This window comes from Bosea beijingensis (genome assembly GCF_030758975.1).
Classification (GTDB): Bacteria; Pseudomonadota; Alphaproteobacteria; order Rhizobiales; family Beijerinckiaceae; genus Allobosea; species Allobosea beijingensis.
Genome location: NZ_CP132359.1, coordinates 3,427,122 through 3,483,089, shown reverse-complemented (window position 1 = coordinate 3,483,089; position 55,968 = coordinate 3,427,122). Strand labels below are relative to the sequence as shown.

Sequence of the window (55,968 nt, the reverse complement as noted above, 5' to 3'; positions counted from 1 at the left end):
AGCCGGGCCGCCCCCGCGCGCAGATCGATGAACAGGCGATCAAGCTCATCGCGAAGGACGCCAAATTCGCGAAGGACGGCGTCTTCACCGTCGCCAACAATACCGGGCGCTTCCCCTTCGGCGGCTATGCCGATGACACCAAGACGATCATCGGCGCGGAGCCCGATATCGCGCAGCTCATCGCCGACGCGCTCGGCCGCAAGCTGGAGGTCGTCCCGACCGCCTGGGCCGATTGGCCGCTCGGCGTCACCTCCGGCAAGTTCGACGCGGTGATCTCCAACGTCACCGTCACCGAGCAGCGCAAGGAGAAGTTCGACTTCTCGACCTATCGCAAGGATCTGCTCGGCTTCTACGTGAAGAAGGGCAACGAGATCGACATTCGCGAGCCCCGCGACGTCGCCGGCCTCAAGATCATCGTCGGCGCCGGCACCAACCAGGAGCAGATCCTGCTGCGCTGGAACGAGGCCAATCTCAAGGACGGGCTGAAGCCTGTCGACATCCAGTATTACGACGACGACGTCGTGCTCTATCTCGCGTTAGAATAGCCGACGCCTATCTCGGCCCCAACGCCCTGCTGAGCTACAAGGCCGCGCGCGAGAACAAGACCCGGCTCGCCGGCAATTTCTCTGGCGGCTGGCCGATCCTCGCCGAGATCGCGGTCACGACCCGCAAGGGCGCCGGCCTCGCCGAAGCGATCACCCAGGCGCTCAATACCCAGATCAGGAACGGCACCTACGCCAAGGTTCTGGCCCGCTGGAACCTCTCGGCCGAGGCGATTGAGGAATCCCGCACCAACCCGCCCGGCCTGCCGAAGGCGTGAGCGCCTCGCTTGACCGTCGAAACTCTCAAGAACTGGAGACCATCATGATCCCGCGACGGACTCTCCTGTCGCTGCTCGTCGGCGCGTTTGGCGCCGTGAGCCTGCCCGCCCTCGCCCAGGCTCCCTTCGACCTCGGCCCCGAACAATCCGGCCGCATCCGCGCCGAGAAGGACCCGGCCGCCATCGCCGCCGTGCCCAAGGGTTTCAAATTCGTCGAGCCCGGCCTCTTCACCGTCGGCATCAGCCCCGGCGGGCCGCCGCTCACGACCTACGCCACGGACGCCAAGACCGTGATCGGCGCCGACCCCGACTTCGCCCAGCTCATCGCCGACAGCCTCGGCCTGAAGCTCAACCTCGTCCCGCTGGCCTGGGCCGACTGGCCGCTCGGCCTGACCTCCGGGAAATACGACGCCGTCATCTCCAATGTCGGCGTCACCGAGCAGCGCAAGGAGAAATTCGACTTCTCGACCTATCGCCTTGGCCTGCACGGCTTCTTCGTCAAGGCCGACAGCAAGGTGACCGGCATCAAGGAGCCGAAGGATGCGGCCGGCTTGAGCTTCAGCGTCGGCGGCGGCACCAATCAGGAGCGCATCCTGCTGGAATGGAGCAAGCAGAACGTCGCTTCCGGCCTGAAGCCACTCGAACTGCAGCTCTTCGACGACGAAGCCGCTCGTCTCGTCGCCTTGCGCGGCGGTCGGGTCGATGTCGTCGTGCAGCCCCACGCCCAGCTCGTCTTCATCGCGGCCCGCGACAAGGACATCAAGCGCATTGGCACGCTCAGCGCCGGCTGGCCGCTGAAATCCGACGTCGCGATCACCACCCGCAAGGGCAGCGGCCTCGTCGATGCCCTGACGCTCGCCACCAACAACCTGATCAAGTCGGGCAAGTACCGGCAGGCGCTGGCCCGCTGGGGCATCGAGGAGGAAGCGGTCGAGCGCTCCGAGACCAACCCTCCCGGCCTGCCCAAATACTGACGCCGCAGATAGATCTGCAGCAGATCTCGTGACGAGCCTATCTCTCCTCGATCGCGAGCACGGCGAAACTCGCAAGCCAGTGCTCGCCCATATAGTCGCCGGCGATATGCGGCAGCCCGGTTTCGAGATGCAACCTAGCAGCGTCCGCGATGACCGGGCGCCGCACATCCCACTCCGGCAGCGCCGCACCCAGCGCGCTCCAGCACCAGGCGCGGCTGAGATTGAGCCCGTCGAGATGCGCGATCTTGCCGTCGGTCCGGTCGGTCACGGTCGCTGGTTTGAACAGGATTGCAGGCTGGCTCTGCGCGATGCGCGGCAGGAAGCGCTCGAACCAGGGCAAGAACTGGTCCGCCGGCAGCAGGCGGCGCATGCATTCCGCCTCGATCAAGGCCGAGGACTGGAAATCGTCGCCGCTCGGCTCGCCCCAGGCCGGGCAATCCTCATCGGCCCCATACCAGCGCAGCGCCGTCTCGCGCAGCAGGGCCACGAAAGCGCGATCCCCGGTCGCATCTGCATAATCCGCCGCCATCCGCAGACCGAAGGCGGTGTTGAAATGCGTGCCGACCCGGACCGGATAGGTCACGATCGGCAGGAAATCGCGGAAACGCTGGGCGAAGGCTTCGGCAAGCGGCTCCAGCGCCCGGCCCCAGCGCCCGTCGTCGAGCCCCTTCAGCTCGGATGCGAGCTTGAGCAGCCAGCCCCAGCCATAAGGCCGCTTGAAGCCGCGCGCCGTCGGCTGGGTCAGATAGGCGCATTCGACCGCAACTTTCTCCGGAACAAGCTGTGCATCGAACAGCGCGACGATATCGGCAGCCGCCTCCATCGTCGGATGGCGCCTGAGCAGCCGCGCCAGCATCCAGTAGCTATGCACGCAGGAATGCCAGTCATAGCTGCCATAGAACACCGGATGGAGCTGGCTCGGCGTCTGCGCATCCTGCGGGCCGGCCAGTGTATGGTCCGGCTTGTTGGGATACTCGCGACGGACATGGCCGAGCGCGATGCGGGCAAAACGCTGGGCGATCTCTTCGGTGAGCATGGGGGTAGTCATCAGGTGGTTGTCTCCAGGGCTGTGCAACCTAGCAGCGATTCGGCCCTCGCAAAGCGCCCGGCGCCACCAGAACCGCAACCCCGCCATCTCCTGCCGTCAGGTTCGCTCGTCCGTTCCGTATGATCTAACCAAGGCAGCGTGCTCCCGGTGGCTTCGGCCAACGGAGTAACGCCGCCAATTCATTCGCCCGAGGGGAACGCCGTGGATCTGCCCGCCAACGCCTTCAAGGCCGCGCTGAAGCGCGGCGAACTCCAGATCGGATTGTGGAGCAGCCTGTGCAGCCCGATCGTCTCCGAGATCATCAGCCAGAGCGGCTTCGACTGGATCCTGGTCGATACCGAGCATTCTCCCAACGAGCCGCCCGACGTCCTCGCCCAGTTGCAGGCGCTGAAGGGCGGCACCGCGACCCCGATCGTCCGCCCGGCCTGGAACGATGCCGTGCTGCTCAAGCGCCTGCTCGATATCGGCGTTCAGGCCGTGCTCGTGCCGTTCGTCCAGAATGCCGAGGAAGCGCGCAAGGCCGTCGCCGCCTGCCGCTATCCGCCCGCCGGCATCCGCGGCATCACGGTCAGCGGCCGCGGCAGCCATTACGGGCGCGTACCTGACTATCTCAAGCGCGCCGACGGCGAGATCTGCGTGCTCGTGCAGGTGGAAACGGGCGAGGCGCTGGCCCGCATCGAGGAGATCGCCTCGGTCGATGGCGTCGACGGCGTCTTCATTGGCCCGGCCGATCTCTCGGCCTCGCTCGGCCATATCGGCAACCCCGGCCATCCCGAGGTCCAGGCCGCGATCCAGGATGCGGTGAAGCGCCTGACCGCGATCGGCAAGCCGGCCGGCATCCTGACGCCGTCCGAGCCCGATGCGCGCCGCTATATCGAATGGGGCTATCGCTTCGTCGCCGTCGGTTCCGATCTCGGCCTCATGACCAAGCATGCCGACGCGCTGGCCAAGGCTTTCGCCGGGCAGCGCTGACAGGGCCTCACCGCCGAAACCTCTCCGTCATGGTCGGGCTTGTCCCGACCATCCACGTCTTCCTTCATGCGAAGCGGTGCCCGAGACGTGGATGCTCGCTACAACGGCGAGCATGACGGTCGAGATGATCACTCGATCTTCACATTCGCCTTCTGAGCAACCTCCGCCCAGCGCTTGGTCTCTGAGGCGATATGGGCGGCGAACTGCTCCTGGCTCGACCCGACCGGGTCGACGCCGAGCTTCTTGAGCTGCTCGATCACCGCCGGCTCCCGCATGATCGCCTGCGTCTCGGTCGAGAGCTTGGCGACGATCTCCTTCGGCACGCCGGACGGCGCGAAGAAGCCGTGCCAGGAACTGGCATCGTAGCCCGGGATGAACTCCGACAGCGCCGGCAGGTCCTTGGCCACTTCGAGCCGCTTCGGCGTCGCGGTGGCGAGTGCGCGGATCTTGCCGTCCTGCACATGCGGCCAGGCGATGGTGATGTTGTCGAAGGTGATCTGGATTTGACCGGAGAGCAGGTCCTGCGTCACCTGCCCGCTCGACCGGTAGGGCACATGCACCATGTCGGTACCGGTCGAGACCTTGAACAATTCGGCCGCCATATGGGTCGAGGTGCCCGCCCCCGACGAGCCGAACGAGTACTTGCCGGGATTCTTCTTCAGCAGGTCGATCAGCTCCGGCACACTCTTTGCCGGCAGGTCGATATTGACCATCAGGATGTTGGGCACGCTCGCCACCTGTGAGATCGGCGCGAAATCCTTGATGTGGTCGAAGGGCAGCTTGGCATAGACGGCCGGGTTGATCGCATGGCTCGACACCGTGCCCATGGTCAGCGTGTAGCCGTCGGCCGGCGCCCGCGCGACCGCGGCGACGCCGGTATTGCCGCCGGCGCCCGGCCGGTTCTCGACGATGAACTTGCCGCCGAGCCGCTGGCCTAGCCGGTCGGCCAGGATGCGCCCGAGCAGGTCCGTGGTGCCGCCAGCCGCGAAGGGCACGACGATGGTGACAACCTTGCTGCCGGGATAATCGCCCTGCGCCAAGGCGGGCCCTGCCGCAGCCAGGCAGGCGGCGGCGATGATGGTTCTGCGCGTAATGCTCATCGGTTCGTCTCCCCATCGCGGACCATTCCGCCTGCACCTCATGCCGGGTGCTTACCCCGATCGATAACACAGGATCGCAATCTTGAAATCTGAAATTTCAGATTGCTGGACGAACGGCTTTGTGCTGTTTGGTGGTCATGGCGCTCGGGTCGGCGGTCGTGGTGAAACGGCCCCGGCAACGCGCCCCGGAAGAACCATGTTGCAGCCTGCCGTCGAACCCGTTGCGCCCGATCTGCTGCGTTCGCTGCGCGAGCATGTCCATGAGCGCCTGCGCCGTGCGATCGTCGCCGGTCGCTTCCGCAATGGCGAGCGCCTGAACGAGCGCCATCTCGCCGAGATGCTCGGCGTCAGCACGACCCCGGTGAAGGACGCGATCCGCAAGCTCGAAAGCGAGGGATTGGTCCGAACGGAAGCGCGCCGTGGCGTCTTCGTCGAATTCTCTCCGCGACAGGCGCTGGAGATGGCCCTCGGCCGCGCGGCGCTCGAAAGCGTCATGGCCCATATCGCCGCCAATCACCTGACCGAGAACGGCTCGGCCGAGCTCGGCAAGCTGATCGCCGAGATGGAACACGCGACCGAGCATGGTGATCTCGAAGACCTCGTCGCGCTGAACGAGGCTTATCACCGGGCGATCCATCGCATCTCCGGCTGCACCTATCTGGAGCGCCGCCTCGATGGCCAGCGCATGTACGACCATGCCCAGCGCATCGCCCTGCATTCCGAACCGGACGAGCGCCGCCGCGGCTTCGAGGAACACCGAGACATCTACGAGGCGCTCCTGGCGCGCGATCCCGCGCGCGCCGAACTCAGGATGCGTCGTCACATCGTCCGCTCGGCGAAGGCCCATGTCAGACTGGTCTTCGGCGCGGATGCGGAGGGACTGGACTATGACGAATGACAAGGTCCGCCGCGCGCTGCGCGGCATTTCCGGCGTCCATGTCACCGCCTGGAAAGCGGATGGCGAGGCCGACTGGGCTCTGACGGGCCGGATCGTCCGGCGCATCGCGGAAGCCGGCATCCACAACATCGTCTCGGCCGGCAATACGGGCGAGTTCTACCCGATGACGACGGCCGAAGTGGAGCGCTCCCATGCCACCGCCGCCGAAGCCGCCGCCGGCAAGGCACTCGTCACGGCCGGCATCGGCCGCTCCCTGCGCGAGGCCGTCGCGACCGGCAGGCTCGCGGCCAAGGCCGGCTGCGATGCCGCAATGGTGCATCACCCGCTCGACCCCTTCGCCGCCCCGCAATCGCAGGCCGACTACATCCTCGCCATCGCCGAGGCGCTGACGATCCCGCTCGTCGCCTATATCCGCTCGGATGCGATCGGCGTGAAGGACCTGATCCGCGTCGCGACCCACCCGAACGTCGCCGGCGTGAAATTCGCCTCCAACAACATGATGCTGCTCGCCGATTGCGTGCGCGAGACGGAAGGCTCTTCGGCCAACTGGATCTGCGGCCTCGCCGAGGGCTGGGCCGCGCCCTTCTATGCGCTCGGCGCCCGCGGCTTCACGTCCGGCCTGATCAACGTCGCGCCGGAACGTTCGCTCGCAGTCTGGCGGGCCCTGGAGGCCGGCGATTACAATACCGCCCGCCGCGAGGTCGACGCCATCGCCGGCTTCGAGAAGCTGCGCACCAAATACGGCAACGGCGCCAATGTCACGGTGGTGAAGGAGGCTTTGGGCCTGCTCGGCACCGATGTCGGCCCGGTCCGCCTCCCCGGCCTGCCCGAGCTGAACGAAGCCGAGCGCACGGAATTACGCGGCATCGTGTCGAGTTGGGGTGGCCAGCGCGCCGCGGCGGAGTAACTTTGTCATTCCGGGGCATCGCGAAGCGATGAACCCGGAACCCACGACTGGGCGAGCCCTTCATCAAGCGGAAGTCGTTTCACCCAGTCGTAGGTTCCGGGTTCGACCCTGCGGGCCGCCCCGGAATGACAAACCGTTGAATCAATAAAGAACACCGAGGGAACGCCCATGTCCGCCCGCCCCCGCAAGACGCCCGAGACCCTGCGTAGCTGGCGCTGGTTCGGGGCGAGCGACCTGCGCTCCTTCGGGCATCGCTCGCGGGCGCTGCAGATGGGCTTCGGCCATCAGGAGTTCATGGGCAAGCCGGTCATCGGCATCATCAACACCTGGTCCGAGATCAATCCCTGCCACACCCATCTGCGCGATCGCGCGGAAGCGGTGAAGCGCGCTGTCTGGGCTGCCGGCGGCTTCCCGATCGAAATCCCCGTCATGTCGGTTTCCGAGCAATATCAGAAGCCTACGACTATGCTCTATCGCAACTTCCTGGCGATGGAGACCGAGGAATCGATCCGCTCCCACCCGCTCGACGGCGCCGTCCTGCTCGGCGGCTGCGACAAGTCCACGCCGGCCCTGATCATGGGCGCCTGCAGCGCCGGCCTGCCCTTCATTTTCGTGCCGGCCGGGCCGATGCTGCGCGGCAACTGGGCCGGCAAGGTGCTGGGTTCGGGCGCCGATGTCTGGAAATACTGGGCCGAGAAGGAAGCCGGCAACATCACCGATAGTGAATGGAAGGACATGGAGAGCGGCATCGCCCGCTCCTATGGCACCTGCATGGTGATGGGCACGGCCGCAACGATGATGAGCCATGCCGAGGTGCTGGGCCTCACTTTGCCCGGCGCCTCCGCCATCCCCGCTGCCGACGCCGCTCATCCGCGCATGGCCGCCGCCGCAGGCAAGCGGATCGTCGAGATGGTCTGGGAAGACCTGACGCCCGACCAGATCCTGACCCGCAAGAGCTTCGAGAACGCGCTGACGGTGCATATGGCCGTCGCCGGCTCGACCAACGCGATCATACATCTCGTCGCCATGGCCGGCCGTGCCGGCGTGCCGCTGACGCCGGATGATTTCGATGCCTTCTCGCGCAACGTGCCCGTCGTTGCGAACCTGCGCCCCTCCGGCGATTTCCTGATGGAGGATTTCTTCTATGCCGGTGGGCTGCCTGCCCTGCTGAAGCAGCTCGAAAGCAAGCTCCACACCGATGCGATGACCGTAACCGGCAAGCCGATCGCCGAGACCATCGCGCTCGCCCAGGTCTATGACGACAACGTCATCCGCCCGCTCGACAAGCCCGTATCGACCGCGAACGGGCTCGCCGTGCTCAAGGGCAATCTCGCGCCCGACGGCTGCGTCATCAAGCCTTCGGCCGCCGAGCCGCGCCTGCTCAGGCATTCCGGGCCGGCGCTCGTCTTCGAGCACTACGATGCGATGATGCAGGCCGTGAACGACGAGAATCTCGACGTCACCGCCGATCACATCATGGTCCTGAAGAATTGCGGCCCGGTCGGCGGTCCCGGCATGCCGGAATGGGGCATGCTGCCGATCCCGAAGAAACTCCTGAAGCAGGGCGTGCGCGACATGCTGCGCATCTCGGACGCCCGCATGTCCGGCACGAGCTACGGTGCCTGCATCCTGCATGTCGCACCGGAGGCCTATATCAAGGGCCCGCTCGCGGCGGTGCAGACCGGCGACATCATCAGCGTCGATGTCGAGGCCCGCAGCATCTCGGTCGATCTCACCGAGGCCGAGATCGCCGCCCGCCTCGCCGTCTGGACGCCGCCGGATCGCGACTATCCCCGCGGCTGGGGCAAGATGTCGGCAGCCCATATCCGCCAGGCCGACAAGGGCTGCGATTTCGATTATCTGGAAGGGACGGCGAAGGTGCCCGAACCCGAGATCCACTGATGCAGGACATCCGCGACATCGAGCGCATCGCCGTCATCGGCGCCGGGCTCATCGGCAGCTCATGGGCAGCGCTTGCCATGGGCCATGGCCTGAACGTCTCGGCCTATGATCCAGCGCCCGGCGCGGAGGAGAAGTTCCGCCACGCCGTCGAGCGGGCGCGGAACCAGCTCGCCGAGCTCGGCTTGGCCAATACCGGTCAGTACCAATTCACGAGCAATCTCGACGAGGCCTTGCAAGAGGTTGATTTCGTTCAGGAGAACGGCCCGGAAAACGAAAACGCCAAGCGCGCGCTCCTCGCCCGGCTCGATGCTGCACTGCCACCCGAAGTGATCATCGCAAGCAGCACCTCGGCTCTCTTGCGCAGCGCGATCGTCGCCGATTGCAGCGACAAGCGCCGGGTGATAGTCGCTCATCCCTTCAACCCGCCGCATCTCGTGCCGCTGGTCGAGATTGTCGGCGAAGACGAAACGATCGTCGCGCGCGCCGCCGCCTTCTATCGCAGCCTCGACCGGCGCCCGGTCATCCTCCAGCGCGAGATGCCCGGCCATGTCGCCAACCGGCTGGCCTCGGCGCTCTATCGCGAGGCCGTCCATCTGGTCGAGCAGGGCGTCGCCAGCGTCGCCGAGATCGATGCCGCGCTCTGCAACGGCCCCGGCCTGCGCTGGGCCCTGATGGGTCCGCACATGACCTATCATCTCGGCGGCGGCGAAGGCGGCATCGCCGGCTACCTCGCCCATCTCGGGCCGAGCCAGGTGCGGCGCTGGCAATCGCTCGGCACGCCCTCGCTCGATGCGGACGTCCAGCACAAGATCATCGAGGGCATCGCCGAGGAAGCCGCGGGGCGCACGATCGCGCAGCTCGAGGAGCGCCGCGACGAAGGGCTGCTGGCCCTGCTGCGCGCCCGCAAGCTCGTCAGCGAGTGAACCTCACAGCTCCGCGTCGAAGGCGATCGCGTCGAAAGCCGCCCTCACCCGGCCGAGCGCCAGCGCGGTGACATAGGCGTAGGCCCGCTCGGGCGATTGCGCGACCACGCCCCTGTCGGTACCCTGCACGTTGATCTCCAGCGAGACGGAAAAGCTCGCGCTTGGGGTCGTACGCATCGGCACTGGCAGGGTGAGGCTCTGCCGGCTCGCCGTCGCCAACGCCTGATAGGCATCGATCAGCACCTGCCCGTCCTGTTTCAGATAGTAGCGCCGGCACAGAATCTGCTCGACGGAAAGCGGACGCGCCGTCCAGATCGTGGCAAGCGCCCCGCGCTCCAGCTTGATCCGCGCGAAGCTGACCGCCCCCGCGCTCGGCGACAATCGGACCTGCAGCACGCCGGTATCGCCGACAGCAGGCGTCAGCGTCAGCGAGCGACGCCCCGTCCCCGCCGTGACCGTGCCGGACTGGCTGCCGATCGTCACGGCGAGGCTGCCGCCAGCGAGATCCTCGACTGAAAGCGTCAACGGCAGCCCGGCGAAGGAAGCGAGCCCCCAAAGCGCCGGCTCGACCGGCTGAATGATGGCCCCGGAGGTCAAGGTGATGGTGAATCCGCTGAGCGAGAGATTCGCACCGCCTGTCTCCGCCTTCCAGCGATCGAAGCCATAGGCACCGGCAGCGAGCGCGCCACCGGCAAAGCCGCGTTGATTGATCGCCATATCGCCATTGACCAGCAGATTGGCTCCCGTGGCCCAGGGCGAAGCCGGCAAGGCGATGCTGCCAGATGCCCGGTCGATCGCCAGTGCATCATGCCACGTCGAGCCGTCGGCGCTGACCTTGACCCGGAAGTCGTCGTCGCCGGCGAGGCCGAACTCGGCCCGGCCCGACCAGTTGCTTTGGAACAGCAAGCTCGCGGTACTGCCGGCGGCGTTCTTGTTGATCTTCAATCGGTGGTCGCTGCCGGCATGATTGAACAAGCTGGCATCCGAGGACACCGCGAGACGGTTGGTCGTGTCCGCCGTCGCATTCACGCCCCAGCGCTCGGCGCCGAGGCTGCTGAGCGGGCTGCCGCGGCGCCATTCCGTCCCGGTCCAGAGATTGTGCTCCTCCTCGTCGATCACCCAGGCCTGCCAGCCGGCGCGCGGCACGAGGAAGATCCAGCCGCCATCCTCGAACAGCGCGACCTGATCGGTGCGGCCCGTGAAGGCGCCGCTGCCGCCGGCCGGCACGATATAAGCGGAGAGCTCGGTCGGCGAAGCCGGCGGCGCTGTCTGCGTTCGGCTGTCGACCGTGAGATGGATCAGCCCGTCGAGACGGACCAGGGCGTCGTTATGGGTGACGTGCTTCTGCGCCTGCCCGGCGGCGAGCAGCGGCAGCGAAAGACGGGGCGTGTCGGTCATGGGGCCTCGCGGAAGGAAACGCAGCGCTTGGCTGCCGCGAGGCGATGATGCAGCCGGTCCAGCCCACCGGGGATAACTCAGCCTTTCGGGTCAGCCGAAGTGGCGCGGCCTCAGGCCGGCGTGGAACCAGTTGATCAGCGAATAGATATCGTGAACCGGCAGCCCGGTCGCCGCCTGCACATCCGCCGCATAGGGCGGCATGTTCGTGCATTCGAGCACGATCGCGCCGACCTCCGGATGGCGGGCGACGAGATCGAGCGCCGCCTGCACCACATCCTGCCGAGCGAGATCGACATCCATGTCGTCCTTCTCGGCCTTGATCAGCACGCGGAAGAACTCGCGGCCGTTCTCGGTACCAGTGACGGGCGTGTCGAGCGGCACCCCGGCTGCCTCCAGATGCTTCGGCGTCAGCGACCCCGCCGAGACCGTGACCACGCCGACCCTTTTGCCGGGCGGCAGCGTCGCCTGCACCCAGGGCACCTGCATCAGCGAGGAGGTCGCGACCGGCACGCCGACGGCAGCCGCAAGCTCGCGCTGGAACAGCGAGAGGAAGCCGCAATTGGTGGTGATCGCCTCGGCGCCGAGCCGGACGAGATCGCGCGCCGCCTCGATGAAATCCGGCAGCAGGCCGGCAGCTCCCTTGAGCACGACCTTCTCGGGGCTGGCGCCGCCGACCACGCGATACAGCACCGGGAACGGCCAGGTCGCGCCATTGCCCATGTCGCCGGGGATCCGCGGGAAACGGGCTTCCAGCATCAGGATGCCCAGGGGAACGCCGTAGATCGCCTTCCCGCCGCGTGCGATCCGCGCCGCCGGAGGCGCTGCAAGGACATCGGTCATCATCTCTCCCATCGGCCGGTATGCCGGCACGCCAGTCTTGGAACGAACGCTCCGTCACCCGGCAGGATGACTGGGCCGCCGACGATGACAAGAAACTTCGTCGGTTGCAGCGAAAACTCTCGTTACCGCCATTGCTTCGTCGTTTTTGCATCGTCATAAGGGCGGCTTCCGTCCCGCTCTCGTGCGATTTCGCCGGCGCTGGTCCGTATCTTGCCTGCACGCCTCGCCGATTGCTCGGAGTCCGGTCTTGAATCTGTCGCTTGAAAAGCTGCGCCGCCTCGCCGTGCTCCTCGGCTGGGCCGTCGTGCTGGTGATCGTCGCTGCCACGCTCTCGCCGATCGAGGCACGGCCCCATGTGCCGATGCTGAGCGCCAATGCCGAGCGATTCCTGTCCTATTTCGCTGCGGGCGCGGCGCTGGCCTTCGCCTATCCGCGCGGGCGCTGGCTGGTCCTGGCCGGCATCGTCGTCGTCGCGATCGGGCTGGAATGGCTGCAGACCTGGGAGGCCACGCGCCACGGCATGCCCCGCGACGCCATGGTGAAGATCGCCGGCGCCGTGCTGGGAAGCGGCTTCGCCGTCTGGTTCGAGCTGATGATCCAGCGCTTCCGCAAGCCTGCCTGACTCATCCCGGCACAACACCGGTTCACGCCTGCCCCCGAAAGCGTCCCTTTTCTCAGCCCCGAAGGCCCTCCGCCGCGCCGAATTGACCCAGACGGTGCCGGCACGCGGCTTGCCACTCTGCTCCCCAGGATGATCCGGCGCCGGCGCGATGTGCCGCAACGGAACATGCGCCAGCCGCCTTGGGGGAAGAGATGAGCGTCAACGATCTGAGCGGCATGCCGCAGGCCCTGCCCGAGAATCGATCGGGACTCTGGCGCCTCTGGCTCGGCCCTCTCACGGCGGCGAGCGACGCTGCCATGATCGCTGCGCTCGTCTACACGGTCTCGCTCGCGTATTACCTCGGCGCGAACGGCCGGCTCGGCGTCGATCGCTCCACGCCGGAGCTGGCGGCGATGCTCGCGACGCTGTTCGTCTTCGTCAACTTGATGCGCGGCCGCTATCAGATCGGGAACTATCTCTCGACGCGGGGGCAGATGGGCTCCGCCTTCGCCGTGTGGAACATCACCATGGTCGCCTTCCTGGCCCTGCTGTTCCTCGCCAAGGTCGCCGACAATTATTCGCGGGCGGTCATCGTCGCGACCTATCTGTCCGGCATCCCGGTCATCGCCCTCTCCCGCTCGGTGGTCGTCAGGCTGGTCGCGGCCGGCAGCCGCGCCGGCCGCATCACCGCCGAGCGCGCCTTCCTGATCGGGCGCGAAGCGAACATCATGTCCTTCGTGTCGCGGCACAAGCCCTGGCACATGGGCTTCGCGGTCACCGACGTCGCCTTCCTGAAAGCGTCGGGCAAAGCCGACCCGGCTGCCCTGGCTGCCGATCTGGCCGCCGCCGTGGCGAATTGCCGGGCGAAGCGGCCGGATGCCGTCTTCATCGCTCTTCCCTGGGCCGAGCAGGACACCATCTCCGCTTGCGTCGATGCCTTCATGAACCTGCCGGTCGCGATCCATCTCGCGCCCGAACCGATCATGGAGCGCTTCAGCGGGACGCATGTCGTCCATACCGGAACCCTGTCGAGCCTGCGCCTGACGCGCCAGCCGTTATCGGCGGCCGAGATCGCTCTCAAGCGGGCCTTCGACATCGTGGCCGCCTCCTGCGGCATCGTCCTGACCCTGCCGCTCCTTCTGCTGATCGCGGCGTTGATCCGGCTCGATTCGCCCGGCCCGGTGCTCTTCCGCCAGCGGCGCTATGGTTTCAACCAGCAGGCTTTCCGGATCTTCAAGTTCCGCACGATGACCACGACCGATGACGGCCAGGTCGTCGTCCAGGCCAAGCGCAACGATCCCCGGATCACGCGCCTCGGCCATCTGCTGCGGCGCTACAATCTCGATGAACTGCCGCAATTCCTCAACGTTCTCGCCGGCCATATGTCGCTCGTCGGCCCGCGCCCTCACGCGCTGGCGCATGATGTCGAGTTCGAGCGCAAGATCGCCAACTATGCCCGCCGCCATAACGTGAAGCCCGGCATCACCGGCTGGGCGCAGGTCAACGGCCTGCGCGGCGAGACCGATACCGACGACAAGATGGCCAGGCGCGTCGCCTATGACCATTGGTATATCGACAACTGGTCATTCTGGCTGGACATTACGATCCTGTTCCGGACCGTTCTGAGCCGGAAGGCTTTTTCCAACGCGCGCTGAGCTCTGCATGATCAGCCCCGGCCGCCGCGCCGGGGCGGACCCGGGAGCGCATGCCCGGCCCCGGACCGGCTCAGGCCCTGCCTGAGAACAAGACGGGTGAAGCGCAGGCCGGCCCTCGCCGCGGCGCCGATCCGGCGCAGCCGAGCCGGAACGGAGAGGCCGAGGAAGCCCTTCGCCGGGCCGAAGGCGAAATCGGCGAAGCTTCCCGGCAGGTTGATCCGCTTTCCGTAGATTCCCATCGCGGCGCATTGCGCGCAGAACAGCCGGAAGCGCGTCTCCGGGAGATCGGTCACGATCACATCGGCCTTCGCTGCAGCGATATGGTCGAGAACCGCGCGATCGATCGGCCCGGCAAAATCGGCATCGCAGATGCCGGCGATCCGAACCGTCGGGAAAACCGCCGCGACCTGTTCCCGCAGCGTGTAGATCGCCCGGCTGTCCCCGCCGAACAGGAAGACCCTGCGCTCCCCTTCGGCGCAGTCGCGCAGGAGGCCGGCGATTCCGGCGATCTCGCCCACCCGCTCGGGAGCGGCGCGGCTGCCGATCTGGCGGTGGATGATGCTCGACTGCACGATCGCCCCAGCATGGACACGGGTTGGCGTCCCGATGCGACCGGGGCGCAGCGCATTCGACGGCCAGCGGTCCTCTGCTGGCCGTCGAATGCGATACGATAAATTTTAACGATCCTTGCCGCAGCGTCAACGCTTCACGGAGGTGCCGGACCGCCCGCTCCGGATCAGACGAAGTGACGCCAGAGCGTGCGGCCGAGCCAGAGGCTCCACCCGGCAACGATGGCCACGGCCAGCAGCGCCGCGCCGACGATCAGGGAACGCCCGATCAGGATGCTGGCGACGCTATCCCTGATCTCGGGCTCGTTGTCGTTCGCCGCCTGCAGCCGGCGGCCGAGGCTGGGAGCCTGAACAGGCGCTGGGAACCGTCGCACGCGCTCGGGCCGCATGAACTCTCTCGTAAGGTTACGCAGGCATTAAACTCACAGCGCTATCAATGATCCAATTCGCGACAAAATAAAAGCGTCAGATGCACGCCTTCCCCAGCGGGCCGGCAAGCACCGGCTCACATCGTTAACCGCCGTACTGGGTGTCGGAGACCTGCTCCATCCAGTCGACGACCTTGCCGTCCTGAACCTCCTGGATCGCGATATGCGTCATCGCGGTGGCCGGAGAGGCTCCGTGCCAGTGCTTCTCGCCGGGTGGAAACCAGACGACGTCGCCGGGCCGGATTTCCATGATCGGTCCACCCCAGCATTGCGCACGGCCGAGCCCCGCCGTCACGATCACCGTCTGCCCGAGCGGATGCGTATGCCATGCCGTGCGGGCGCCGGGCTCGAAGGTGACGCTCGCGCCCTGGACGCGCTCGGCCGCATGGGAATTGCAGAGCGGGTCGATGCGAACCGCTCCGGTGAACCAGTCCGAGGGGCCCTTGCCGGAGGGCCGCGATCCGGCGCGTGTGATGTCCAAGGGAGCCTCTCCTCGCTGCTGTTCGAGCTTCCGGGAAGCATGCCGCCCCCGGAGCCGGGAATCCAGTGCGATGCGCTCTGCCTGCCGCGACCGCAGGCAGCCGAGCGCCTCCCGCACCCTTCGTGCCTTATCGGCGGGCGACGCAAAGCCGCAGATGCAAATCCGGAGGCAAGAGCGAGAATAGCCGCAACGGGCTTGACCTTACCATTATGGGAAGGCGCAGGATGCATTCATCGACAGTCAGGAACGACACGCCATGTGCTCTTGCCACCCGCATTCGACCGCCGCCTCGGCGGCAACGCAAGCTTCCTCCGACGCCGTCAGCCTCCGGGTCGACGACATGACCTGCGGCCACTGCGCCGGCAGGATCGAACAGGCCATCAAGGGCGCCTTTCCGGGCGCCACCGTCACCGCGGACCCTGCTTCCAAGCTGGTCACGGTGCAGGGCGGCGGCGATTTCGCCAGCATCGGCGCGCTCGTCAGCGCGGCGGGCTACACGCCCAGCTCGGTCCCCACCCGCTGACATCACGGCCAAGGAGGCCCTCTTGACGATCCAACGACTCCCGTCCCGCCGCATGCTCCTCACGGGCGCGACGCAAGCCGCGGCGGCCCTAGCCTTGTCGCAATCGGCGCTGGCCGCCGAGACGCTCCCGAAGATGATCGTCACGCGCGATCCCAACTGCGGCTGTTGCGGCAACTGGGTGGCGCATGTGAAGGCAGCGGGCTTCCCGGTCGAGGTCGTCGAGGTGCCCGATGTCGCACCGCTGAAGGCGCGGCTCGGCGTGCCCGATCCCCTGGCCTCCTGCCACACCGCCGAGATCGGCGGCTATGTCGTGGAGGGCCATGTCCCGGCCGAGGCGATCAAGCGCCTGCTCGCCGAGCGCCCCAAGGCGACGGGCCTCGCGGTCTCAGGCATGCCTGTCGGCTCACCCGGCATGGAAGTCGCCGGGCAGCAACCGGATACCTACGAGGTCATGATCTTTTCGGCTGGCCGCCAGAACGTCTTCGCGCGCTATCGCGGGCTGCGGCAGGTCTGACGCCGTCCGCTCAAACCGGGCGCAGGTGGCCGCCGCGCCCATCAGGCGCGCGCCCTGAAAAGCGCCCAAGCTTCGCGACGTGCTGCTGCACGAGCGCTTCGCCAAAGGCCGTCGGCCGCATGGCCGGCGCGCGATCGTGGATCGCGATGCCCGCCCGCGCGCCGAAGACGCGCTTGCCGTAGCAGATCAGGCTCTCCAGCGACTGCATGATGAAGACGATAGCCGGCAGAGCGTCGCGATAGGCGAGTTCGGCCGCCGCCTCATCCCCGGCCTTGAAGCTCTCATAGGCGTGGACCATGAAGTCGATCACGTCGGGCGCCAGGACCATGCCGACGCAGCCGGCGCGCAGGTTCTCGATCAGCTCGATCCCGCCGCGCCCGTTCATGATCGGCAAGCGGTTCTCGGTGGTTTCGATCAGTTGTGCGATATCCGTTGCCGGTGCCTCGCCCTTCACCAGCGCGATGTTCGGATGCTGCGCGACGAGATCGCGGATATCGCCGGCCGACAGGCCCCGCCCCATATAGGCCGGCGCGTTCTGGATCGCGACGGGCAGGCTCGTCGCCTCCGCGACCCGCCCGAAGAAGCGGATATACTCGGCGGCGCCGAAGCTTCCGACCATCGGCGGCTGAAGGATGACCCAATCGGCCTTCACCGCTTCGGCCGCCCTCACCTGTTCGATCTGCTCGCCGACCGAGGAGCCGTAGATCGTGAAGGCCAGCGGCTTGCGCCCGGCGAGATCCTCCGACGCCCATTCCATCACGGTCCGCCGCTCGGCGACGGTGAGCTTCGAGACCTCGGTCGCGAGCCCGAGCGCGGCGATACCGTGGACGCCGAGGCCCAGGCAAATCTCCACCTGTCGCCGCATCGCCTGCCGGTCGAGACGCTCCCCGGCATCGAACAGCGCATAGAGGATCGCGTGGATCCCGGTGAAGCCTGTCGTCATGGTCGCTTTCCCCAGCTTCTCAATGATCTGATGTTAAACATCAGATGAATGGTTGCGCGCAAGCGCCGACCATGACAATCTCGCTGTCGCGGAAGGGCGCGGGACATGCAGAAGCGCAGCAAGCCAGGCAAGATCGGGGCGATGGTCCAAGCTCTCGGAGCCGCGATCGTGCGGGGCGAAATCGTCTCCGGAACGGTGCTGCCGCCGGAATTCGAGCTGGCGGAGCGCTATGGCGCCGGCCGCAGCGTCGTCCGCGAAGCCGTCAAGATCCTGACCGCCAAGGGCCTCCTCAGCGTGCGGCCACGCCATGGCACGCAGGTGCGCCCACTCCACGAATGGACCTTGCTCGACCCCGACGTGCTCGGCTGGATGCGCAGCGAGGATGGCCTCGACCGCAATTTGCTGCTCGCGCTGGAAGAGACCCGCGCGATCATCGAGCCGGAAGCGGCGGCGCTCGCAGCCGTGCGCGCCACATCCGAAGACCTCGCCCGCATCCGCGCCGCTTTCGTCGCGATGGAGGCCGATCAGAACAGCCCGCAGGCGGCGATCGCCGCCGACAAGCGCTTCCATCTCGCGATCCTCGACGCGACCAACAACCCGATCCTGCGCAGCTTCCGTGGCGCGATCGAAGCGATCCTCAGCGCCATGTTCGACTTCACCGTCGATGTCTTCGCCGGAAACCTGGCGAACCACGCGGCCGTGCTCGATGCGATCGCGGCCGGCGATGCCGACCGGGCGCGCGAGGCGATGCGACAGGTGCTCGGCTACACGCGCGGCCACATGCTTTCCAGCCCGATGCTCGCGGGTGGAGAAAAACCAAGAAAATCAGAACCGGGAGAAACGTCATGAAGATCAGAACGATGCTGCTGGCCGCCACGGTCGCGGCGCTCGCCTTCCCCGCCTTCGCCGCCTGGCCCGAACGGCCAATCACCCTGGTCGTGCCCTGGGCCGCCGGTGGTGGCACGGACGCGGTCGCGCGCATCCTGGCGGCAGGTCTCGAGAAGGAACTCGGCAAGCCGGTAAACGTCGTCAACCGCACGGGCGGCGGCGGCGTGGTCGGCCATACCGAGATCGTCAACGCCAAGCCGGACGGCTACACGATCGGCCTCGCGACGGCCGAGGTCACGACCTATTACTGGTCGAACACGGCGCCCTTCACCTATGAGAAGCTGACGCCGCTGGCGCTGGTGAATTTCGACTCGGCCGCCTTCAATGTCGCCGCGAACTCGCCCTGGGGCGACCTGCGCGCCGCGCTCGACGACATCAGGAAGCAGCCCGTCGGCCATTACAAGCTCTCCGGTATGGCTGCCGGCGCGGCCTATCACCTCGCCTTCGCCGGCCTGCTCCAGCTCGAGGGCATCAACCCGAAGAGCGTCACGGTGGTGCCGAGCCAGGGCGCCGCGCCCGGTTTCCAAGAATTGGCCTCGGGCGGCGTCCAGATCGTCCCGTCCTCGCTGCCGGAAGGCAAGGCGATGTTCGACGCCGGCCGCGTCAAGGCGCTCGCCGTGATGTCGAAGGACGTGATCTCGGCCTTCCCGAAGGTGCCCACCGTCAAGCAGGCGATCGGCAAGGAGTATGAGGGCGGCACCTGGCGCGGCCTCGCCGCTCCCGCCGGCCTGCCCGCGGACGTGACCGCGCGCCTCGTCGAAGCCACGGACAAGGTCGCGAATTCCGACGCTTACAAGAACTTCCTCGCGGAGCGCGGCTTCGGTTACGCCTTCGCCAAGGGTCCGGCCTTCGGCACCTTCCTCGCGACCCAGCACAAGAACAACGGCGAGATCATGGGCGCGCTCGGCCTGCGTCTGCGCCAGTAGACGGAAGGCCGATCGCCACCTGATCGGAGGGCGCGGCAGCCGCCGCCGCGCCCTCCGCCGCCGCAACATCGGACGCATCATGAAGTTCAACGATCTCTTCGCGGGGCTCGTCGTCCTCGCCTTGGCAGGCCTCGTGGCCTTCGCCTCGTGGAATCTGCCCAATCCGTCCGAGCAGCCGCTCGGCCCCTCGGCCTTCCCGCTGATCCTCGCCGGATTGCTGGCGCTCTGCGCGGCGATCCTTGCGGTGAACGGCGCCCGCGCCACCGATGCCGGCCCGCTGGTCGGCCGCGCCGACTGGGCCCGCAGCGGCACGGCGGTGCTGCGCCTGCTGCTCGTTCCGGCAGCGGTCGTCTTCTACATGCTCTGCGCCGAGCCTCTCGGCTTCCTGATCACGGCGGCGGCGATCCTCGTCGTGCTCTTCGTCGTGGGTGGCACGAAACCGCTTCACGCCGTCGGTCTCGCGCTCGCGACCGCGCTCGTTATCCACTCGATCTTCTATCTCGGCCTCGGCGTGCAACTGCCCTGGGGACCGCTCGAACCGTTCCGCTGGTGACGCCATGCTCGACGCCTATGTGACCGCGCTGGGGATGGTGCTCGATCCCTATGTGCTCTTCGTCATCACCGCCTCGGCGATCTACGGCCTCGTCGTCGGCTGCATCCCCGGCCTCTCCGCCACGATGGCGACTGCGCTGCTGGTGCCGCTGACCTTCTTCATGCCGCCGGTGCCGGCCATCGCCGCCATCGTCACGACCTCGACCATGGCGATCTTTTCCGGCGACATTCCCGGCTGCCTGCTGCGCATTCCCGGCACGCCGGCCTCGGCGGCCTATGTCGACGATTCCTACAAGATGACCCTGCAGGGCAAGCCCGAGCTCGCGCTCGGCATCGGCCTGTGGTTCTCGGTGCTCGGCGGGTTGTTCGGCACGGCGGTGATGATGGTCGCCTCCCCCGCCATTGCCGATTTCGCGCTCGGCTTCGGCTCGGTCGAGTTCTTCTGGATCGTCATGCTCGGCCTCGGCGGCGCCGTCTTCATCGGCTCCTCGACGCCGCTGAAAGCCTGCATCTCGCTGCTCATCGGCCTGATGATCGCGATGATCGGCATGAACAATCCGGCCGGCCAGCCGCGCTTCACCTTCGATTCGACCGAGATGCTCGGCGGCGTTTCGCTGATTCCGATGATGGTCGGCATGTTCGCCTGCTCGGAGGTGATGCGCCACATGATCTCGGACAGCCGCGCGCCGCAGGTCGTGGTCAAGAAGATCGGCCCGATCTTCGCGAACATGTGGCGGCTGACCAAGCAATATCCCTGGCAGCTCATCCGCGGCAGCGCACTCGGCACGGTCATCGGCATCCAGCCGGGCAGCGGCGCCGACATGGCCGCCTGGATGTCCTACGCGATGAGCAAGCGCTTCTCGAAGGAGCCCGAGAAATTCGGCACCGGCCATCCCGAGGGGCTGATCGAGGCCGGCGCCTCCAACAACTCCTCGCTCGCCGGCGCCTGGATCCCGGCACTGGTCTTCGGCATTCCCGGCGATTCGATCACCGCCATCGCCATCGGCGTGCTGATGATGAAGAATATGGCGCCGGGGCCGACGATCTTCGTCAACAACCCCGAGAACGTCTATGCGCTCTTCCTGGTCTTCGTGATCGCCAACCTGCTGATGCTGCCGCTCGGCTGGGCGATCATCAAGATCGCGACGCGGGTGCTTTCGGTGCCCCGGCGCGTCCTGATGCCGATCATCCTGCTCTTCGCGATCGTCGGCTCCTACGCGATCAACAACTCGATCTTCGACATCGGAGTCATGCTCGCCTTCGGTGTGCTCGCCTTCGTGCTGGAGGAGAACGATTTCCCGGTCGCACCGGTGATCCTCGGCGTCGTGCTCGGCCCGTTGCTGGAGGAATACTTCATCAACTCGATGATCAAGTCCGACGGCCGCTTGATCGGCCTGGTCGACCGGCCGATCGCCGCGGTGCTGGCCGCGATCACGATCGGCATCATCGGCTGGACGGTCATCGCCTCGCTACGGGCGGGCAAGGCCGGAAAGGAAGCGGCGCGGGGCTGAGCCGGCCCCGACCGGATCAGGCCGCCGCCACCTTGGGCGCGGCGGCGACGGCGGTCTCCGGTTGGCGGGTCTCGCTCACGGCCCGGGCGGCGGCCGGCAGGCGCACGATAAAGCAGGAGCCCTTGCCGAGATCGCTCGTCACCGAAATGCTGCCGCCCATCAGCACGCAGAGCTTCTGGCTGATCGAAAGCCCGAGACCGGTACCGCCATACTGCCCGGCGATCCCGGCGGTGGCCTGGCCGAAATTCTGGAAAAGCCGGGCAAGCCCCTCCGGCGCGATGCCGATGCCGGTGTCGCGGACCTGGAACTCGATCCAGTCGCCGCCCGGCTTCACCTCCCGCCGCACCGCCAGCGTGACGGAGCCGTTCGCCGTGAACTTGGCGGCGTTGCCGAGCAGGTTGAGGATGACCTGCCGGATCTTGGTTGGATCGGACTGCATCGTTCCCAGCTTGCCGATCGCGGTCAGGGTGAGCTTGCTCCCGTTCTCCTCGACCAGATGCTTGGCCGTCGAGACGACATCCTTCGCCAGCCAGTCGACATCGAAGCTCGTGATCTTGAACTTGTCGCTCTGCGTCTCGATCCGCGACATGTCGAGCACGTCGGCGACCAGCGCCAAAAGATGCTTTCCGGCCGCGTTGATGCGCTGCAGGTCGGCGATCTTGCTTTCGCTGCGGCCCTGGTCCTCGAAGCTCTCCAGCAGCATCTCGCTATAACCGATCACGGCATTGAGCGGCGTGCGCAATTCATGGCTCATCTTGGCGACGAAGATCGACTTCAGATGCGTCGCCTCGTCGGCCGCCTCCTTGGCAGCCTGGAGGCGCTGCGCGGTCTCGCGATGGCGCTCGGTCTCGCGCTCGATCTCGGAGCGTTTCGAAGTGATGCTGGCGTAGTAGGCGGCCATCCAGGACATGTAGACCGCCGCGGCCAGGATCGAGATCCAGCCGACCTTCTGCAGCTTGTCGAGCGGAACATGGGTCGGGAAGCCGTAGACCATGTAGGCGGCCGAGAAGGTCAGGATGTTCGATGCGAACAGGCCGAGCACCAGCAGCGGCCGGTCGTGCAGATAGAAGAAGCCGAGCAGCAGGCTGATGATCAGCCAGGGCAGGAAGGGCGAGCTGACGCCACCGTAATGGAAGGCGCCGAACAAGGCGGTGAAGGCGAGAAGCTCAACCGAGATCAGCGCCGCCAGTTGCAGCCGCTCTGTCAGCTTCAGCACGAAGGGAAGCAGCCAGAACAGCCAGGTGCAGATGATGATCGTCCAGCAGGCGAAGCCGGGATCGGGGTCGGTCAGGTAGAGGAAGACGCCGATCGGCTGGCTCAGCAGCGGGCCGAACAGATGAGTGAAGACGAAGTTGCGGGCGAGGCCCTGCTCCGCGCGGTCGAATTTCGCCGCGTCCGGAAGGAACCAGTCGATAAACTTCATCATCCTGTTGCGTGCCTTGATGTCGATGCGGCGTGCGGGACGCGTGTTTCCACTTCGAGGATAGGAGGAGGTCGTTAACAATCAGACTCAGCGTCAATCGCTTGCAACAACCGAGATTCACGCCGCTTTAATGCCTTTGCGCGATTGACATTGCTTTCATGCGGAACGGGTTCGCATGATCAATCCAGCCGGTTGTTTCCGCATTCTCCGCCTCTTCTCAGGTATCCGGGATTTCACGTCGATGGCACAAGGCGCAAACCGCCTCGGGACGATGTTGAGCGACCTCGTCGACTGGTTCATCCCGGCCGCGATCGCTCAGGACCGCCAGAAGCTCAAGCAAGTGCGGATGTTCCTCATCAGCCACATCTTCGGGCCTTTCATCGGCAATACTGTTCCGCTCGCCCTTTATGTCTTTGACCGGGATCCCGGGTTTCCCGTCCTGGTCTTGGCACTGTCGATCTCCGCCTTCTGGATCTTTCCTTTCGTGCTGCGGGCCTGGGGGCACTACAATACGCTGGCGCTGGCCTCGATCCAGAACCTGAATTTCTGCATCCTCTGGAGCTGCTATTTCTATGGCGGCGTCACCTCCCCGACATTGCCCTGGGTCCTGACGATCCCGCTCCTGGCGCTGTTCTATATCGGCGAGGAGCCGAGGCTGCGCTCGATCGCGCTCAGCATGTTCGCCGCCAATTTCGCCGTTTTCGGAGCGATCTGGTTTCTCGGCGGCGGGATGCCGAGCCGCCTGGACGTCTCGGCGCGCGAAGGGCTGGGCCTGATCTCGACCATCGCCGCCTCGCTGTACGTGGCCATGATGGCCCTGTTCTATGCCCGCCTCCTCGCCTCGCAGACCGAGCTGGAAACTGCGATGCAGGGCCACCTCCAGACCGCGACCGAGCTGCGCGAGGCGATCGAGGCGACCGAGCGCGCCGGCGCCGCCCGGACGGAATTCTTGGCCAAGATGAGCCACGAGCTGCGCACCCCGCTCAACGCGGTCATCGGCTATAGCGAAATCCTGCTGGAGGAGGTTCGCGAGGAAGGTGACGAGGAGGCGGTCGAGGACCTGAGCCGGATCCAGAGCTCCGGCCATCTGCTGCTGAAGCTGGTCAACGAGATCCTCGATCTCGCCAAGATCGAGGCCGGCAGGATGGAGCTCCATCTGGAAGCGATCGACCCGGCTGATATCGTCGAGGCCGTCGCGGCGGATTTCCGGCTGCGAGCGCGCGACAACGGCACCGAGATCGTCGTCGACACCGTGCTGGCACCCATCCAGTTCACGGCCGACCGCGCCAAGCTCCGACAGATTCTGGCGGAACTGCTGGTCAACGCCATCAAGTTCACGCGCAACGGCCGGATCGATCTCGTCGCCGCGAGATCCACGCGGGGCGACCTCACCGTGACGGTCGAGGATACCGGCGGCGGCATCGACCCCGAGCTGCTCCCGGTGCTGTTCGAGCAGTTCACCGATACCGGCGATGCGAACGGCAGCAAGTATGGCGGCGCCCGCCTCGGCCTTGCCTTGTGCCAGAAGATCGCAAGGCTCTCCGGTGGCGAGATTTCCGTTGAGAACCGCCCCGGCAGCGGCTGCACCTTCACGCTCATCCTTCCGAACGCGGTGCGCGCCTCCGCCTCCCCTCGCTCCATGTCCACATCACGGTCGACCATTGCCCATGCCTAAAATCCTGCTCGTCGAAGACAACGAGATGAACCGGGACATGCTGAGCCGGCGCCTGCAAAGGCAGGGCTTCACCGTGCTCTGCGCCCCCGACGGCCCGAGCGGCGTGGCCATGGCCAGGAGCGAGACGCCCGACCTGATTCTCATGGACGTCGCGCTCGGCGACATGGACGGCTGGGAAGCGACGCAGCAGATCAAGGCCTCGCCCTCCACGGCGCGGATTCCCGTGATCGCCCTGACGGCGCATGCGCTGGCCAGCGACCAGGCACGCAGCGTTGCGGTGGGTTGCGCGGATTTCGACACCAAGCCGGTCGACCTGCCGCGGCTGGTGGGCAAGATCCAAAACTGCCTGAGCCGGGCCTGAGGCCCCCGTCCTTCGACGCCGCTCCCGGGGCGGGACCGGTTCGCCTGAAGCAGGCACGACAAGGCAAGGAAGAAAGCCCGCAGCTCACACGATCGCAGGGCCGCGCCAGGCACGCGCACCCCGCGCTTTGGCGGCAAAACGCATGGCCGGGCCAGGCGCTCTCCCGGCCGCCGCTTCCGATGAGGAAGTTTCCTGTTGATGAAGCGATCTTCACCGACCGACGCGCGACTAACCTTTCGTTAAGGCTAATAGAATATCAACGGGAGACCTCGATGATCGAGGTTCCTCGCCGTCACAGGATCGACCAGATGCGCCTCCCTCTCGTTGCCGTGGCTGCGCTCGCTGGCCTCACAGGCACCTTTGGTGCGCAAGCCGCCGACCTGCTGCAGGGGCCCGTCGATGCGCCGCCCCCCGCATTCCAGGAACCGGCCTTCAAGCGCTTCTTCCTGCATGCCGGCCCGGCCGGGCTGTTCTATTCCGAGGGCGCGAAGATGAGCGCCGCCGGCTTCCCGATCCCGGGCGCCGATGTCCGCGTTCCCAATGCCTATACCTTCGCGATCGAGGCGGGCTACAATTTCACGCCGAATTTCGCGATCGGCCTCGCGGCCGGCTACCCCCCCCTGAACAAGGTCGAGGCGCGCGGCTCGCTCACCGGCCTCGGCACGCTCGGCAAGGTCGATGGCGGCCCGATGGCCCTGACCGCGCAGTACCATTTCACCGGCCTCGGCCGCTTTCAGCCCTATGTCGGCGCCGGCCCGGCGCTCATGGTTATCTTCAAGAACCGGGATCATGTCGTGACCGGCCTCAAGACCGATCACGCCCTAGGCTTCACCGGCCAGGTCGGCTTCAACTACATGCTGGACAGCAACTGGGGCTTCTTCGTCGACGTCAAGAAGGTCTACCTGCGCGCGAAGACGCAAGGTTACATGGGCCCCGTCCCGATCAAGGCAACGGTCACGCTCGATCCCACGGTCGTACACACCGGCCTGACCTACAAGTTCTGAGACAAGCGCGATCGGAAACGCGAACCCCGCTCCGGTGCTGACCGGCGCGGGGTCGTTCTCGTTATCGAACTTGTCCGTACACCTCGAAAGTCAGGGAGCCCTTCAGAAGCTGACCGGAAAGCCGGCCGCGTTGCCGTTGCCGTCGAGGGCTTCAAAGACGCCATCGATTTCCGTGGCCGAGATCGGCTTGCCGAAGAAGAAGCCCTGGACGAGGCCGATGCCATTCGTCCTGACATGCTGAAGCTGCTCCTCGGTCTCGACGCCTTCGGCCGTGGTGGCGACGCCCAGCGTATGGGCGAGCTTGGCGATCGAGGCGACAATGGCACGGGTCCCCTCGTCGGTCGGCAGCGAGCGGATGAAGGATTGGTCGACCTTGATTTTGTCGAACTCGAAATCGCGCAGGTAGCTCAGGCTGGAATAGCCGGTGCCGAAATCATCCATGACGATCCGCACGCCGAGCTTGCGCAACTGGCGGAGCGCTTCCAGCGTATGCGGCGCGCTGAGCAGGATGAGAGATTCCGTGATCTCGAGTTCGAGACGCTGGGGCGCGAGGCCGGACGCGGCGAGCGCGCTCATCACGATCGCGACGACGGAGCTGCGCTCGAACTGGATCGCCGAGAGGTTGACCGCGACCTTGGCGTCGTTCGGCCAGGTCATCGCCGTGGCGCAGGCCTGGCGCAGGACCCATTCGCCGATCTGGACGATGACGCCGGTCTCCTCGGCGATCGGAATGAACTCCGCCGGCGAGACCGCACCGCGCTTGGGGTGGTTCCAGCGCAACAGGGCCTCGAAGCCGCTGATCGTGTGGTCCCGAAGCTCGACGACCGGCTGGTAGACGATGTTGAACTGTCCGCTTTTGAGCGCGACGCGCAGGTCGCGTTCGAGCTCGGAGCGGCGGCGCGACGCCTCGGCGAGCTCCGGATCGAACACGCGGAACCGGTCGCCGCCATCCTTCTTGGCGCGGTACATCGCGATGTCGGCATGGCCGATCGTGGTCTCGGCCGGCTCGTGCATGCCGGCCGGCGCGGCGATGCCGACGCTGACGCCGACGGCAACCTCGTGGCTGTCGACGACGAGCGGCTCGGTCAGCTTGCGAATGATGCGCTCGGCCAGCGTCGCCGTCGGCTCGTCTCCCGGCCCGCAAGGGTGGAGCACGAGGAACTCGTCGCCGCCGAAGCGGGCGAGTGCGTCCTTGGGCGAGATGATCGCCTCCAGCCGCTCGGCCAGCCCCTTGAGGGCGAGGTCTCCGACCGCGTGGCCGAAGGTGTCGTTGATGATCTTGAAGCGGTCGAGATCGAGGAAAAGGATGTCGTAGGGCGCCCCGCCGGCGGCATGCGCATCGCTGGCGGCCGTCGCTGCCTCCAGGAAGGCGGCGCGGTTCATCAGCTTGGTCAGGCTGTCATGGCGTGAGAGGAATTCGGCGCGCAGCGTCGACTGGCGCTTCTGCTCGACCTCGCGGGTCATTTGCGTCGTGGCTTCAGACAGCGCGGCGGTGCGATCCCTGACGCATTGCTCCAGCGTGTCGGCGGCGCGCTTGCGGTTGACCTGCACGACGATGCGGGCATGGGCGACCTCGAAATCGACCGGCTTGGTGATGTAGTCGTCGGCGCCGCATTGCAGGGCCTCGACGACGTCGTCGGTCAGCGACTTGGCGGTGACCATGATGACCGGCAATTGCTGGGACGTCAGGGTCTTGCGGATCTCGCTGACGACGGCCAGCCCGCTGATGCCGGGCATCATCACGTCGAGGAGCACGAGATCGAAGCTCTCCCGCGCCAGGAGTCCCAGCGCGGCTTCGCCGCAATCGGCCTCGACGATCTCGTAGCCGCGCCGTTGCAGCCTGCGTCCCAGCACGATGCGGTTGTCGAGGACATCGTCGACCAGAAGAATCCGCCCCGGCGAGGCCGGGCTCGCCCGCCCGCCCTCCTGGCTGTCCGGCAACGAAATGCTGATGGCGCTCGCCTTCTGGCTCGGGCTCATAGATATCCAGTCCTCAATCGTAGAGCGCAGGCTCTGACCGGAGCATAAGACGTAAAAGTTGAATGACTCTTACGGTAGGTCATGCCCCGGGCCTTCAAGGGTCCCGGCACATCCGTGCCGGCATCGCTCAAGCCACCGCCCGCAGAGCCGGACGACCGGCTTCCATCGTCGCGAGCGCGATCTCGGCCTTGGCCCTGGCGGCCACGATGCGCTGCACCGCGTCGGTGACGTTCTGGCGGGTGTGCTTCGCCATGACCTGCATGCGGAAGCGCGCAGCACCCTTGCCGACGGCGGGATACTCGACGAGGTTGGCGAGCAGGCCGAGTTCCGGCAGCTCCCGGCTGACCAGGCGCGCGAGGCCTTCCGAGCCCATCTTCACCGCGACGATGGCCGAAGGATCGCCATAGTAATCGAGCCCGGCTTCACGGACCTGGCGCCGCAGCTCCAGGACATTGGCCATCAGCTCGTCACGCAGGACCTGGCCTTCGTCGGTCTCGATGATCTCGAAGGCCTTGAGGACGATCGCGGCATTGACCGGCGACATCGCATTCGAGAACGTCGTGGTCGGGCTGTAGAAGCGCAGGTATTCCTTGACCGGCCGCTCCTTGACCGCGACGAAGCCGCCATTCGAGGCGAAGGTCTTCGAGAACGAGCCCATCACGATGTCGACCTTGCCGAGCATGTCCTGCGCGCCGATATGGCCGCGACCGCCCGGTCCGAGCGCACCCAGGTCATGGGCGACGTCGACCATCAGCGTGGCGTTGAATTCGTTGCAGAGCTCCTGCATCGCCGCGATGTCGGGCGTGTCGGAGTCCATCGAGAACAGGCCCTCGGTCACCACCATGATGCCGTTCTCGGTATCGGTGGAGCGAATCTTCTCCAGCCAGCGCCGGCAATGGGCGAGATCGAGATGGCGGAACAGGTAGATGTTGCGGGTGGCGGCGTTGGCGCCTTCCTGCAGGCAGGTATGGGCCAGCGCGTCCATGACGATATGGTCGGAGGAGCGCACCAAGCCGCGGATCACGCCGTAGCCGGCGCCCCAACCCGTCGGATAGAGCAGGCAATCTTCCATCTGCAGGAAGTCGGCGATCTTGCGCTCCAGCGCGACCGAATGCGTGGTGTTGCCGACGAGCGCGGCCGAGCCGGCACTATGGACGCCGTAGCGCTCGATCGCCGCCAGCGCCGTCTCCTTGACGGCGGGATGCGAGGACATGCTGAGATAGTCCTGCGAGGCGAAGTTCACGCCTTCCATGTTGATGCCGCGATCGTCGGTGGCAAGGACTTCGGTGCGCGGCCCGAAATCGGTCGCCCGGGAGAACGGCCAGAGGCCGTTCTGGCGCCGCAGGTTCTGCCACTTGAAGAAATTGCCGACGCGCCGCTCCAGGTCGGCACCGCCCGGCACCCGGAAATCGCGCATGCTTCCTGTCAGCGCCGCACCCGGCAGCTTCTCGTCCGTGATCATCGTTTGAACCCCGAGCCTGTTGGTATGCTTGCGGCATTATTTGCCGACTGCTTCGACGAATACGCAGACAGGGATTAAATTTCGGTTCATCGCCTCAAAAATCACAGTTTTCATCGATGTTAACTATGAAATCCGCCGAATGGTTACTGAAAGATAGATAGAATATGCGACTCGTATCCTTGTCGGTATTTGCGCCGCCGCAGTCGCAAAGAAAGGGAGAACGCGCATGTCCCTCGCCCAGGGCGCCACGCACCGCCGGGCTCGCTTACTTTCCGGCAGGCTGGACCTTCGCGCCCTGAAGAACGCTCCCCCACGCAACGGAAGGGGATTCTTAATGGGCGCGGATTACAGGCTTTCCTGGCGTTCTGCAGACCCACTGCTCCCGCAGCAGACGTGACAGGCGGGATGCCACAAGGCGCGGCCGATGCCGCAAGTATGGTGATGCCCGCTTGTCCAAGCACCCGCTCCGCTCCAGTTTCGCAATTCTGACGCTGGGCAGCTTGTGCAATCTCGGCGGGCTGGTCGTCCCCGCCGCCGGCCTCTGGCTGCATGGGGCGTCGATCCTGATCGCCATCGCCGGCATCGTCGCGCTGATCCGCGCGGCAAGCGCGCTGCGCAACGCGGCGACAGCCATGGCGGAAGAGCTGTCAGGGCAGGCGCGCACGGGCCTTTCCAGCGATACGGTGCCGGGCTGGCTCGCTCCGTTGCGCAATGCCGTCGAGCATTACCGGTTGGCCGAAAGCCGGCGAGCCGAAGAGCGTGCGGCGCAGAACCGGACCGACGAGACTGCAGCTCACGACCTTGTGCGGTCACCGGCTCTCGACGCCGAAACCGGAGACCGGATGCGCCGGCTCGCGCAGGCCTCCGAACGGCTGCGATTCGACATCGGCGCGGTCATCGGCCGCGCCGCGTCGATCAGCGAGCGGGCACAGCAGACCGGCACGGCCGTCCTCACCGTCGAGAACGAAATGGATTCCGCCTCAAGGGCGGCCGATACCCTGATCGAGACCTCCGCCAACATGAACTCGCAGGTGGCCCAGACCCGCCAGATCGCAGCCGAGGCGGTCGACAACGCCCGCAACGCCAATCGGACGATCACCAATCTCACCCAGGCCTCGCACCGGATCGGCGCACTGATCGACGTGATCAGCGACATCGCCCGCCAGACCAACCTGCTCGCCCTCAACGCGACGATCGAGGCGGCGCGCGCAGGCTCGGCGGGGCGAGGTTTCGCCGTCGTCGCCAGCGAGGTGAAGGCACTGTCCGCCCAGACCAGCGCGACCACGATCGACGCGCGCAACCAGATCCAGGCGATGCAGTCGGCCAGCCGCGAGGCCGTCGAGGCTGTCGCGACCATCGCCGATTCCATCAACGAGCTCGAGGAGCTCGCCCATGTGGTCGACGCCGCCGCCACGAGCCAGCGGGAGGCGACGCTCGCCATCATCACGCGCATGACCGAGACGGCGGCCGGCGTCGGCACGATGGCGGACGCCCTGCGCAGCCTCGGCAACGAAGCAGGGGAACTGAACGCCGCGGCCGAGCAGACGCTTCAAGGCGCGCGCGATATGGCGGAGCAGGCGAAAGCCCTGCGGGAAGCGCTCCCGATCGCGGCAGCCTGAGATTTCGGCATCGCCGGCTTCGGCAGCTTCACTCCGTCCAGCGGTCGGCACTGGCGACATGACATCCGATTTACGCGTCGGGACCTGCCGATAAGGAAGCCTTAACCATATTTGTGGCAGGAAAGAGCCAGTTAGGGATGCCGGATTCTCCGGCTCGTCCGCGATCTGAGGGCCAGTCGATATGCGTGGCTTCCGCCATTTCCTTCTCGCAGCAACGCTTCTGAGCGCGTCGTCCGGCGCGATGGCCGCCGACCTGCCGAGCACCCGCAAGGGTCCGCCGCCGATGATGATGCCGCCGGCGATGACCTGGACCGGCTTCTATGTCGGCGGCCAGGCCGGCTATAGCTGGGGCGTCGACACCACCAAGGAATTCCTCACCGCGACGATGGGCTATGTCGGCCTGAAGAACCGCTTCGAGCCGGATGGCTTCATCGGCGGCGCCCATGTCGGCGCAAACTACCAGTTCGGCGCATTCGTCGCCGGTGTCGAAGGCGACATCGAGTTCGGCAAGGTCAAGGGCGGCTTCACCGACCCGCCGGTCGCACCGTTCAATCCTGGCGGCCGCGGCCGGACGGAGATCGATACGCAAGGCTCGCTGCGCCTGCGCCTCGGCTATGCGATCGGACCGGCGCTGCTCTACGCGACCGGCGGTCTCGCCGTCGCCGACATCAAGAGCACCTACTGGAACTGGCCGGGCACCTCCGAGAGCTTCAGCAAGACGGCGACCGGCTATACGGTCGGCGGCGGTATCGAATACGCTTTCACGCAGTCGCTGTCGGCCCGCGTCGAATACCGCTTCACCCAGTTCGAGCACATGCAGAACGACTCGCAGCGGGCCTTCCCCGGCTTCAGCGGCACCCAGGAGCCGCGCTATCACAGCGGCCGTGCCGGCGTGAGCTATCGCTTCTGAGCACACCGCTCCAATGTGACTGCCCGCAAAGGGCGGGGCCGCTCGCGGCCCCGCCCTTTGCGTATCTGCGCCGCGTCATCGTTCAAATGAAGGAAGCCGGGCGGCAGCCGCCGCGGTCGTGCTGCCTGCTCCAGCCCTGGCGAAACAGCTCGGCTTCGTCATCGGCCATGAAGGCCCTGGAACAATGTCACGCCGCAAACCGCCCTGACGCACGTCCACCGTTCGAGAGAGCGCGAGAGCGCGTCATGTCGTGCGCGACAAGCCGCGACCGAGACCGGGCAGCCATGCTGCGCGACCATGCTTCCCGGCCGATAAGTGGTTTACGGCCCGGCTGAACTCAAGCAAGGGTGTGGCAGCCGTTGCGAACGAGGATAGCACTCTGCCATGTCGAGTGAGGCACAGACGATCACGGTCGATTTTCTGATCGGGATGCTCAAGCAGGTCATCGCGGAGAACCCGTCGCGCGATCGCGGAAAGCTTGCCGACGTCGCCTGGGGTCCGGAGACCTTGCTGGAGGATACCGGTTTCAACTCCTATGATTTCGTCGAAATCATCTTCAAGCTCGAAGATCATTTCGGCATCGAGATCGACTACAACGCCAACAACGATATCAACGATGTGAAGACGATCGGCCAGCTCTGCAACGAGGTCGCCAAGCTGCTCGCCAAGAAGCAGGTGGCATGACGCGGATCGTCGTCTCGGGTCTCGGCATCGTCTCCCCAGCCGGCAGCGATACCGATAGCTTCTGGCAGGCCCTGCTGGCAGGAAACGGAGATTTCGGGGAAGCCTCGACGCAGCCCGGCAAGAGCATCCGCGTGGCGGAGGTGCGGAACCAGGGCTTCATGGAAGGGCTCGGCCTGTCGCCCTCGGCCTGTGATCGCAACGCGCTGTTCGCCGTTGCCGCGGCGCGCCAGGCTCTGGCCGCCGCCGACCTCGGCACCGGCCTGCCCCGCCCCGAGCGCGTCGGCGTCATCCTCGGCAACTCTGCCGGCGGGCAATGCAGCACCGATGATCAGTATTCCCGACTCTATACCCAGAACAAGCGCCCTCACCCGATGACTGTGGCCAAGGTCATGGTGAGCTCGTCGGCAAGCTGGGTCTCGATGGCGACAGGCGCGACCGGGCCCTGTTTCGTGACGTCGAGCGCCTGCGCGTCCTCCAGCCACGCCATCGGCACGGCCATGCAGTTCCTGCGCGCAGGCCTCGCCGACATCGTCATCGCCGGCGGCACGGAAGCCCCGCTCTCGGCCGGGACGCTGCTCGCCTGGGATGCGATGAAGATCATGTCGCGCACCGCCTGCCGGCCCTTCGCGGCCGGGCGCGACGGCCTCATGCTCGGAGAAGGCGCTGGCATCATCGTACTGGAGACCGAGGCGCATGCGCGCGGCCGGGGCCTCGCACCCACGATCGAGGCCGCCGGCTTCGGCTTCAGCGCCGATGCGGGTGACATCGTCGCGCCCAATGTCGACGGCATGACACGAGCCATGGCCCTGGCGCTGGCCGATGCCGGTCTCGATGCCGGCGATCTCGCCTATGTCAACGCCCACGGCACCGGCACGCGCGCCAATGACCGGGCCGAGACGCAGGCGCTGAAACGGCTTTTCGGTGATCGGCCCGTGCCGCCGACCTCCTCGATCAAGGGTGTGACCGGCCATGCGCTCGGCGCCGCCGGCGCCTTCGAGGCGATCGCGACGATCATGGCGATCGAGAACGGCATGGCCCCGCCGACCGCCAATTTCGACGCGCCCGACCCGGACTGCGACATCGACTGCGTGCCGAACCGGGCCCGGCCGATGCCGATCCCGATCGCGATGTCGAATTCCTTCGCCTTCGGCGGCCTCAATACCGCACTGATCTTCAAGGCGCTGCAATAGCCTGCCACATCGATCGTACTATCATTGAAAGACGGCCGGAATCGAAACAGCAGCACTTTGCCCGAAACCACCGGCGCCATCGCTTGACAGCCTGAGACCCGGATGTTTTGTTATTATGGCCTATATATCATAATAGCGGAATAAAACGGCAATGAGGAAATTCCTGGCTCTCGTGGGGGTCGCCGCGTCGATCTCGCTTTCGTCTATCTCGCCAAGCGCCGCCCAGCAGGCCGGCGGCATCGTCAATGTCGCGGTAATCGGTGAGCCCGCCTCGCTCGATCCGGGCATCAGCGCGACCGACCTCGTGGGCATGATCTCGCAGCATGTCTTCGAGACGCTGTTCACCTTCGACAGCAAGTGGAACGTCACGCCGCTGCTGGCCGAGACGATGCCGACCATCAGTGCCGACGGCACGATCTACAAGATCGCGCTCCGCCAGGGCATCAAGTTCCATAACGGCCGCGACATGACCGCCCAGGACGTCGTCGCCTCGCTGAAGCGCTGGATGGAGGTCGCCTCGCGCGGCAAGCAGACCGCGACCTACGTCAAGTCGGTCGCCGCGACCGGACCGAACGAGGTCACCCTGACCCTCAGCCAGCCCTATGCGCCGCTGCTCTCGCTGCTCGCCTTCAACAACTCCGCCGCCGCGATCATGCCGGCCGAGGCTCTGGCGACGCCGCTCAAGGAAGTCATCGGCACCGGCCCCTACAAGCTCAAGGAGCACAAGCCGGACCAGTATGTTCAGCTTGTCCGCTTCGATGGTTACAAGCCGCGCAGCGAGAAGGCAGACGGTTTCGGCGGCGCCCGCATCGCCAAGTTCGACGAGATTCGTTTCGTCCCGGTGCCAGACGCCAACACCCGCGTCGAGGCCGCCATCGCCGGCCAGTTCGACTATGTCGACTCCCTGCCCGTCGAGGCCTTCCCGCGGCTGGAGAAGGGCAAGGCGAAGCCCGCCCTGCTGAACAATTTCGGCTGGCCGATCTTCGTGATGAACAACAAGGAAGGCCCACTCAAGAACGAGAAGATCCGCAAGGCGGTCCAGGCGGCCCTCAGCGAAACGGATATGCTGGCCGCCGGCTTCGGCGACCAGAAGTTCTATGCCGCCGACGGCGCGATGTATCCGGAAGGCTATGCCTGGCGCAGCGATGTCGGCGTGAAGGGCAATTACAACATCGCCGACGAGAAGAAGGCGGGCGCCCTGCTCAAGGAAGCCGGCTACAAGGGCGAGCCGATCCGCATCCTGACCAGCCGCCAGTACGAGTTTCACTACAAGATGGCGCAAGTCGCGCAGGTCTATCTGGAGCAGGCCGGCTTCAAGGTCGATCTCCAGGTCAGCGACTGGGCGACGATGATCCAGCGCAACAAGAAGCCCGAGCTCTGGGAAGTCTTCATCACCCACAGCCCCTTCCTGCCGGAACCCGCGCTGAACTTCATTCTGTCGAAGACCGCCGGCGGCTGGTGGGATACGCCGGAGAAGGAAAAGGCACTCGATGCCTTCAACAGCGCGACCAGCCAGGACGTCCGCGTCAAGCACTGGGTCGAATTGCAGAAGCTGATCTTCGAGCAGGCTCCCATCGTCAAGATCGGCAATTTCAGCGCACTCTCGGCGGTATCGCCGGGCCTCATGGGCTTCACCCCGTCGCCCTGGCCGGCGTTCTGGAACGTCGAGATCAAGCGCTAAGCCTCGAGCGCCGCGTTTCCCCGGGAAGCGCGGCGCTTCCACATCAGCCTCAAGCCTAAAAGCCTGCCATGCCCCGCGCCTCCCTCGCCCTCGATCCCGCCACGATCGCCGCCCGTGTCGCCCCGCATGTCGCGGCCTGGAACAGCGAGACCTCGCCGGGGGTGATGATCGCCGTGCTCTCAGGCGGCGAAGTCGCGCACGAGGCCGCCTATGGCATGGCCGATCTGGCCAACGGCATCCCGCTGTCCAGCCGCTCGGTGGTGCGCATCGCCTCGCAGAGCAAGCAGTTCACCACCTGGCTGCTGCTGGCGCTGGAGCGCGAGGGCCGTCTCTCGCTTCAGGACGACGTCCGCATTCACCTGCCCTGGCTGCCCGATTACGGCCGGACGATCACCCTGCACCATCTCGCCTCGAACACCTCGGGCCTGCGCGACATCCTGGAGATGATGACGATCGGGGGCGTGCCGATCCTCGCGCCCTCCTCGCGCCAATATGCCTGCAATGTGGTCGGCCGGCAGAGCGAACTCAATTTCGAGCCGGGTTACGACCTGCTCTACAGCAACAGCAACTTTCTGCTGCTTTCCGAAATCCTGGAAAAGGTCTCGGGGCTCAGCTTCAACGACCTCCTGAAGGAGCGCATCACCGGCCCGCTCGGCATGCACGACACCGCGCTGATGCCCCGCGACGACGTGATCCTGCCGCGGCTCGCCGGGCATCACCGCCGCGGGCCGGACGGCAACTGGCTGAAGGCTGCCTGGGGCATCGCCATCGGCGGCGAAGGCGGCATGGTCTCGACACTCCACGACATGGTCATCTGGCAGCAGAACCTGCGCCAGCCGAAGATCGGCGACGCCGCAATGATCGCGCGCATGGAGGATGCCGGCGTGACGATCAACGGCGTGCCCTCGCCCTATGGCTACGGGCTGGTGCGCGACAATGGCGCTCTCGGCGAGGCGGTCGGCCATGGCGGCTGGATCGCCGGGGCGCGTTCCGAGTCGGTCCGCTTCAAGGAGGCCGATCTCGGCATCGTCCTGCTCGCCAACCACGACGACTGCGCGCCCTATGTGCTGGCCCGCTCGATCGCGCGCGATCTGCTGGGCGCCGGCAACGAAAAGCGCGAGCAGGCATTCGACCTCCCCACCGGCACCTATCGCGACGGAGCCGGCGACGACGCCTTCCAGATCGAGTTGCGGCAGGGCCAGCCCTATCTGGTGATGAACATGGGCGGCGCGCCGCTCCTGCCCGTTGGCGACGGAAGCTGGCAGCCGCAGGCCTCGATCCCGGCTTTCGCGCTGAAGCTGGAAACCGGCGGCGCACTCTCGGCGACACGCTTCGGCCGGACCCGCCGCTTCGTTCCGATCGTGCCGACCGCGACTCCGATCGATCGGTTCGCCGGCAGGCGCTTCACGGCAGAATCCGGCGCCTTCCGCGGCGAGACCCGCAAGGCCGGCCCGGAATTGCATCTCACCCTGGCCTCGCCCGAGGGTAGCCAGCGCGTGAAGCTCGTCGCCCATGGCGACGACTTCTTCTTCGCCCATCCCGTCAGCACGCAGGTTCACGACCAGTGGCGCGTCTGCCCCTGGGTGCTGCCCTGGCTCTTCACCGTCCGCATCGCGAATGATCGCCTGATCATCAACAGCGATCGCACCAAGCGGTTGGTGATGAGCGAGGTTGCCCGGTAGGCGCTCGGGCGCTCCCCCTGAAACTCCACCCCTGTCATTCCGGAGCTTCGCGTAAGCGAAGAACCCGGAACCCAAGAACACGACGCTCCCGTCATGGTCGGGCTTGCCCCGACCATTCACGTGTTCCTTCATGCGATGTGGCGTTCAAACCGTGGATGCTCGCCACGAGGGCGAGCATGACGAGTTGGAACGGCGCCCCTCCAAGCTTCGGTCTCATCGACGCGAAGCCCCTGTTCAGCGCTCAGGAAGGACACCGATCATGTCATTCGTCACGACCAAGGACGGCGTCGAGATCTTCTACAAGGATTGGGGGCCGAAGGACGCCCAGCCGATCATGTTCCACCATGGCTGGCCGCTGAGCAGCGACGACTGGGATGCCCAGATGCTGTTCTTCCTGGCCAAGGGCTATCGCGTCGTCGCCAGCGACCGGCGCGGCCATGGCCGCTCGGCCCAGGTCTGGGACGGCCATGACATGGATCATTACGCCACCGATGCCTCCGCCGTGGTCGAGCATCTCGACCTCAGGAATTCCGTCCATATCGGCCATTCGACCGGCGGCGGCCAGGTCGCGCGCTATGTCGCGAAACATGGCGAGCCGCAGGGTCGCGTCGCCAAGGCGGTGCTGGTCTCGGCCGTGCCGCCGCTGATGGTCAAGACGGCCGGCAATCCCGGCGGCCTGCCGATCGGGGTCTTCGATGGCTTCCGCAAGGCGCTCGCCGACAATCGCGCGCAGTTCTTCCTGGATGTGCCAACCGGCCCGTTCTACGGCTATAACCGGCCGGGCGCGAAGGTCGACCAGGGCGTGATCTGGAACTGGTGGCGCCAGGGCATGATGGGCAGCGCCAAGGCCCATTACGACGGCATCAAGGCCTTCTCCGAGACCGACCAGACCGGGGACCTCAAGGCGATCGGCGTGCCGACGCTCGTGGCCCATGGCGACGACGATCAGATCGTACCGATCGGCGCCTCCGCGCACGAATCGATCAAGCATCTGAGGAACGGCACGCTCAAGGTCTACCCCGGCTATCCGCACGGCATGCTGACCACGCATGCCGAGACGCTCAATGCCGACCTGCTCGCCTTCGTGAAGGGCTGAACCCGACCGACAAGGGCCGAGGCGGTCACGGCGACCGTCTCGGCTTGCCTGCACTCGACGCATGCAAAGGTCAGCGTCCCCCGGCCCGCTGCGGGATGGCAGCTTCGGAGGCTGCAAACGCGGGGCCGTTCCCGCACCGCATGACGCGGCACAGGCAAACCGGCAGGAAAATCGGGATCGTGGAAGGATAGTGGTGGGCCGGGCCGGACAAATCCGAGAACATATATGTAATTGAGATTGTTATATAAGATAGTTGGCATCCTGCTCTACTTCCAAGCGGGAGCATTGACCATGGTGCCCGATCAGGCCGGTCTGCCGCTGAAAATCGTTGATGAACAAGGCTTGCGGCTCTTCCCGATCAGCCATGATCGTAGCCTAGTTGTATCCGCGGATCGGGAGCGTGAGGCCGTCGCGCTGATGTTAGGAGCGCGACAGATGGTCGGTCAGCCGCGCGACGGCCAACATCCCCGGATCATCCAGGCCAACGCTCTTCTCGCCATAGATGCGTGCCCGTCCGACCTTGCACCGAAGCGGCCGGAACGCATCGAGCGCAGATTGCGCTGCCACGACTGCCTTCGTGCCGAGCGTTGCGGGGTCGTCTTCCCCCTTGATCGCGTTCGCGACAGCTTCCAGAGCGTCGAGCACAGTCTTGTCGCCCAAGCTCGCTCCTCCGGCGGCTTGCATCTTCTCCACCGCGGCAAGCAGATGGTCACCGAGTGTGGCGTAAGAGCTCTCGCTCTGCCCGGCCAGGCGACGGGCCATGGTCGAAAGCCCAAGTGCGACGAGCGTCCCAAGGCTCGATCCGGTCGCACCTGCGGCCGTCCCCGCGACGGCGCCAAAGTAGGCGCCGAGATCCGGTGCTTCGGTGGGCGCATCCTGAGCGATCCGTTCGAACAGGCGACGCAGCATACCCCCCGTGTCGCCATCTCCGAGATGACCGTCGGCGACGTTGAGCTCCTGTTCCACCTGACGCAGGCCGACGACGGCACGCTCGAGCGCCTTGGCGACAGAAGCAACGTCCATTGCCATCGTCATACTCTCCAGAAAGGGCAGGACGCCGGCGCTTTCAGCAGCGCCTCCCGCCCCCTGTCCAATGTCAGGATGCTGATCGACAATCCCGCCATCTCCATCGAGGTCGTGAAGTTTCCCACGAGCGGCGCGACGATGGTCATGCCGGCTTCGGCAAGATTGCGGGCGACGCGGCGATAGACGATGAACTGTTCCTCGAGCGGCGTCGCACCCAGGCCATTCACCAGCACCGAGACACGCTCCCCACCGGCCCCGTCGGCGATCAGGCGCTCGATCATCTCGTCGACGATGTGATCGACCGCCTTCAGCGGAGCCCGCCAGATGCCGGGCTCGCCGTGGATGCCCATGCCCATCTCCATCTCGTCCTCGCCGAGACTGAAGCTCGGCGCCGCAGAGCCCGGGACCAGGCAGGGCGACAGCGCAATGCCGATTGTGCGGCAGTTTTCGACGGCCGAGCGGGCGGCATCGGCAACCTCCTCCAACGTGGCACCTTCGGCCGCCTTGGCGCCGGCGATCTTGTAGGCGTAGACGATGCCGGCGACGCCACGGCGCTTCTGCCTTTCGTCTGCGCCCGCACTGGCGATGTCGTCGGTGCCGAGCACCGTGTGCGTCTTGATCGCGGGCTCGACCATTTCGGCAGCCATCGCGAAGTTCATCTTGTCGCCACCATAGTTGCCGAACAGGCAGAGGACGCCACGCCCACCATCAGCCACCTCGATCGCCGCTTTGCAGGCAGCCACGGAAGGGCCGGCGAACACGTCGCCGATCGCGCAGCTATCGAGCAAGCCTTCACCGACATAGCCGGTGAAGAGCGGCAGATGCCCCGACCCACCGCCGGAGACCACGCCGACACGGCCCTCGACCTTGCCCGCACTCCGATGGACGACGCGCCCGCCTGGCCCTGAGCGGGCCAGAGCCGGATGAGCCGCGCACAATCCGTCGAGCATCTCGTCGACGAAGGCATCCGGCGCGTTCATGACCTTCTTCATCGGTTTCCCCTTGCCAGGCGTCTCTGAGCGTCTTCTCGCTTCGAACGCCGTTCAGGAAAACTGCAGAGAGACCGGCGCGAAGCCGGCGAACTCCGCACGGTACGCTTCGCCCGGCGCCCCGAAGACGATCCCCGTGAAGCTGCCGGTCGTAACGACCAGCCCTTCCGGCACGCCCATGCCGCGGCGCAATGCGTTGACCAGCGCCAATCCCCAACCGCAGGGATCACTCTGCGGATGTCCGCCCTCGCGTTCGAGCACGATCCCGCCATTGCGCATGAGGCGAACCGGCAACCGCGCGAAATCGAGCGCCGCCCAATCGACCACGGGCTCTCCGACCACAAGCCCGCCATTCGACATCAGGTCGCACAGGCGCTCGAGCGGCGGGGCAGCGCCGTAATCGGCGAAGCGGCTGCTGACGACCTCGATCGCCGGCAGGGCCACCACGCTCTCAACGAATTCGGCGAAGCTGTACGCTTCCTCGCGCGGCGGCAGCGACCGTTCGAACCGGAAGGCGATCTCGGCCTCGATGCCGAAGGGAGCAAGCCCGTTGCTCGGCAGCTCCACCGGCGAGGTGTGCAAGCGGCTGCGCAGGATGGGCGCACGCATCGGCTCGCCGGTGAGCGAGACTTTCCAGCCGGCGACCGGTTCGCCGAGCGCATCGACCAGCTCCGCCTGAATCCGCAGCGCCTGCGCGACGTCTGAAGGCGCCAATGTTGGGGGCATGCCAGGCGGGCGTGTCGCCGCTCGATGCGCGTCGAGCAGAAAGGCGACGGCAGGCGACGGCGCCCTCGTACCGAGACCGGAGTGCTTCGTCTCTGACATGCCTGTGTTGTCCGCTCCCACGGATGCCGCCTCGTTCATAAGCGGGCGGCTTCTCGCTCATCTTACTGAATGAGAGTTGCATGCCTTTCAATGAGATGCAAATGGATATAGTCTCAACCGCAAAGTACAATGAGGGAGGTCACATGCCGGCGTTCCGTCTGCGCAACCCCACCGAAATTCTGTTCGGCCAGCGGCAGGTCGCCGAGATCGGGCATATCATTCCGCCAGGCACCCGCGTCCTGTTCCTCTTCGGCGGCGGCAGCATCAAGCGCAACGGCGCCTATGAGCAGGCTATCGCCGCCCTGTCGGAATGCCATGTCGTGGAGTTCGGCGGGATCGAGGCCAATCCGGTCTACGAGACCATCCTCGAGGCAGCCGAGCTATGCAGGACCGAAGGCGTGGAATTCGTGCTAGCCGTCGGCGGCGGATCAGTCGTCGATGCCGGCAAGTTCCTGGCGACGATCGTCTCGCTGCACGATGTCGATGCCTGGGATTACCTGGCAGCCGGAAACCCGGCCAGAAGCGTCCTGCCGGTCGGCGCTATCCTGACGTTGCCGGCCACCGGCTCCGAAAGCAATCCGGTCTCCGTCATCAGCCATCGAAGCAAGCAGATGAAACTGCCTTTCGCGAACGAAGACGCCCGGCCGCGTTTCGCGGTGCTCGACCCGAACTTCATGGCGACCCTCGACCGTCGCCAGCTTGAGAACGGCGTCGTCGACGCCTTCACCCATGTGGTCGAGCAATACCTCACCATTCCAGCGAACACGCCGGTGCAGTTCGGCTTCAGCGAGACCTTGCTGCGCACGCTGATCGAATGGGGCCCGCGGCTGGTCGAGAAAAACGATCACGAAGCCCGAGAAACCATCCTGTGGGCAGCCAACCAGGCCCTGAACGGCCTGATCGGCGCCGGCGTGCAGCAGGATTGGTCGACCCACATGATCGGCCATGCCATCACCGCCGTCTGCGGACTCGATCACGCCCGCACGCTCACCCTCGTCATGCCCGCGCTGCTGCGCTACAAAAGCCGGGATAAGCAGGAGATGCTTCTCCGCTACGCCCGCAACGTCTGGGGCATAGAAGAACCCGATGCCGCATCGGCGGCTGAAGAGGCGATCACGAGGACTGAGGAGTTCTTTAGTCGCATGGGATGCCCGGTGCGGTTCGCCGCGATTGCTCCGATGGAGGCGACGCCGGACGCCATCGTCGCGCATCTCGAAAAAGCCGGCCAGACCGCACTCGGAGAGCGGGGCGACATCACGCCTAAGGATGTGCGCACGATCCTCGAGCTCGCCGCCTGAGCAGCGGATTCAGGCGTCGACGCGCGCCCGCGCCTGCTGGGAGATCACGGCGGCCGCCTCCTTGAGCGCCGCCACGATTTCCGGAAGGTGCCCTTCGGAATAGCGGAAGGCAGGAACCTGAAAGCCGATACTGCCGACAGGCTCCTGGCTGAAATTGAAGAACGGCACGGCGATGCCGATCGAGTTGAGCGTCCGGTGCGAATGGGTAGTCGCAAATCCGGAGGACCGGATTTCCGCGATGTGCGACCACAAGCCGTCCGGATCAAGCGGCGCGCCTTTCACATCGGGTGGGTTGGGGCAGGCAACCGCCCTCTCGATCTCCTCGTCTGACAGGTTCGCCAGCAGCACCCGCCCCAATGCTCCCCAGACCAGAGGCGACGCGCGATTGAGCTCGATGAAATAGCGCATCGGGTCCGGCGGCGCGGCGGACGTGGCGATGTACATCTGGAGCGCACGTCGTTCCAGCACCGTCAGCAGTGCCGTCTCGCCGAAGCGCTGGGCGAGTGTTTCGAGCAGCGGCTGCGCGATCCGGAGCAGCGGCTCCTGCCCTCCGAGCCGGCCGGCAATGCGAAACAGCTCCGGCCCCGGCGTGAAGGCGCCCTTCCGCGTCTGGGCCGCGAATTCCGCTTCAAGCAGTCGTCGCAACAGGCGGTGTGTCGTGCTGAATGGCCAGCCCAGATTCGCGGCGGCCTCCTTGGCGGACAGGTTCGGATGGTCCGACAGCAGGCTTATCAGCCGCAACACGCGGGAAATCGCGCCGATATCGGTCGTCTCGCTCATGCGAACTCTTCTAGCGAAGCTTCCCGTCGCCGAGAAGCGAAGTATTTTCCCCGAACGGAATTGACACATCTCATTGAACGAGATCAAATCCTATCAAATGAGAAATACGCCGCCGAACATCGACGGTGATCCGAGGAAACGATGATGTCTGCAGTTTTGGGTGACGGCGCGTTCCAGTTCGAGCCGCTCGACGGTTGGGCGAAGCCGCCCGCCGACATCGTGCTCGGAGAAGTCGCGGGCATCGCGATCGATGAGCGCGACCGTGTCTACGTCTTCAACCGCGGTGAGCATCCGATGGTCGTGTTCGACCGCGAAGGCAGCGTCGTCTCGACATGGGGCCACGACCTCTTCACCAAGGCTCACGGCGTCAACATCGCGCGCGACGGCGCGATCTACTGCACCGACGAGGGTACGCACACCGTCTGCAAATGCACGCTGGAGGGAAAGCTCCTGATGCGGATCGGCGTGCCGAACCAACCCGCACAGCCGATGAGCTGCCGCCCGTTCAACCGCTGCACCCACACGGCGCTCGGCAAGAACGGTGAGATTTTCGTGACGGACGGCTACGGCAACGCCGCCGTCCATAAGTTCGCGCCCGATGGCCGGCACCTCTCGACATGGGGCGCGCCGGGGTCGGACAAGGGGCAGTTCAACCTGCCGCACAACATCGTCACGGACGAGGACGGGCTACTCTACGTGGCCGACCGCGAGAACCACCGCATCCAGATTTTCGACGGCGACGGGCGCTATCAGGGACAGTGGAACAATCTTCATCGCCCGAGCGCGCTCTACATGACGCCGGGCCCCTGCCCTCACTGCTTCGTTGGCGAGATCGCGCCCTATATGGCGGTCAACCGCGACACGCCCAACCTCGGCCCACGCGTCACGATCCTGTCTTCCGAAGGCGAACGCATCGGCCGGCTGGATAGCCAAGGAGGACCCGGCACCGGCTCGGCGCAATTCACCTCTCCGCATGCAATCGCGGTCGACTCGCATGGCGACCTCTATGTCGGTGAGGTCACCGTCTCGTCCTGGCCTTCCCTCTTTCCGGGCCAGCCGCTTCCCAAACGCCTCAATTCACTGAAGAAGTTCCGCAGGTTGCCTGCGCAATCCTGAGCGCGGAGCCGCGCTTTCGCGACCTCGTCAACAAAAAAACAAGCACACCAGGGAGGACACCATGCCATTGAAGATCGCCTTGTCACTCGCGGCCGGACTGGTTCTCGCCACCGGCGCGCAGGCCCAGGATTTCCCGATCAAGGGGCGTCCGATCGTGACCATCGTGCCGTCGACGGCGGGGGGTGGAACGGATACGGCCGCGCGCGTCGCCGCCCCGCTTCTCGAGAAGGAGCTCGGCGTGCCGGTCGAGGTCGTCAACAAGCCCGGAGCCTCGATGCAGATCGGGCACACCGAGGGGGCCAACGCGCGCAAGGACGGCCATACGCTGACCTGGGTCGTCCTGCCGACGGCCGCCAGCATCTATCTCGACGCCGAGCGCCAATCCTCCTTCAAGCGCGACAGCCTGACGCCGATCGCCCTCTATTACGGCGCACCGTTCGGCATCGTGGTGAAGGGTGACAGCCCTTACAAGTCGCTGAAAGACCTTGTGGAGGCCGCCAAGGCCGCGCCGGGCAAGGTGCGCAGCGGCACGACAGGGTTCATGTCGTCCGGCCATTTCGCCAATATCGCCTTCCAGCAGGGTGCCGGCGTGCGGATGGCCACCGTCAACTTCCAGGGCGGCGGCCCGCAGCTCACGGCCGTCCTCGGCGGCCATATTGACGTCGGCTTCAACTCGATCGGCGAGCTCCTCACGCAGCACAAGGCGGGCAGCATTCGCATCATCGCCGTCATGGACGAGACCCGGTCCGAGCTGATCCCCGACGTGCCGACGACCAAGGAGGCCGGGTTTGAAGTCGCACCCATCGGCTCCGACATCGGCCTCGCCGCTCCGGCCGGAACCCCTCAGCCGATCATCGACCGCGTCAACGCAGCCATGGCGAAAATCACCCAGGACCCAGCCCTGAAGGCGCGGATGCTGGAGCTCGGGAACACGGTCAAGTATCTCGACAGCAAGGACTATGGGAAGTTCTGGGATGCTGTCGACGCGCGGTTCAAGCCGTTGATCGACGAGGCTAAGAAGCAAGGCAAGTAAAGCACCAAGACTGCACTGCCCGACAGCGGGCCGGCAAAGCCGGCCCGCCAACGCCAGGGTGGACCGCGGCGGGAGGGATTGATGACGACCAGACGGCTGTTTCAGACGGGTGGCTGCATCGTGATGGCAGGGGCTGCAGCTTTGCTCCATGCCTCGATGCAGATGCCTTATATGACATCGCTCGGCCCGGGCCCGGGGTTCTTCCCATATTGGCTGTCGATGATTCTGCTGCTGCTCGGCGCGGTCATGCTGATCCAGGCGTTCACCGAGTCGCCGCGGGCATTACCGGAGGATTTCTGGCCGGCAGAGGGCGGCTTCCGGCGGGTACTGGTCGTGCTCGGAGCGGTCGCGCTGGCGGCGGCCGGGCTCAACCAAGCAGGCTTCGGCCCCACCATGCTGGTCGTCAATCTGATGTTGCTGCTCGCCCTCGGCGTCCGGAAGCCGCTCCCCTTGCTGGCCACGGCGCTGGCGGGAAGTTTCGGCGTCTATTTCGTCTTCACCCATTGGCTGGGAGTGCAGCTTCCCGCCGGCACGCTCTTCAACTGACGATCGGGCTGCGCGCGTGGACACTCTTTCGCTTCTCCTCGGCGGCTTCGCCACAGTGCTGCAACCGAGCAATCTCGGCTTTGCTTTTCTGGGCTGCCTGCTCGGCACGATGGTTGGCGTGCTGCCTGGAATCGGCCCAGCAGCGGGCACCGCCATCCTGATCCCAGTCACCTCTGCGCTCGACCCGACGGGCTCGATCATCATGCTGGCGGCGATCTATTACGGCGCAATGTACGGCGGCACGATCACCTCGGTTCTGGTCAATACGCCGGGCGAGGCGGCCTCGGCCGTCACCTGTCTCGACGGCTATCAGATGGCGCGAGCGGGACGAGCCGGCCCGGCTCTTGCCGTCGCTGCGATCGGCTCGTTCATCGGCGGGCTCGTCGCGACGGCCGGGCTCGTCGTGCTGGCGCTGCCGCTGACCCGGCTCGCGCTGACCTTCGGGCCGCCCGAGATTTTCGCGCTGCTCGTCGTCGGTCTCGCTCTGGTGACGGCTCTGGCCAGCCAATCGATGGTTCGCGCGCTGATCGCCGCCGTGCTCGGCATGCTGATCGCCCAGGTCGGCATAGATCCGGTTATGGGGACGAACCGCTTCACCTTCGGCTGGCCCGAGCTGTTCGACGGCTTCAGCATCGTTGCTGTGGTGATGGGGCTGTTCGGCCTCGGCGAGATCCTCTCGAATGTCGAGGCAAAGACGAAGAACGTCTTCGCCTCGCGGGTCGGCTCGCTCTATCTCTCGCGGCAGGATACTAGGGACTCCGCGGGGCCGATCGCGCGCGGCACCTTCATCGGCTTCTTCCTGGGCCTGATCCCGGGTCTGGGCTCGATGATCCCCACCTTCCTGTCCTATGCGGTCGAGAAGCGCATCTCGAAGACGCCCGAGAAATTCGGCACCGGCATGATCCAGGGGGTGGCCGGCCCGGAAACGGCGAACAACTCCTACGCCAATGCGGCGCTGATACCACTGTTCACCCTGGGAATACCGAGCTCGCCGACGATCGCGGTCCTCATGGGCGCCTTCATGGTCAACGGCTTGATCCCCGGCCCGACGCTTTTCACCGAGCATCCTCAATTTGTCTGGGCGGTGATCGCAAGTCTCGTCGTCGGCAATGCGATGTTGCTCGTGCTGAACCTGCCGTTGATCCCGCTCTGGGTCAGGCTGCTGCGCGTCCCCTACCCGATTCTCGTCATGGTCATCGTCGTTTTCTGCGTGATCGGGGTCTACTCGATCAACAACAGCGTCTTCGATATCTGGGTCATGCTCGGCTTCGGCATTCTCGGCTACGCGCTCAAGAAGTTCGACATCCCTGTCGCGCCGCTCGTCCTGACGCTGGTCCTGACGCCGCTGATGGAGCGGGCGCTGCGGCAATCGCTCGAGATGTCCGGCGGCGAGTTCGGCATCTTCGCCGAACGGCCGCTTGCGCTCGGCCTGCTTGCGCTGGCGGCTGCGGCAATCGCCCTCTCCTCGCTTCGATCGTTGCGGGCGCTGAAGGTCGACAGCGAAGTGTGACAACCGAAAGGGGCACGCCATGGATCTGGGTCTTGCAGGAAAGGTCGCCATCATCACGGGCGGCGGCGAAGGCATCGGCTATGCCGCCGCCTCGCGGATCGCGGCGGAGGGAGGCAAGGTCGTGATTGTCGGTCGCCGCCGGGAAATCCTCGAACAGGCGGCAACGGCCATCGCGAGCGAGGGAGCGGGTGAAGCTCTTCCCATCCCGATCGACATCACGACGCCGGACGCCGCATCCCGCATCGTGTCGGCGGCACATGAAGCCTTCGGTCGGGTCGACATTCTCGTCAACAACGCCGGCGTCTCGATGGCCAAGCCTTTCGAGCAGGTCACGGATCAGGACTGGCGTGCCGATTTCGACCTGAAGCTCTGGGCCGCGATCGCGCTCGCACGCGAGGTGATTCCGCATATGCGCGCGCGCGGCGGCGGACGCATCGTCAACGTCACCAATCTCGACGGCCGTACGCCCGGCGCCGGCAAGATGCCCACCAGCATCGCGCGAGCCGCCGGCATCGCCTTCACGAAGGGGCTGTCAAAGGACCTCGCCGCCGACAACATACTGGTCAACACCGTTTGCATCGGCTTCATCCGGAGCGGCCAGCACGAGCGGCGCTTCAGCCGCTCGGCCAATATTTCAGACGCCGCGGCCTTGGACGGGCTTTACGCCAAGGAAGCGACGCAGCGTGGCATTCCGCTGGGCCGCGTCGGTGACGGCGCCGAAGCCGGCGACGTCATCGCCTTTCTGGCCTCTGCGAGGGCGAGCTACGTCACAGGCGTGGCGATCAACATCGACGGCGGCCTTTCGGCCGTCGTCTGATTTGCCCGGGCAGGATCGCCCCTCGGGGCCATCCGGCCATGGCCGGCACGAGCGTTGATGGCGTTGGGAGTTCCAGCCATCAACGCCACGCAGCTCTAGGACACCGCTCTCAGTCGAGCTTGACGTTGGCCGACTTCACGACGGCGGCCATCGCGTCGAACTCTTTCATCAGATAGGTCTGCGCCGCGGCCGGCTCGCTGGCGACCACCGTCAGGCCGCGATTGGTCGCGAACTCCTTGAACTTGTCGCTCTTCAGGAACTTGTTCACGGCCGTCCCGATGCGCGCGGCGACCTCGTCCGACATCTTTGCCGGCGCGATCAGACTGTACCATTCGGTCAGCGCGAAATCCTTCAGCCCGGAAGCCTCGCTCATGGGCGGCAGGTCCGGCACGAAGGCGCTGCGCTCCGGGGTGCTGACCGCCAGTGCCCGCAACTGGGGCAGATGCGGCTTTATCGAGCCATAGGGTCCGAGGATGGCCTGGATACGGCCCGCGAGCAGGTCGACATAAGCCTGGTTGATGCCAGCATAGGGCACATGCTCGATATCGAGCTTCGCGTCGCGCTTGAGCACCTCGAGCATGAGATGCGGCGCCGTCGCCATGCCGGCCGAGCCCCAGTTCAGCTTGCCGGGATTGGCGCGCGCATAGGCGATGAGCTCGGGTACTGTCTTGGCCGGCACATCGGGATGCACCGCGAGGATATTGGGGATGGAGGCCATCACGCTGATGCCACGGAAATCCTTGCGTGGATCGTAGATTGCGTTGCTGCTGACAGAAGGCAGGATCAGATTCTGCAGCGTCTGAACGCCGAGCGTATGGTTCGCATTGCCCTTAGCCACGGCAGCCATGGCAATAGCGCCGGCGGAGCCGGGACGGTTTTCGACCACGATCGGCTGGCCGAACTCGGCCTGCAGGTATTCCTGCATGACGCGCGGCAGGGCGTCGGCGACACCGCCGGGCTGGAACCCGACGACGATGGTGATCGGCTGTGTCGGCCAGTTCTGAGCCTGCGCGCTTCCGGAAAGCCCGAGCGCCAGAGCGGCTGCTGCTAAGAGCAATGTCCTGCGATACATCTTCTTCCTCCCATCGTTTCAAGATCGAAATTTTTGTTGGCTTTGCACTCTGTCGTGCAAAACGACCTGTGCAGCCGGCGGCCGCCAGGGTTGCGCCTTGTCAGGGCGCTTCAGTGAACGCCTCCTCTCTCGTCTTGCGGAAAGCCGGCATCACGACCATCACCAGCAATGCAGCAGCGATCGCTAGAAGCACCGCCGAGATCGGGCTGGTGACGAAGGTCGCGGGGTCCCCCTTCGACAGCAGCATCGCGCGGCGCAGGTTCTCTTCCATCAAAGGCCCGAGCACGAAGGCCAGCAAAAGCGGCGCGGGCTCGCAGCCCCATTTCAGGAACGCGTAGCCGACGACGCCGAACACCACGAGGAGCCCGACCTCGAACACGGAATTGTTCAGCGAGTAGACGCCGATGCAGCAGAAGATCAGGATCGCCGGGAAGAACAGCTGATAAGGAATCTTCAGCAACGCGACCCAGACGCGGATCAGCGGCAGGTTGATGATCACCAGCATGACGTTGCCGATCAGCATGGACGCGATCAGGCCCCAGAACAGGTCCGGGTTTTGCGTCATGACCTGCGGACCCGGCTGGATGCCGTGGATCATCATCGCGCCGGCCATCAGCGCGATCACCGGGTTGGCCGGTATGCCGAGGGTCAGCAATGGGATGAATGAAGTCTGCGCTCCGGCATTATTGGCGCTTTCGGGAGCGGCCACGCCTTCGACTGCGCCCTTGCCGAAACGCTGCGGCTCTTTGGACAGCTTCTTCTCGAGCGTGTAGGCGGCAAAGGCCGACAGCATCGCGCCGCCGCCCGGCAGGAGGCCGAGCAGTGAGCCGAGCGCCGTGCCGCGCAGCGCTGCAGGGGCCGAGCGCCGGAAATCGTCGCGCGACGGCCAGAGCCTGCCGATCTTCTCGCTGACGAGCACCCGATTCTCGGGGTTCTCGAGATTCTTGACGATCTCGCCGACGGCAAAGAGGCCCATCGCCAGCGGAACGAAGCCGATTCCGTCGTTGAGTTCAGGAATCCCGAGAGTCATGCGCGGCACACCCGAATTCACGTCGGTGCCGACCATCGAAAGCAGAAGACCGAAGACGATCATGCCCAGTGCCGAGATGATCGAGCCTTGCGCCAACACGATTGCCGCGATCAGCCCGAGTACCATCAGCGAGAAATACTCTGCCGGTCCGAACATCAGCGCGACCTTCGCCAGCGGCGGGGCGAACAGCGCGATGAAGAAGGTCGCAAACACGCCGGCAGTCAGCGAGACCAGCGCCGCGACGGCGAGCGCCGGCCCAGCCCTGCCCCGGCGCGCCATCTGGTAGCCGTCGAGGCAGGTCACGACCGCCGAGTTCTCGCCCGGCAGATTGACCAGGATCGCCGTGGTCGAACCACCATACTGCGCGCCGTAATAGATGCCTGCGAGCATGATCAGCGCCGAGACCGGCGGCAGGTAGAAGGTCACAGGCAGCAGCATCGCCACGGTTGCGACAGGCCCGAGCCCGGGCAGCACGCCGATCAGCGTACCGATCAGCGCGCCGATGAAGCAGTAGAGCAGATTGGTCGGCATCATCGCGATGCCGAGGCCACCTAGAAACTGTGGGAAGACGTCGAGCATGTCCTGCCTCTAGAAGCCAAGCGCCGGCCAGAGCGGCATCGGCAATCCGAGGGCCTTGACGAAGGTCAGCCCGGTGAAGGCGGCGAGCCCGATGGCGAGGACCAGCGCATGCTTCCAGTTCGTCGTCCTGTCGCCGAGGCAGGCGACGAGCGTGACCGCAACCACCGCTGCGACCAACCCGATGCGCTCGACGCCCATGAAGACGAAGACCGCGACCGAGACCGCGATCAGCGGCCGCATAGCCCAGGCCGTCAGGCCCGGCCCCTCGACCAGCAGGCCGCGGGTCGCGATGACAGCGCCGAAGCCGACCGACAGCCAGCCCAGCAGACGCGGCACATATCCCGGCCCCATCCGCATGGCGATGCCCGGCCGCAGTTCACTGGTCAGCCAGAGCGCCGTCAGCCCCGCGGCGAGCAGGAACAGCCCGAATGCGAGGTCGGTCCCGCATTTGACCTTCGGCAAGGTCGATGCCCGCATGTCCCCGCCCCTCAATAGGGAAGCGTGATCGGGCGGGCCATCAGCTCGCGCATGCCCGTCAGCAGCACCTGATTGATCCAGGCGACCTTCATGAAGTCCTCGCGAATGCGCTTGCCGGCCCCCCGGATTCGCTCCGAGGCCTGCGCCACCTGTCGCTGGACCTCCGCATGGGCGGGCTCGCCGGGATAGCCGAGGGCCTGCGCGAGATCGTTGAGGCCGAAGCTGAGATAGTCGACGCCGGGCAGCGCCGCGATCTCGTGGGCCGCCTCGAGCCCGGCCACGCTCTCGATCATGATGCCCACCGAGATGTCTTCGTTGACGTCGGCAAGATGTCGCGGCAGATCATCGATGGCGAGGTAATAGGGCCTGCCGCCGCCGAAGGAGCGGCTGCCGCGCGGCGAGAAATAGATGGCGTCCAGCGCCTCCTGCGCGTCGGCGACAGAGTCGACATGCGGCACCACGATGCCGCGCACGCCCCGATCGAGGAAGCGGGTGATCGTGGCAGCCGTTCGGTCCGGCACGCGGGCGATGGGCACGAGGTCGTGGCGCTCGGCGGCGAGGCAGGCGATCTCGACATCCTTGAGATCGAACGCACCGTGCTCGCCGTCGATATAGATGAAGTCGAGGTCGAGCGAGGCGAGGATCTCGATCACCGGCGGCGCGGCGAAGGTCATATGACAGCCTCGGATCGTGGTGCCGGATGCCGCCGCCCGCTTCACCGCATTGGGGCGCAACCGCAATCTGCCATGGTTCATATCGTTCATCTCGGGATCCCCGGGGACGGAAGGAATGCTGGGAAGGGCTCAAGCGCCGTCGGTCAGTGGGCGGATCGGTGTGCCGTCTAGAAAGGCGAGGACGTTCTCGATCGATTGCCGGTAGAACACCGAGAAATTCTCGCGCACGCAGTAGCCGAGATGCGGCGACAGGATGGTGTTGGGCGCGTCGAGTAGCGGGTGGCCTCGCGGCAGCGGCTCTTGATCGTAGACGTCGAGCGCTGCAACGATCCGGCCGGCGCCCAGCGCCTCGAGCAGAGCCGCCTCTTCGATGAGTGGCCCGCGCGATGTATTGACGATGACCGCGCCCGGCTTGAGCAGTGCGATCTCGCGCGCGCCGATGATACCCCGCGTCGCCGGCGCCAGCACCATGTGCAGGCTGACGATGTCGGCACGCCGCAGCAGCTCGTCCTTTTCGGCGAAGATCGCACCGCCTGCCTCCGCCCGTTCCTGCGTTAGGTTCGGGCTCCAGGCCAGGACCGTCATCCCGAGCGCCTTGCCATAGCCTGCCACCCGCGAGCCGAGCTTCCCGAGGCCGACCAGACCCAGCGTCTTGCCGCGCAGGACGAAGCCCGGCGCTATGCCGGCCTGGAAGCGCCCGGCTCGGATGGCGGCATCGCCGGCGGCGACCCGGCGAGCGCCTTCCAGCATCAGCAGCAGCGCGAGTTCGGCCGTGGCCGAGCCATCCTCGCCGGCCTCGGTCCGCGTCACGACGATCCCGCGTTCGGCAAGCGCCGAAAGATCGACAGACTTGTTGCGTGCGCCGGTCACGCTCAGCATACGCAACTTCGGCAGGCGCGCGATCAGGCTGGCGGGAAACGGCGTACGCTCGCGCATCGACAGCACGATATCGAAGTCGGCCAGCCTCGCGGCGGCGGTGTCCTCGTCCGGCAGCGCATCCTCGAAGAAGGTTATCTCGGCGCGCCCGGCGAGCGTGCTCCAGTCGGCGCTCGACCTCGCCGCGCCCTGCCAGTCGTCGATGACGGCGGCCCTGATCGTCATGTGGTTCCTTTCAATCCTGATCGGCCGAGCGAGCGCCCGCTTCGCGGCTACGCCCCTCTGAGGGCAGCCGTACACTTGTCGAGCCAGGCTTGGCCGATCTTCGGCGCGAACTGCGCGTAGACCGGCTCCGTCGCCTTGACGAACAGCGCGAGGTTGTCCGGCGAGATGTCGTTCACCTTCACCGCCTTCTCGAGCGCTGCGCGCGCCCGCGCGATATCTTTCGGCTGCGCCTCCCATTGCCAGTCCATGGCGCTCTTCATCGCCTGGCCGACCATGGCCTGTTCCTCGGGCGAGAAGGATTTCCAGGTCGCCGGGCTCATCGCGACGAGGAAGAAGTCGGTGGTGTGTGCGTCGAGCGAGACGAAGGGCGCGACCTCGTGCAGCTTCTGGTCGATGAGGTCCGGCAGCGGGAACTCGAACCCGTCGACGACGCCTTGCTGCAACGCGAGGTAGAGTTCGGATGGGTCCATCGCGACGGGGCTCGCACCGAGCGCCTTGAAGGTCGCCATGTGAACCTCGTTGTTGATGACGCGCAGCTTGAGCCCGGTCGTGTCCGCCGGCTTGTGAACCGCCCTCACGCGGTTGACGATGTGGCGCTGGCCCATGAACCAGTAGCCGAAGACCCTGAGGCCGGCCGCCTCGGTCATCCGCGCGATCTCGGCGCCGATCTCACCGTCGAGCGCGGTGCGCAGCTTCTCCTGCGAACCCACGAGATAGGGCAGCGCGAAGACGTTCATCTCCTTGACGAAGCTGGAGTACCAGGCCGGCACAGCCATGCTGAAATCGAGCGAGCCTGCCTGCACGGACTGAAGCATCTCCGAGATCGGCCCGAGCTGCGAGCTCGGGAAGCCCTGCAGGCGCAGCTTGTTGGAGGACAGCCGCGCAAGCTCGTCGCCGAACCGCTTGATCGCCTCGCTGTAGACGGCATTCGGCGGAGCCGTGTGTCCGAAGCGCAGCCGCCTCGGCGACTGACCGATCGCTGGCATCGACAGGCCGAGCAGGCCCGCGCCTGCGGCGGCGCCGAGTTTCAGGGCGTCGCGGCGGCCGATCCCGCCCGCCCCCTTCGGCATCTTTCTATCCACCATATCTTCCTCCCGCTGCGCCTTGTTTGATTGGAACGGTCAGGACCGGACGACCTCCGGCAGCCACGTCGTCAGGCCAGGGACGAACACCATCAGCAGGACGACGAGCACGAGCCAGAAGACGAATGGCAGGATCGCCAGCGACAGCCGCTCGACCGAGATGTTCATGAGGCTCGCCGTCATGAACAGGATCACGCCGGCGGGCGGATGGACGATGCCGACCATCGAGGCGACCACGAAGATCAGTCCGAACTGAACGTCGGGAACGCCGTACTGCGCGGCGATCGGCGCCAGGAGCGGCGCAACCGCCACCATGATCGGCACGGCATCCATCACCATGCCGAGCACCAGCAACGCGGCGACGACCAGCAGCAGGAAGACCGTCGGGCTGTCAGTGAACGCGGTAAGCAGGTCCGCGAGCGTTTGCGTGACGCCCTCGAAGGTGAAAAGCCACGAGATCAGTGCGCCCGTCGCAAGCAGCATCCCTACGACCGAGCTGATCATCGCGCTGTAGACGACGGCATCGTAGATGTCGCGAAATCGAAGACGCGGCTTGGACAGGAAGCCGATGAGCAGCGTGTAGACCACGCCTACCCCCGCCGACTCCGTGACGGTGAAAATACCCAGCACGATGCCGCCCACGATGATCACGGGCAGGAGCAGCAACGGAACGACCGCGATGGTTTGACGTACCAATTCGCGAAACGGCGGGCGCTCCGTGACCGTTCCGTATCCATGGCGGCGCGTCGTGTACCAGGTCATCACCATGAAGCCGGCCGTGAACAGCAGGCCGGGGATGATCGCCGCGATAAAGAGCGAGCCCACCGAGACGTTGCCGACCGACATCGCATAGATGATCATCGCCAGGCTCGGCGGAATGATCGGCCCGATGACCGCAGTCGCCGCCGTGAGCGCCGCGCTGTACATCACCGGATAGCCGGCACGCACCATCAGCTGGATCTGTACCCGCCCCGTGCTGGCGATGTCCGAGACCGCGGTGCCGCCGGCACCGGCGAAGACCAGCGACTGCAGGACGTTGAGATACGCCATGCCTCCCCGCCAGCGCCCCAGCAGCATCTGGAGCCACACGACCATGCGCGGCAGCATGCCTGCGCGATCGGCGAGTATGCCGAGCATTGTGAACAGAGGAATTGCGAGAAGTGGAAAGGAGCCCAGCGAGGAGTAGAATCTTCGCGTCAGGATGGTCGGCTCCATCCCCTCCCAGAAGAGCATGAAGGTGGAGGTGGCGAAACCCATGCCGAAGGCGACCGGCATGCCGATCAGCAGGGTCAGCAGGAAAAGAATTCCGACGACTGGCAGCATCATGGAGCGGCGCGCTCCGATGGTGCGAAACGGTCCAGCAGCATCAGGACGAGCTGATGGTAGATCAGCAGCGTGAAGCCCACCGGCATGGCGAGGAAGGCCCAGAACAGGCTGAGATTCAGCGCCGGGTCGTTCTGACGGGCCGCTGGCCCGAGCGAGACGACGCCGCTCCACAGCATCTGGGCGAAAAAGCCGAGCGCGACGAGTTGGGCGACGACTCGAACGACGCGATAGGTCCGGAATGGCAGGCTCTTCGCGACCAGTTCGAAACCGACATGGCTGCCTTGCCGCAGGGCGAGCCCGGCGCCGAGCAGGAAGAACCACAAGAGCAGGAACTTGGCGGCAGCACTGACGAAAAGCGATGAGGCGCCAAAGGCGTAGCGCGCGACCACGTCATAGGCGATCAAGAGGGTGAACAGCACGCCAGCCCCTACGAGCACCACCTCCGTCGCCTTGATGAGCGCGCGATCCATGCTGCGCAGCGCGGCAGGCAAAAGCGCGAGCTGCTCCTGAACCTGCATGTTCCAGGTCCGCTCTTCAGCTCCCCATG

53 protein-coding genes and 1 pseudogene (2 of these 54 running past the window's edge) are annotated in these 55,968 nt (G+C 65.9%); 31 read left to right on the top strand and 23 right to left on the bottom strand.

Features of this window, described 5'->3' with window-relative positions; translation table 11 throughout:
- Together Q9235_RS16675 and Q9235_RS16670 are read left to right on the top strand one after the other, a co-directional pair.
- Positions 1-820: pseudogene (locus Q9235_RS16675) on the top strand (ABC transporter substrate-binding protein) (it extends 106 nt beyond the left edge of the window).
- A gap of 44 nt (positions 821-864) precedes the next feature.
- Positions 865-1,794 carry an ABC transporter substrate-binding protein gene (locus Q9235_RS16670; protein WP_306222926.1) on the top strand — a complete coding sequence of 310 codons (930 nt, stop codon included), beginning with the start codon at positions 865-867 and terminating at the stop codon, positions 1,792-1,794.
- Between the two features lie 37 nt (positions 1,795-1,831).
- Here Q9235_RS16670 and Q9235_RS16665 read toward each other — a convergent pair whose 3' ends face one another.
- On the bottom strand, positions 1,832-2,842 hold the full coding sequence (locus Q9235_RS16665) for a DUF2891 domain-containing protein (protein ID WP_306222925.1): 1,011 nt from the start codon (positions 2,840-2,842) through the stop codon (positions 1,832-1,834).
- Between the two features lie 201 nt (positions 2,843-3,043).
- On the opposite strand from Q9235_RS16665, the gene Q9235_RS16660 reads away from it, so the two are divergent.
- Positions 3,044-3,814 carry an HpcH/HpaI aldolase family protein gene (locus Q9235_RS16660; RefSeq protein ID WP_047575359.1) on the top strand — a complete coding sequence of 257 codons (771 nt, stop codon included), beginning with the start codon at positions 3,044-3,046 and terminating at the stop codon, positions 3,812-3,814.
- 128 nt (positions 3,815-3,942) lie between these two features.
- Here the strand turns inward: Q9235_RS16660 and Q9235_RS16655 are convergent, their stop codons facing one another.
- Positions 3,943-4,914: a Bug family tripartite tricarboxylate transporter substrate binding protein gene (locus Q9235_RS16655; RefSeq protein WP_306222923.1), complete on the bottom strand. Its 972-nt coding sequence runs from the start codon at positions 4,912-4,914 to the stop codon at positions 3,943-3,945.
- A 196-nt stretch (positions 4,915-5,110) separates the two neighbouring features.
- Between Q9235_RS16655 and Q9235_RS16650 the strand changes: the two genes are divergently transcribed.
- From Q9235_RS16650 to Q9235_RS16635, 4 genes are all read left to right on the top strand, one after another.
- A complete protein-coding gene (locus Q9235_RS16650; RefSeq protein ID WP_306222921.1) occupies positions 5,111-5,812 on the top strand; it encodes a GntR family transcriptional regulator in 702 nt (233 codons plus the stop codon).
- Entirely contained in the window at positions 5,802-6,719 is a 918-nt protein-coding gene (locus tag Q9235_RS16645; RefSeq protein ID WP_306222919.1) for a dihydrodipicolinate synthase family protein, read from the top strand. The genes Q9235_RS16650 and Q9235_RS16645 overlap by 11 nt, the downstream gene beginning before the upstream one ends.
- 168 nt (positions 6,720-6,887) lie before the next feature.
- Entirely contained in the window at positions 6,888-8,621 is a 1,734-nt protein-coding gene (gene araD, locus Q9235_RS16640; protein ID WP_306222917.1) for an L-arabinonate dehydratase, read from the top strand.
- Positions 8,621-9,544: a 3-hydroxyacyl-CoA dehydrogenase NAD-binding domain-containing protein gene (locus tag Q9235_RS16635; protein WP_306222916.1), complete on the top strand. Its 924-nt coding sequence runs from the start codon at positions 8,621-8,623 to the stop codon at positions 9,542-9,544. Before araD ends, Q9235_RS16635 begins: the two co-directional genes overlap by 1 nt.
- 3 nt (positions 9,545-9,547) lie before the next feature.
- On the opposite strand, the gene Q9235_RS16630 is transcribed toward Q9235_RS16635, so the two are convergent.
- Both Q9235_RS16630 and Q9235_RS16625 read right to left on the bottom strand, forming a co-directional pair.
- Positions 9,548-10,942, bottom strand: coding sequence for a DUF2793 domain-containing protein (locus Q9235_RS16630; protein WP_306222915.1), 1,395 nt, complete (start codon positions 10,940-10,942; stop codon positions 9,548-9,550).
- Between the two features lie 90 nt (positions 10,943-11,032).
- On the bottom strand, positions 11,033-11,785 hold the full coding sequence (locus Q9235_RS16625) for an aspartate/glutamate racemase family protein (protein WP_306222914.1): 753 nt from the start codon (positions 11,783-11,785) through the stop codon (positions 11,033-11,035).
- 244 nt (positions 11,786-12,029) lie between these two features.
- On the opposite strand from Q9235_RS16625, the gene Q9235_RS16620 reads away from it, so the two are divergent.
- Both Q9235_RS16620 and Q9235_RS16615 read left to right on the top strand, forming a co-directional pair.
- The gene (locus Q9235_RS16620; RefSeq protein WP_306222912.1) at positions 12,030-12,404 is read left to right on the top strand and encodes a VanZ family protein; all 375 of its coding nucleotides are present in this window, start codon (positions 12,030-12,032) and stop codon (positions 12,402-12,404) included.
- A gap of 191 nt (positions 12,405-12,595) precedes the next feature.
- Positions 12,596-14,038, top strand: a complete 1,443-nt coding sequence (locus Q9235_RS16615) for an undecaprenyl-phosphate glucose phosphotransferase (protein WP_306222911.1) — start codon at positions 12,596-12,598, stop codon at positions 14,036-14,038.
- A gap of 11 nt (positions 14,039-14,049) precedes the next feature.
- Here Q9235_RS16615 and Q9235_RS16610 read toward each other — a convergent pair whose 3' ends face one another.
- The 3 genes from Q9235_RS16610 to Q9235_RS16600 form a co-directional block, all read right to left on the bottom strand.
- Positions 14,050-14,610 (bottom strand): WecB/TagA/CpsF family glycosyltransferase, encoded by a 561-nt coding sequence (locus tag Q9235_RS16610; protein ID WP_306222909.1) that lies wholly within the window; start codon positions 14,608-14,610, stop codon positions 14,050-14,052.
- A 164-nt stretch (positions 14,611-14,774) separates the two neighbouring features.
- Complete coding sequence (locus tag Q9235_RS16605; RefSeq protein WP_306222907.1) at positions 14,775-14,996, bottom strand: hypothetical protein; 222 nt, start codon at positions 14,994-14,996, stop codon at positions 14,775-14,777.
- Positions 14,997-15,120: 124 nt separating this feature from the next.
- Positions 15,121-15,516: a (R)-mandelonitrile lyase gene (locus Q9235_RS16600; protein WP_306222906.1), complete on the bottom strand. Its 396-nt coding sequence runs from the start codon at positions 15,514-15,516 to the stop codon at positions 15,121-15,123.
- Between the two features lie 256 nt (positions 15,517-15,772).
- On the opposite strand from Q9235_RS16600, the gene Q9235_RS16595 reads away from it, so the two are divergent.
- Together Q9235_RS16595 and Q9235_RS16590 are read left to right on the top strand one after the other, a co-directional pair.
- Positions 15,773-16,039, top strand: coding sequence for a heavy-metal-associated domain-containing protein (locus Q9235_RS16595; protein WP_306222905.1), 267 nt, complete (start codon positions 15,773-15,775; stop codon positions 16,037-16,039).
- Positions 16,040-16,061: 22 nt separating this feature from the next.
- The gene (locus Q9235_RS16590) at positions 16,062-16,553 is read left to right on the top strand and encodes a DUF411 domain-containing protein (protein WP_422678204.1); all 492 of its coding nucleotides are present in this window, start codon (positions 16,062-16,064) and stop codon (positions 16,551-16,553) included.
- Positions 16,554-16,563: 10 nt separating this feature from the next.
- Here the strand turns inward: Q9235_RS16590 and Q9235_RS16585 are convergent, their stop codons facing one another.
- The gene (locus Q9235_RS16585) at positions 16,564-17,496 is read right to left on the bottom strand and encodes a dihydrodipicolinate synthase family protein (protein ID WP_306222903.1); all 933 of its coding nucleotides are present in this window, start codon (positions 17,494-17,496) and stop codon (positions 16,564-16,566) included.
- Between the two features lie 105 nt (positions 17,497-17,601).
- On the opposite strand from Q9235_RS16585, the gene Q9235_RS16580 reads away from it, so the two are divergent.
- The 4 genes from Q9235_RS16580 (at position 17,602) to Q9235_RS16565 (ending at position 21,373) form a co-directional block, all read left to right on the top strand.
- Positions 17,602-18,345, top strand: a complete 744-nt coding sequence (locus tag Q9235_RS16580; protein WP_306222902.1) for a FadR/GntR family transcriptional regulator — start codon at positions 17,602-17,604, stop codon at positions 18,343-18,345.
- Complete coding sequence (locus Q9235_RS16575; protein ID WP_306222901.1) at positions 18,342-19,310, top strand: tripartite tricarboxylate transporter substrate binding protein; 969 nt, start codon at positions 18,342-18,344, stop codon at positions 19,308-19,310. The genes Q9235_RS16580 and Q9235_RS16575 overlap by 4 nt, the downstream gene beginning before the upstream one ends.
- Before the next feature lie 79 nt (positions 19,311-19,389).
- Positions 19,390-19,863 carry a tripartite tricarboxylate transporter TctB family protein gene (locus Q9235_RS16570; RefSeq protein WP_306222900.1) on the top strand — a complete coding sequence of 158 codons (474 nt, stop codon included), beginning with the start codon at positions 19,390-19,392 and terminating at the stop codon, positions 19,861-19,863.
- A 4-nt stretch (positions 19,864-19,867) separates the two neighbouring features.
- Entirely contained in the window at positions 19,868-21,373 is a 1,506-nt protein-coding gene (locus Q9235_RS16565; RefSeq protein WP_306222899.1) for a tripartite tricarboxylate transporter permease, read from the top strand.
- Positions 21,374-21,389: 16 nt separating this feature from the next.
- Here the strand turns inward: Q9235_RS16565 and Q9235_RS16560 are convergent, their stop codons facing one another.
- Positions 21,390-22,799, bottom strand: coding sequence for a sensor histidine kinase (locus Q9235_RS16560; RefSeq protein WP_306222897.1), 1,410 nt, complete (start codon positions 22,797-22,799; stop codon positions 21,390-21,392).
- A gap of 238 nt (positions 22,800-23,037) precedes the next feature.
- Between Q9235_RS16560 and Q9235_RS16555 the strand changes: the two genes are divergently transcribed.
- From Q9235_RS16555 to Q9235_RS16545, 3 genes are all read left to right on the top strand, one after another.
- Positions 23,038-24,471, top strand: coding sequence for a sensor histidine kinase (locus Q9235_RS16555; protein ID WP_306222896.1), 1,434 nt, complete (start codon positions 23,038-23,040; stop codon positions 24,469-24,471).
- Positions 24,464-24,832 (top strand): response regulator, encoded by a 369-nt coding sequence (locus tag Q9235_RS16550; protein ID WP_306222894.1) that lies wholly within the window; start codon positions 24,464-24,466, stop codon positions 24,830-24,832. Before Q9235_RS16555 ends, Q9235_RS16550 begins: the two co-directional genes overlap by 8 nt.
- Positions 24,833-25,104: 272 nt before the next feature.
- Positions 25,105-25,836 carry an OmpW/AlkL family protein gene (locus tag Q9235_RS16545; RefSeq protein WP_306222892.1) on the top strand — a complete coding sequence of 244 codons (732 nt, stop codon included), beginning with the start codon at positions 25,105-25,107 and terminating at the stop codon, positions 25,834-25,836.
- Positions 25,837-25,938: 102 nt separating this feature from the next.
- Here Q9235_RS16545 and Q9235_RS16540 read toward each other — a convergent pair whose 3' ends face one another.
- A complete protein-coding gene (locus tag Q9235_RS16540) occupies positions 25,939-27,816 on the bottom strand; it encodes a putative bifunctional diguanylate cyclase/phosphodiesterase (RefSeq protein WP_306222891.1) in 1,878 nt (625 codons plus the stop codon).
- Between the two features lie 127 nt (positions 27,817-27,943).
- A complete protein-coding gene (locus Q9235_RS16535) occupies positions 27,944-29,278 on the bottom strand; it encodes an aminotransferase class I/II-fold pyridoxal phosphate-dependent enzyme (RefSeq protein ID WP_306222889.1) in 1,335 nt (444 codons plus the stop codon).
- 449 nt (positions 29,279-29,727) lie between these two features.
- On the opposite strand from Q9235_RS16535, the gene Q9235_RS16530 reads away from it, so the two are divergent.
- From Q9235_RS16530 to Q9235_RS16500, 7 genes are all read left to right on the top strand, one after another.
- Entirely contained in the window at positions 29,728-30,897 is a 1,170-nt protein-coding gene (locus tag Q9235_RS16530; protein ID WP_306222888.1) for a methyl-accepting chemotaxis protein, read from the top strand.
- Between the two features lie 181 nt (positions 30,898-31,078).
- Positions 31,079-31,807, top strand: coding sequence for an outer membrane protein (locus tag Q9235_RS16525; protein WP_306222887.1), 729 nt, complete (start codon positions 31,079-31,081; stop codon positions 31,805-31,807).
- Between the two features lie 384 nt (positions 31,808-32,191).
- A complete protein-coding gene (locus Q9235_RS16520) occupies positions 32,192-32,491 on the top strand; it encodes an acyl carrier protein (RefSeq protein WP_306222885.1) in 300 nt (99 codons plus the stop codon).
- Positions 32,488-33,681 carry a beta-ketoacyl-[acyl-carrier-protein] synthase family protein gene (locus tag Q9235_RS16515; RefSeq protein ID WP_306222884.1) on the top strand — a complete coding sequence of 398 codons (1,194 nt, stop codon included), beginning with the start codon at positions 32,488-32,490 and terminating at the stop codon, positions 33,679-33,681. The genes Q9235_RS16520 and Q9235_RS16515 overlap by 4 nt, the downstream gene beginning before the upstream one ends.
- Before the next feature lie 151 nt (positions 33,682-33,832).
- The gene (locus Q9235_RS16510; RefSeq protein WP_306222883.1) at positions 33,833-35,362 is read left to right on the top strand and encodes an ABC transporter substrate-binding protein; all 1,530 of its coding nucleotides are present in this window, start codon (positions 33,833-33,835) and stop codon (positions 35,360-35,362) included.
- A gap of 68 nt (positions 35,363-35,430) precedes the next feature.
- Positions 35,431-37,044, top strand: coding sequence for a serine hydrolase domain-containing protein (locus tag Q9235_RS16505; protein WP_306222882.1), 1,614 nt, complete (start codon positions 35,431-35,433; stop codon positions 37,042-37,044).
- A 259-nt stretch (positions 37,045-37,303) separates the two neighbouring features.
- Complete coding sequence (locus tag Q9235_RS16500; RefSeq protein WP_306222881.1) at positions 37,304-38,140, top strand: alpha/beta fold hydrolase; 837 nt, start codon at positions 37,304-37,306, stop codon at positions 38,138-38,140.
- Between the two features lie 420 nt (positions 38,141-38,560).
- Here Q9235_RS16500 and Q9235_RS16495 read toward each other — a convergent pair whose 3' ends face one another.
- From Q9235_RS16495 to Q9235_RS16485, 3 genes are read right to left on the bottom strand one after another with little or no spacing between them, the layout of a single operon-like run.
- A complete protein-coding gene (locus Q9235_RS16495; RefSeq protein WP_306222880.1) occupies positions 38,561-39,169 on the bottom strand; it encodes a dihydroxyacetone kinase subunit L in 609 nt (202 codons plus the stop codon).
- Between the two features lie 2 nt (positions 39,170-39,171).
- The gene (locus Q9235_RS16490; protein ID WP_306222879.1) at positions 39,172-40,158 is read right to left on the bottom strand and encodes a dihydroxyacetone kinase subunit DhaK; all 987 of its coding nucleotides are present in this window, start codon (positions 40,156-40,158) and stop codon (positions 39,172-39,174) included.
- Between the two features lie 51 nt (positions 40,159-40,209).
- Positions 40,210-41,019, bottom strand: a complete 810-nt coding sequence (locus Q9235_RS16485; protein ID WP_306222878.1) for a 2-keto-4-pentenoate hydratase — start codon at positions 41,017-41,019, stop codon at positions 40,210-40,212.
- A gap of 104 nt (positions 41,020-41,123) precedes the next feature.
- On the opposite strand from Q9235_RS16485, the gene Q9235_RS16480 reads away from it, so the two are divergent.
- Positions 41,124-42,278, top strand: coding sequence for an iron-containing alcohol dehydrogenase (locus Q9235_RS16480; RefSeq protein WP_306222876.1), 1,155 nt, complete (start codon positions 41,124-41,126; stop codon positions 42,276-42,278).
- Between the two features lie 9 nt (positions 42,279-42,287).
- On the opposite strand, the gene Q9235_RS16475 is transcribed toward Q9235_RS16480, so the two are convergent.
- Positions 42,288-43,058 carry an IclR family transcriptional regulator gene (locus Q9235_RS16475; RefSeq protein WP_306222875.1) on the bottom strand — a complete coding sequence of 257 codons (771 nt, stop codon included), beginning with the start codon at positions 43,056-43,058 and terminating at the stop codon, positions 42,288-42,290.
- Between the two features lie 144 nt (positions 43,059-43,202).
- Between Q9235_RS16475 and Q9235_RS16470 the strand changes: the two genes are divergently transcribed.
- The 5 genes from Q9235_RS16470 to Q9235_RS16450 all read left to right on the top strand — a co-directional run bounded on the left by Q9235_RS16470 (position 43,203) and on the right by Q9235_RS16450 (position 48,080).
- Positions 43,203-44,174, top strand: a complete 972-nt coding sequence (locus tag Q9235_RS16470; RefSeq protein WP_306228314.1) for a peptidyl-alpha-hydroxyglycine alpha-amidating lyase family protein — start codon at positions 43,203-43,205, stop codon at positions 44,172-44,174.
- 61 nt (positions 44,175-44,235) lie between these two features.
- The gene (locus Q9235_RS16465) at positions 44,236-45,207 is read left to right on the top strand and encodes a Bug family tripartite tricarboxylate transporter substrate binding protein (protein WP_306222874.1); all 972 of its coding nucleotides are present in this window, start codon (positions 44,236-44,238) and stop codon (positions 45,205-45,207) included.
- An 81-nt stretch (positions 45,208-45,288) separates the two neighbouring features.
- Complete coding sequence (locus Q9235_RS16460) at positions 45,289-45,753, top strand: tripartite tricarboxylate transporter TctB family protein (protein ID WP_306222873.1); 465 nt, start codon at positions 45,289-45,291, stop codon at positions 45,751-45,753.
- A gap of 16 nt (positions 45,754-45,769) precedes the next feature.
- Entirely contained in the window at positions 45,770-47,263 is a 1,494-nt protein-coding gene (locus tag Q9235_RS16455; RefSeq protein ID WP_306222872.1) for a tripartite tricarboxylate transporter permease, read from the top strand.
- Positions 47,264-47,282: 19 nt separating this feature from the next.
- Positions 47,283-48,080 carry an SDR family NAD(P)-dependent oxidoreductase gene (locus Q9235_RS16450; protein ID WP_306222871.1) on the top strand — a complete coding sequence of 266 codons (798 nt, stop codon included), beginning with the start codon at positions 47,283-47,285 and terminating at the stop codon, positions 48,078-48,080.
- Positions 48,081-48,189: 109 nt separating this feature from the next.
- Here the strand turns inward: Q9235_RS16450 and Q9235_RS16445 are convergent, their stop codons facing one another.
- From Q9235_RS16445 to Q9235_RS16410, 8 genes are all read right to left on the bottom strand, one after another.
- Positions 48,190-49,152 (bottom strand): Bug family tripartite tricarboxylate transporter substrate binding protein, encoded by a 963-nt coding sequence (locus tag Q9235_RS16445; protein ID WP_306222870.1) that lies wholly within the window; start codon positions 49,150-49,152, stop codon positions 48,190-48,192.
- Positions 49,153-49,252: 100 nt separating this feature from the next.
- Entirely contained in the window at positions 49,253-50,761 is a 1,509-nt protein-coding gene (locus tag Q9235_RS16440; protein WP_306222869.1) for a tripartite tricarboxylate transporter permease, read from the bottom strand.
- A 9-nt stretch (positions 50,762-50,770) separates the two neighbouring features.
- A complete protein-coding gene (locus tag Q9235_RS16435) occupies positions 50,771-51,238 on the bottom strand; it encodes a tripartite tricarboxylate transporter TctB family protein (protein WP_306222868.1) in 468 nt (155 codons plus the stop codon).
- Positions 51,239-51,249: 11 nt separating this feature from the next.
- On the bottom strand, positions 51,250-52,002 hold the full coding sequence (locus Q9235_RS16430) for an HpcH/HpaI aldolase family protein (RefSeq protein ID WP_306222867.1): 753 nt from the start codon (positions 52,000-52,002) through the stop codon (positions 51,250-51,252).
- Between the two features lie 39 nt (positions 52,003-52,041).
- Positions 52,042-53,013: a D-2-hydroxyacid dehydrogenase family protein gene (locus Q9235_RS16425; RefSeq protein WP_306222865.1), complete on the bottom strand. Its 972-nt coding sequence runs from the start codon at positions 53,011-53,013 to the stop codon at positions 52,042-52,044.
- Positions 53,014-53,060: 47 nt separating this feature from the next.
- Positions 53,061-54,083: a TRAP transporter substrate-binding protein gene (locus Q9235_RS16420; protein ID WP_306222864.1), complete on the bottom strand. Its 1,023-nt coding sequence runs from the start codon at positions 54,081-54,083 to the stop codon at positions 53,061-53,063.
- A 51-nt stretch (positions 54,084-54,134) separates the two neighbouring features.
- The gene (locus tag Q9235_RS16415) at positions 54,135-55,370 is read right to left on the bottom strand and encodes a TRAP transporter large permease (protein ID WP_422678202.1); all 1,236 of its coding nucleotides are present in this window, start codon (positions 55,368-55,370) and stop codon (positions 54,135-54,137) included.
- Positions 55,371-55,417: 47 nt separating this feature from the next.
- Positions 55,418-55,968: the 3' portion of a TRAP transporter small permease gene (locus Q9235_RS16410; RefSeq protein ID WP_306222862.1), read on the bottom strand. 34 nt of this gene lie beyond the right edge of the window; the window shows 551 of its 585 coding nt (coding positions 35-585); its start codon lies off the right edge, out of view; the stop codon is at positions 55,418-55,420.

Excerpts from the sequence above, each read along its gene's own strand:
- Q9235_RS16580 (WP_306222902.1), top strand. The coding sequence starts at position 17,602 with ATGCAGAAGCGCAGCAAGCCAGGCAAGATCGGGGCGATGGTCCAAGCT.
- Q9235_RS16525 (WP_306222887.1), top strand. The coding sequence starts at position 31,079 with ATGCGTGGCTTCCGCCATTTCCTTCTCGCAGCAACGCTTCTGAGCGCG.
- Q9235_RS16625 (WP_306222914.1), bottom strand. The coding sequence starts at position 11,785 with ATGATGACCGATGTCCTTGCAGCGCCTCCGGCGGCGCGGATCGCACGC.
- Q9235_RS16440 (WP_306222869.1), bottom strand. The coding sequence starts at position 50,761 with ATGCTCGACGTCTTCCCACAGTTTCTAGGTGGCCTCGGCATCGCGATG.
- Q9235_RS16435 (WP_306222868.1), bottom strand. The coding sequence starts at position 51,238 with ATGCGGGCATCGACCTTGCCGAAGGTCAAATGCGGGACCGACCTCGCA.
- Q9235_RS16650 (WP_306222921.1), top strand. The coding sequence starts at position 5,111 with ATGTTGCAGCCTGCCGTCGAACCCGTTGCGCCCGATCTGCTGCGTTCG.
- Q9235_RS16485 (WP_306222878.1), bottom strand. The coding sequence starts at position 41,019 with ATGAACGAGGCGGCATCCGTGGGAGCGGACAACACAGGCATGTCAGAG.
- Q9235_RS16480 (WP_306222876.1), top strand. The coding sequence starts at position 41,124 with ATGCCGGCGTTCCGTCTGCGCAACCCCACCGAAATTCTGTTCGGCCAG.
- Q9235_RS16445 (WP_306222870.1), bottom strand. The coding sequence starts at position 49,152 with ATGTATCGCAGGACATTGCTCTTAGCAGCAGCCGCTCTGGCGCTCGGG.
- Q9235_RS16520 (WP_306222885.1), top strand. The coding sequence starts at position 32,192 with ATGTCGAGTGAGGCACAGACGATCACGGTCGATTTTCTGATCGGGATG.
- Q9235_RS16465 (WP_306222874.1), top strand. The coding sequence starts at position 44,236 with ATGCCATTGAAGATCGCCTTGTCACTCGCGGCCGGACTGGTTCTCGCC.
- Q9235_RS16540 (WP_306222891.1), bottom strand. The coding sequence starts at position 27,816 with ATGAGCCCGAGCCAGAAGGCGAGCGCCATCAGCATTTCGTTGCCGGAC.
- Q9235_RS16630 (WP_306222915.1), bottom strand. The coding sequence starts at position 10,942 with ATGACCGACACGCCCCGTCTTTCGCTGCCGCTGCTCGCCGCCGGGCAG.
- Q9235_RS16490 (WP_306222879.1), bottom strand. The coding sequence starts at position 40,158 with ATGAAGAAGGTCATGAACGCGCCGGATGCCTTCGTCGACGAGATGCTC.
- Q9235_RS16510 (WP_306222883.1), top strand. The coding sequence starts at position 33,833 with ATGAGGAAATTCCTGGCTCTCGTGGGGGTCGCCGCGTCGATCTCGCTT.
- Q9235_RS16645 (WP_306222919.1), top strand. The coding sequence starts at position 5,802 with ATGACGAATGACAAGGTCCGCCGCGCGCTGCGCGGCATTTCCGGCGTC.
- Q9235_RS16460 (WP_306222873.1), top strand. The coding sequence starts at position 45,289 with ATGACGACCAGACGGCTGTTTCAGACGGGTGGCTGCATCGTGATGGCA.
- Q9235_RS16635 (WP_306222916.1), top strand. The coding sequence starts at position 8,621 with ATGCAGGACATCCGCGACATCGAGCGCATCGCCGTCATCGGCGCCGGG.
- Q9235_RS16425 (WP_306222865.1), bottom strand. The coding sequence starts at position 53,013 with ATGACGATCAGGGCCGCCGTCATCGACGACTGGCAGGGCGCGGCGAGG.
- Q9235_RS16615 (WP_306222911.1), top strand. The coding sequence starts at position 12,596 with ATGAGCGTCAACGATCTGAGCGGCATGCCGCAGGCCCTGCCCGAGAAT.
- Q9235_RS16605 (WP_306222907.1), bottom strand. The coding sequence starts at position 14,996 with ATGCGGCCCGAGCGCGTGCGACGGTTCCCAGCGCCTGTTCAGGCTCCC.
- Q9235_RS16420 (WP_306222864.1), bottom strand. The coding sequence starts at position 54,083 with ATGCCGAAGGGGGCGGGCGGGATCGGCCGCCGCGACGCCCTGAAACTC.
- Q9235_RS16555 (WP_306222896.1), top strand. The coding sequence starts at position 23,038 with ATGGCACAAGGCGCAAACCGCCTCGGGACGATGTTGAGCGACCTCGTC.
- Q9235_RS16585 (WP_306222903.1), bottom strand. The coding sequence starts at position 17,496 with ATGACGACAGGCTTCACCGGGATCCACGCGATCCTCTATGCGCTGTTC.
- Q9235_RS16535 (WP_306222889.1), bottom strand. The coding sequence starts at position 29,278 with ATGATCACGGACGAGAAGCTGCCGGGTGCGGCGCTGACAGGAAGCATG.
- Q9235_RS16560 (WP_306222897.1), bottom strand. The coding sequence starts at position 22,799 with ATGATGAAGTTTATCGACTGGTTCCTTCCGGACGCGGCGAAATTCGAC.
- Q9235_RS16515 (WP_306222884.1), top strand. The coding sequence starts at position 32,488 with ATGACGCGGATCGTCGTCTCGGGTCTCGGCATCGTCTCCCCAGCCGGC.
- Q9235_RS16665 (WP_306222925.1), bottom strand. The coding sequence starts at position 2,842 with ATGACTACCCCCATGCTCACCGAAGAGATCGCCCAGCGTTTTGCCCGC.
- Q9235_RS16430 (WP_306222867.1), bottom strand. The coding sequence starts at position 52,002 with ATGAACGATATGAACCATGGCAGATTGCGGTTGCGCCCCAATGCGGTG.
- Q9235_RS16470 (WP_306228314.1), top strand. The coding sequence starts at position 43,203 with ATGTCTGCAGTTTTGGGTGACGGCGCGTTCCAGTTCGAGCCGCTCGAC.
- Q9235_RS16545 (WP_306222892.1), top strand. The coding sequence starts at position 25,105 with ATGATCGAGGTTCCTCGCCGTCACAGGATCGACCAGATGCGCCTCCCT.
- Q9235_RS16595 (WP_306222905.1), top strand. The coding sequence starts at position 15,773 with ATGTGCTCTTGCCACCCGCATTCGACCGCCGCCTCGGCGGCAACGCAA.
- Q9235_RS16495 (WP_306222880.1), bottom strand. The coding sequence starts at position 39,169 with ATGGCAATGGACGTTGCTTCTGTCGCCAAGGCGCTCGAGCGTGCCGTC.
- Q9235_RS16500 (WP_306222881.1), top strand. The coding sequence starts at position 37,304 with ATGTCATTCGTCACGACCAAGGACGGCGTCGAGATCTTCTACAAGGAT.
- Q9235_RS16475 (WP_306222875.1), bottom strand. The coding sequence starts at position 43,058 with ATGAGCGAGACGACCGATATCGGCGCGATTTCCCGCGTGTTGCGGCTG.
- Q9235_RS16570 (WP_306222900.1), top strand. The coding sequence starts at position 19,390 with ATGAAGTTCAACGATCTCTTCGCGGGGCTCGTCGTCCTCGCCTTGGCA.
- Q9235_RS16505 (WP_306222882.1), top strand. The coding sequence starts at position 35,431 with ATGCCCCGCGCCTCCCTCGCCCTCGATCCCGCCACGATCGCCGCCCGT.
- Q9235_RS16670 (WP_306222926.1), top strand. The coding sequence starts at position 865 with ATGATCCCGCGACGGACTCTCCTGTCGCTGCTCGTCGGCGCGTTTGGC.
- Q9235_RS16575 (WP_306222901.1), top strand. The coding sequence starts at position 18,342 with ATGAAGATCAGAACGATGCTGCTGGCCGCCACGGTCGCGGCGCTCGCC.
- Q9235_RS16655 (WP_306222923.1), bottom strand. The coding sequence starts at position 4,914 with ATGAGCATTACGCGCAGAACCATCATCGCCGCCGCCTGCCTGGCTGCG.
- Q9235_RS16550 (WP_306222894.1), top strand. The coding sequence starts at position 24,464 with ATGCCTAAAATCCTGCTCGTCGAAGACAACGAGATGAACCGGGACATG.
- Q9235_RS16565 (WP_306222899.1), top strand. The coding sequence starts at position 19,868 with ATGCTCGACGCCTATGTGACCGCGCTGGGGATGGTGCTCGATCCCTAT.
- Q9235_RS16450 (WP_306222871.1), top strand. The coding sequence starts at position 47,283 with ATGGATCTGGGTCTTGCAGGAAAGGTCGCCATCATCACGGGCGGCGGC.
- araD (WP_306222917.1), top strand. The coding sequence starts at position 6,888 with ATGTCCGCCCGCCCCCGCAAGACGCCCGAGACCCTGCGTAGCTGGCGC.
- Q9235_RS16415 (WP_422678202.1), bottom strand. The coding sequence starts at position 55,370 with ATGCCGGTCGCCTTCGGCATGGGTTTCGCCACCTCCACCTTCATGCTC.